The organism is Nonomuraea sp. NPDC004702 (assembly GCF_053601695.1).
Genome location: NZ_JBSGCE010000049.1, coordinates 1 through 57671, shown reverse-complemented (window position 1 = coordinate 57671; position 57671 = coordinate 1). Strand labels below are relative to the sequence as shown.

Here is a 57671-nt window from a genome sequence, read left to right as displayed (position 1 = left end):
AGATCCGTCCGGACGTCGTCACCGACCGCACGATCGCCGGACGCAGCCCCTGGCAGCTCGCCTGGGCGCGGATCAGGTCCGACCGGGTGGCCCTGATCTCGGGCATCGTCGTCGTGCTGCTGTGCCTGCTCGCCCTGGCCGCGCCGCTCATCTCGGCGTGGAACGGCCACGACCCCGACGAGCAGTTCCGCGACACCGGCATCACCGACCAGGGCCTGCCCGTCGGGCCCAACGGCGAGTTCTGGTTCGGCACCGACCGCCTCGGCCGCGACCTGTTCATCAGGGTCCTGTACGGCGCGCGCGTCTCGCTGCTCGTCGGCGTGGTCGCGACCGGCGTGGCGGCGCTGATCGGGGTCGTCATCGGGCTGCTGGCCGGGTACTACGGCGGCGTCATCGACACCATCCTGTCCCGGCTCATGGACGTGGTCCTGTCGTTCCCGTACCTGATCTTCGCGATCGCGGTGGTGTCCATCGCCGGGCCCTCGCTGACCGCGACGATCGGGGTGATCTCGTTCTACTCCTGGGCGGCGATCGCCCGCGTGGTGCGCGGCCAGACCTTGTCGCTCAAGGAACGCGAGTACGTGGAGGCGGCCCGGTCCATGGGCGCCGGCGACGCGCGGATCATGTTCGTGGACATCCTGCCGAACCTGCTGGCCCCCGTCATCGTGCTCACCACGCTGCTGGTGCCGGCCGCGATCGTGTTCGAGTCCACCTTGTCCTATCTGGGGCTCGGGATCGTTCCCCCCACCCCGTCGTGGGGGAACCTGCTGAGCGAGGCCCAAGGGTTCTACCGGGTGGCGTACTGGTATCTGGGCTTCCCTGCGGCCTCGCTGCTGATCACGACGCTGGCGTTCAACCTGGTGGGCGACGGGATCAGGGACGCCATCGATCCCCGGATGGAACGGCTGTTCAGCCGCCGGCGACGGCGGAACCGGCGCGCGGCCTCAGCTCCGGCGTCCGCTCCGGCCTCCGCGCCCGCCGTCGGCGGGTCCGATGCCGCTGCTGGGGGGTCCGATGCCGCTGCTTCGTGACCGGGGTGGGATGCCGGGATTGTTTCAGGAGGTGGAGGGCTGATGTTGCGACGGTTCCTGCTGCGGCGGACGCTGCTCGGGGTGCTGGTGTTGTGGCTGGTCTCCCTGGGCACGTTCTTCCTGTTCTTCGTCGCCCCCGGCGACCCCGCCCGTACGCTGGCCGGCCGCCAGGCCACCCCCGAGCAGGTCGACCTGATCCGGCACAACCTCGGCCTCGACCGTCCCACCATCGTCCAGTACTTCGACTACCTGGGCCGGCTCCTGCACGGCGACCTCGGCCAGTCGTACTTCTCGGGCGAATCGGTGGGCAAGCTGCTGGCCCAGGACTTCCCGCCGACGTTCTCGCTGGTGCTCGGCGGCGCCGTCCTGTGGCTCTGCGTCGGCGTCGGCGCCGGCGTGCTCAGCGCCACCCGCGTACGCTCGTTCCTCGACCGCGCCCTGACCACGCTGGCCCTGGCCGGGGTCTCGATGCCGACGTTCGTCGTCGGCCTGCTGCTGCTGTATTTCTTCTTCTTCCAGCTCACCATGGCGGGCGCCCCGATCCTGCCGCCCGACTCCTACGTGCCCTTCTCCGAGAACCCCGGCGAATGGGCCCGGCACCTGATCCTGCCGTGGATCACGTTGGCCATGGTCCAGGCGGCCTCGTACGCCCGGCTCACCCGGGGCTCCATGCTGGACGTCCTGGGCGAGGACTACATCCGTACGGCCCGCGCCAAGGGCGTGCCCGAGGGCCGCGTCATCTACCGGCACGGCCTGCGGGCCGCGCTGACCCCCGTGGTGACCCAGCTCGGCGTGGACATCGGCACGCTGATCGGCGGTCTGGTGGTGACGGAGTCGGTCTTCGGGCTCGGCGGCATCGGGCAGGCGGTGGTGCAGGCGTTCATCAGCGGGGACCTGCCGGTGATCATGGGCGTCGTCATCCTGGCCACCACCGCCGTGGTGGTGGCGAACCTGATCGTGGACATCGCCTACGGGCTCCTGGACCCCCGGATCCGTCTGGCCTGACGATGCGAGCGACGCCTCCCGGCGGGCGCACCACGCGCGCCCGCCGACGCGCCACCCTCTCGCCCGTCAGCAGGCTCCGACCCGGCCCTGATCCGCCCCCTGGACGGTCCCCCTACCCCGCGCTCCCCGGAATGAGCGCTCTGCTGAAACCAGCGGGCGCCTGGAACCAGCGAGCTCTGGAATGGGCGGGATCCTCGGAACGAGCGGGGCTGCCTGGGACCGGCGGGTGGTCTCCTCGGGGTCAGCGGGCGAACTCGGTGGCGCGGGACTCGCGCACCACCGTGATCCGGATCTGCCCCGGATACGTCAGCTCCTCCTCGACCTGCTTGGCCACGTCCCGGGCGATCACCTGCGCCTGGATGTCGTCGATCGCGTCCGGCTTGACCATGACGCGAATCTCCCGCCCGGCCTGCATGGCGAACACCTTCTCCACGCCCTCGTACGACTGCGCGATCTCCTCCAGCCGCTCCAGCCGCTTGACGTACGCCTCCAGCGACTCCCTGCGCGCCCCCGGACGGCTGCCGCTGATGGCGTCGGCCGCCTGCGTGAGCACCGCCTCGACCGTACGCACCTCGACCTCGTTGTGGTGCGCCTCGATGGCGTGCACCACGTCCTCCTGTTCGCCGTACCGGCGGGCGATCTCGGCGCCGATCAGCGCGTGACTGCCCTCGACCTCGTGCGTGAGGGCTTTGCCGATGTCGTGCAGCAGCGCGCACCGCTTCATGAGCTGCTGGTTCATCTTCAGCTCGGCCGCCATGATCCCGGCGATGTGCGCGGACTCGATGAGGTGCTTGAGCACGTTCTGACCGTAGGAGGTGCGGTATCGAAGCTGCCCGAGCAGCAGTGTCAGCTCGGGATGCATGTCCGTGATGCCCAGCTCGACCAGCGCGTCCTCGCCGGCCCGCGCGCAGAGGTCCTGGACCTCCTGGCGGCTGCGGTCGTGCGCCTCCTCGATGCGCTGCGGATGGATGCGCCCGTCCAGCACCAGCTTCTCCAGCGTGAGCCGCGCCGTCTCCCTGCGCACCGGGTCGAAACACGACAACAACACCGCCTCCGGCGTGTCGTCGATGATCAGGTTCACGCCGGTGGTCGACTCGAACGCCCGGATGTTGCGTCCCTCGCGCCCGATGATCCGGCCCTTCATCTCGTCGCCGGGCAGGTGCAGCACGCTGACGACCGACTCCGCCGTCTGCTCGGCCGCCACCCGCTGGACCGCCAGCGTCACGATCTTGGTGGCCCGCTTCTCGCCCTCCTTGCGGGCCTCGCCCTCGATCTCCCTGATGATCAGCGCCGCCTCGCGCTTGGCCTGGTTCTCGATCTCCTTGACCAGCTCGGACTTGGCCTGCTCGCCCGTCAGCCCGGCGACCCGTTCCAGGATCACCCGCCGCTCGTCCTCGACCTGGAGCAGTTCCTCGCGCCGGTCGGCCAGCTCGACCTCGGTCTCGGCCAGCTTCCTGTCCCGCTCGGACTGCCGCCTGGCCTCCTCGTCGAGCCGCTGCTCGCGCTCGGCCAGCCTGGCCTCCCTGCGTTCGAGATCGGTCCGGAGCTCCTTGAGCTCGGACTTCAGGATCCGGCTCTCCTCCTCGACCTCCCGCCGCATCTGCGCGGCGCTCTCGACGGCGCTCTCCGACCTGCGCAGGAGCTCCTCGGCGTCGCTCTCCGCCTTGGCGCGGATCTCCCTGGCCCGCTCCCGCGCCTCCTCAAGCTCCGTGTGTACGGCCTCCACCTGCTCAGGGCTCGGCTCGGACTTCCGGGGCAAACCGCTAGAGGTACGGCGTATGACGACGAGCAGCGCCACGATCATCCCGAACGCGAGCACGAGCACGGCCACCATCAGCACCACGACAAGCGGCTGCATGCGCGCCCCGCCCTCCTCGCGTCGTCAACACCTCATAACGCGGACCCAAAACGGGAGGGGTCACGTGCGCGCCGCGGAAAGCCCGGTCGGCGTCGTCTCCAGGACCGATGTCAGGCCAAGGCGGACCGGGCATCGGCCCCCATAGCCGACACCTCGCCTGCCTCGATCAACCGAGCTCGTTCGTCCGTCGTTCACCGGTATGGCAATCCGCGCTGCGCGGAGTAACTCCTCACTGCCGTCGAGGTTATGCGTCGAACAGGTCACGAGCAAGCAAACGCGTCCTCAAGCGTGTCTTACGGGCCCGCATCTCCCCAATCAACCACATAACCCACGATCACCCCCATTTGTCCCCCACTCGCACCTCTCCAACCCCCATTGCCCAGACAAAGCCCACGACCCGCACCCAGCGACCACCGGCCGTGAAACCGTAGGCCTCCGACGGGCACCCCCAGCCCTACGTCCCCCGTCGCCCGCGAGAAACTCTTCGAACGCCCGACGCCCGGCTCGCCCGCCCCAAAAGGAGCACACGGTGAACAACCTCATCGACAAGATCGCCTGGATCCACCTGGACAACAACAAGATCCTCAGCACCCGCTCACGAGGCAAGAACGCCTACTACCTCCCCGGCGGCAAACGCGAGCCCGGCGAAACCGACCTCGACACGCTGATCCGCGAGATCGACGAGGAACTCTCCATCACCATCATCCCGGCCACCGCCACCCACCTGGGCACCTTCCACGCCCAGGCACACGGCCACCCCGACGGCGTCACCGTACGGATGACCTGCTACACCGCCGAGCACCACGGAGTCCCGACAGCCGGCAACGAGATCGAAGAAATCACCTGGCTCACCTACGCCGACCGCAACCGCGTATCCCCGGTCGACCAACTCATCTTCGACCACCTCCACCAAGCCAACCAACTCGCCTAGCCCACCCGGGTCTCCTCAAGCTCTGAACTCGGTGGCAGACCGACGGCCCCCTTCGGCTTCCCTGAAGTCCGAACCGGCGACAGACCTCCAGGCCGTCTCCCAAGCCCCGAGCGGGAGCGGGGTCCAGCCCCGGAGGCAGACCCCCAGCCCCCTCATCTCTCTGAGCCCTGAGCGTGACAGCCTTTGGACCTGGTGGCGGGGCAGGTGGAGGACCCTGGTGGATCAGGAGAAGTCGTCCTCCAGGTCGATGCCCTCCTGTTCGAGAGCCTCCCGGATCACCCGGTACGCCAGCCCCGACGAGTACCCCTTGCGGGCGAGCATGCCGGCCAGACGCCGCGTACGGGTCTGCGAGTCGAGAGATCGGGTGGAGGCGAGCTTACGGTCCACCAGCCGGCGGGCCGTCTCGGCCTCCTGGTCGGAGTCCAGGCGCTCCACGGCTTCCTTCACGGTCTCGGTGTCCACACCCCGATGGCGCAACTCGGCCGCGAGCGCACGCTTGGCGAGGCCCCGACCGTGGTGCCGGGAATCGACCCATGCCTCCGCGAACGCCTCGTCATTGATCAGCCCGAGCTCGACAAACCGATCAAGCACCTTTCCGGCAGCCTCATCCGGTACGTCCCGCTTACGAAGGGCCTCGGCGAGCTGCGCCCGCGTCTTGGGAGCCATGGTGAGCAGCCGAAGACAGATCGCCCGCGCAACGGACTCCGGGTCCGCCGCGGGCGCCGCCGCAGCGGAACTGCCGACGTCCGGCCCATCAGGCAACGGCCCGCCATGCGATGACCCGCCATGCGATGACCCGTCGTGCAGCGGCCCATCGCGCATTGGCCCGTCAGACGGCGACCCGTCGGACGGCGGGCCGCCACGGCCGGTCGCGCCTCTCCCGAAGCGTCCGCTCCCCCTGCCGCTCCCTCGTCCAGCGCCCCGGCCGCCTGTCCGGCGCCCCTTGCCTGAACGCTTCTTCCCACCCGCGTCCTGCTCATCGCCAAACCAGCTGCTTCCGGCCAGCACCTCAGAATGCCACTCATCGGCGCCGCGCTTCACCTCGGAGGAAGCCTCGCCCTCCGGGCTTCCGCCAACGCCGCCGGGCTCGTACGGATCTTCCCGTTCCCGCAGGCGCTCCTCAGTGACACTGTCGTCATCCTGACCACTCAGCCCAGCCGTCCGCGCCCCGGAGCTTTCCTCACTCTCCTGATCTCCGTGCCCGCTCGCACGCCGCGGAGCAACGCCGGCAGCATCCTCGCCATCATGGCCACTCGGCTCATCCGAAGGGCTTCCAGAGAAAACCTCGCCGTCCTGAGCCCGCCGCCTGCTCGTACGCCGCCCAGCATCCCCGGCAACGCCTTCGCCGTCATGATCGCCCAGCTCGTCCGGGGAGCTTCCGGCGAATCCCTCGTCGATCTGGGCCTTCTTCTTACGCCTTTCGGAACTGCCCTTACGGGCCGGTTCGGTGCGGCCGTCTTCGGCAAGCAAGTCCGGGACACCGCTGTGGTCGGCAGGAGTCTTACGCTCGCCCGGCCAGACGAAGATCGGCGCGTCGGCGCCCTCGTCCGAGCGCCCTCGGGATCCCCGTCCCCGGGCCCGGCCGCCGGTCCGGCCACTGCCTCGCCCACCAGCTCGGCCGCGATCAGACGGGCTGCCGTCGGGGGCGGCTTCGTCGTCCTGGGCGCTGGGGGCGGCCGAGTGGAGCCGGCCGGGAGAGGGCCGGTCAGCCGGCTCTCCATGCTCAGCGCCCGGCCACGTCATGAACACCTCACTACGCGGCCTGAACCCGAAACCCGCTTCACCGCTCAGCGCAACATCGGCCTCACCGCCCGGCGCGACGCCAGCCCCTTCGCCCAGCCCAACATCGGCGTCGCCTTCCGGCACAACGCCCGCCCTTCTGCGCGGCCCAACGTCAGCCTCATCGCTCGGGACGACGGGCGCCCCTTCGCTGAGCCCGACCGCAGCCTTATTGCTCAGGCTCCCGTCGGCTTCGCGAGTCGAGTCCGTATCTCCCTCGTCGGCCTGGGAGCGGGGGTCGCCCGGCCAGTGGAAGGTCGGCGCGGTCATCTCCCGGCCGGGGCCCCACGCCGGGGGCACGACAACGGCCTGCCCGCCCGCACCCCAGCCTGACACGCCCTCGTCGTCCACCTGCGCAGAGACGACCACGTCGTCCACGTCCGCAGAGATGACCACGTCGTCCACGTCCGCAGAGACGATCACGTCGTCCGTATCGTCGCGAACCACCACGTCGTCCGCTTCATGGTGAACGACCGCAGCGTCCGCCTGGTCGTGGACGGCCATGCCCTCCATGCCGGCGGCCCCGGCGGGATCGGCGGCGTCGGCCAGCCCGTCGTGGGGAGCCGGGTCATCTGCCCTGGTGTGGGTGGTCGGCGAGTGGTCGTCGTCGGGGGTGGTCGGCTCGGAGGCGGCGGCTCGGAGGCGGGCGCGTTGTTCGTGCCATTCGTCTACCGACGGCCAGCCGTCCGCGGCCGACCGGGCCAGGTCGGCGCCACGTGAGCCCCTGCCCGAGGCCGGACGGCCGGTAGCCCGCCGGGTCACCGGCTCGGGGGTGACGGCCCCGGACACCGACTCGGCCGGGGTGGCCCAGGTCGGCGGCTCGGGGGTGGTGGACGTGGACGTCGGGTCGGAGGGGGTGGCCCGGGAGCCGCGGGGTCCGCGCTTTCTGCGCTCCCCCGAGGCGGGGAGGTCGGGCCATGCGCCCCAGTCCTGGGAACGGGGCGCCTGCGACGGATCCCTGTCACTCATGCGCCGACCGATCAGACGTCACCCGGCTTGGGGGTGGACTTCGAGCCACGACCCGAGGGCGCGGCGGCGGGAGCCGGGACGGCGGCGGCGGGCTCGGCGGGCGTGTCGAGCTTCGGACCGACCCCGAGCTTGTCCTTGATCTTCTTCTCGATCTCGTTGGCCATGTCGGGGTGGTTCTTCAGGAAGTTACGCGCGTTCTCCTTGCCCTGGCCCAGCTGGTCGCCCTCGTACGTGTACCAGGCGCCCGACTTGCGGACGAAGCCGTGCTCGACGCCCATGTCGATGAGGCCGCCCTCGCGGGAGATGCCCACGCCGTAGAGGATGTCGAAGTCGGCGACGCGGAAGGGCGGGGCCATCTTGTTCTTGACGACCTTGACCCGGGTGCGGTTGCCGACCGCCTCCGTGCCGTCCTTCAGGGTCTCGATGCGGCGGATGTCCATGCGGACGGAGGCGTAGAACTTGAGCGCCTTACCACCGGTCGTGGTCTCGGGGCTGCCGAACATGACGCCGATCTTCTCGCGGAGCTGGTTGATGAAGATCGCGGTGGTGCCGGTGCTGTTGAGCGCGCCGGCGACCTTGCGCAGGGCCTGGGACATGAGGCGGGCCTGGAGGCCGACGTGGCTGTCGCCCATCTCGCCCTCGATCTCGGCCTTGGGCACCAGGGCGGCCACCGAGTCGATGACGATGATGTCCACCGCGCCGGACCTGATCAGCATGTCGGCGATCTCGAGCGCCTGCTCACCGGTGTCGGGCTGGGAGACCAGCAGAGCGTCGGTGTCGACGCCCAGCTTCTTGGCGTATTCGGGGTCAAGGGCGTGTTCGGCGTCGATGAACGCCGCGATGCCGCCGGCCCGCTGGGCGTTGGCCACCGCGTGCAGGGCGACCGTGGTCTTGCCCGAGGACTCGGGGCCGTAGATCTCGACGATGCGCCCACGCGGGAGGCCGCCGATGCCGAGGGCCACGTCAAGGGAGATCGACCCGGTGGGGATCACCTCGATGGGGGCTCGGGCGTCGTCGCCCAGTCGCATGACGGAGCCCTTGCCGAACTGCCGCTCGATCTGAGCGAGCGCGGTCTCGAGGGCCTTCTCGCGGTCGTTGATAGCCATGGGAGCTCCCTCTGGAGGGTCGTGGTCCGATCAGTCGAGTGAAAGCTACGGCCTGCCACCGACATTTTCTGAGACGGTCGGGGAAGGCGTGGCCGGGTTCGGCAGGTTCATCGTAGCCGAACGGCTGTTCGATCACATCACGAACACGCTGCTGGGATGCATGCGGCGTGTTCAGAGGAGGGCGAGGCCGATGCTCGGACGTCGCTCGCGTTCATGGTGGTTGCCGGCCGATTGGCCGTGGGGTCTGCCCGGGGGGTCGCGGCCGTGGGATCGGGCGCGGCGGGCGGAGGTGATGGGGTGCCCTCGCATGGGCGACTGCCTGGGTCCGGGTCCGACGAACGCCTGTCCCTCGCGGACGAGCGGCATCTGACCCGCCCGGGAAAACGCGGCTCCGGCCCGTCCCGGAGAACACGAATCCGGCCCGTCCCGGAGAGCGCGGACCTGAGCCGTCCCGAAGGATGCGGATCGCCGCGTGGGGAGATGTCCACGGACGCTCTCCCCACCGGCGCGGAGAGCGCGGGCACCGGGGCCAGGGGGGCACCGGGGACACATGAGGCGAGGGCGTTCGCGATCTCCCGCGCGGGTTGCCGCCGACGTGTTGTCATACGCCGTGAGCTGGGGAGACTCCCATGCAGGGGATTGGCTGGGAGGCGGCGAAGTGGCGAGTGGCTACACCGGGGAACGACGCACCCTTCTGGAGGCGCTCGCCGAGTTGCTGCCCCATCGGGGGCTGGTCAGCCGCATGGTCGGCGGTGACGATCCGGTGCTGTGGGTGTGGCATCCGCGCACGCGCCGCCAGACGATCATCTTCGCCACCCCCTCCAGCGGGGGCTGGACGTTGTTGTGGTCGCCGGGCGGCCAGGGCAGCGCGGACGACCTGGAGGCCACGGCGGACGCGCTCCGCCGGACGCTGGGCTCGACGTAGCCCGGCCGGGACGTCCCCGACCTGGGGGTTCAGCGTAGCCCGGGCGAGACGTCCTCCACCTGGCACACGGCCCGCCACACGGTCTTGGCGCTCTCGCCGTCGGCCAGCGCCTGGATGACGGTACGGCCGCCCAGCGGGGCGATCACGTAGTCGCGGGCCCACGACTCGGCATAGGTCTCGCCGAAATGGACGTTCATCCGTCTCCAGAACTCGGTCAGGCGCATGGACCAAGTATGGAATCGCGTCAGGTGTGGGTAAGACATCCGCATGCCAAAGACCCCCAAGTCTTCACCCCCGAAGACCGCCAGGACCAAGGCCAACAGAGTGCGGCGCCGCCGGCTGTTACTCGCGATGCGGCAGGCCGTCCAGAAGGAGAAGGGACAGCGATCGGAGCGGCACGCGGGAATCAGGCAGGAGCCGCGTGCGGGCATGCCGCGTACGCGCAGGGCGTCACGGCGCTGAGCCGGGACGAACCGTCACAGAACTCGCGCACCGTACATCTCACCGAGATGGTCGGCGAGCAGCTCCAGGCGGGCGCCGTCGGGGTCCTTGAAGTAGATGGAGGCGCCGCTCTCGATCTGGTGCGGCACGCCGGCCATCTCCAGCTTGCCGCGCAGCCGCTCCCAGGTGGCGGGGTCGACGGAGATCGCCACGTGGTGCAACCCGCCGAGCACCTCCTGGTACGGGCCGAGGTCGAGCCCCGGGAAGTCGAAGAACGCGAGCAGGTTGCCGTTGCCGATGTCGAAGAAGAAGTGGCTCGAACCCTTGTAGTCGCGGTTCTCGATGATCTCCGTCAGCGGGAACTCCAGCAGTTCCTGGTAGAACTTGATGGTCCGTTCCACATCGGACGACAACATGGCCACGTGGTGCAGGCCACGGGCGCTGCTCGACGGCCGGTGCGGTAAGGCGTACTGGCTTCTCAACTGTGCGCGTCGGGTCTCGACGGCGGCATAATCAATGGTCACGGTCGCTGTATGTCCGCCTTGCCCCCCACTCAATCACCCGGCGCCGCTCGAATGCGTTTTCTGTCGGTGGCGCGAGGCAGTATGTGCTGGTGAGCTCGCTAGACCACTTCACCCAGGTGACCAGGCAATGGTTCGCCGGCGCCTTCCAGGCGCCCACGGCGGCCCAGGAGGGCGCGTGGGAGTCGATCGCGCGCGGCGACAACACGCTGGTCGTCGCCCCCACGGGGTCGGGCAAGACGCTGGCGGCGTTCCTGTGGTCGCTCGACCGGCTCGCGGCGCGGGCGGCCGATCAGGCACCGGGCGAAGGTGCCGCGAAGGGGCGCAAGCCGGGCACCCGCGTGCTCTACGTGTCGCCGCTCAAGGCGCTGGCCGTCGACGTCGAGCGCAACCTGCGCGCGCCGCTGGCCGGGCTCAGGCAGACGGCGCGCCGGCTCGGGCTGCCCGTCCCGGAGATCTCGGTGGCGATCCGCTCCGGCGACACCCCGGCCGAGGAGCGCAGGCGGTTCGCCGCCAAGCCGTCCGACATCCTGATCACCACTCCCGAGTCGCTGTTCCTACTGCTCACCAGCCAGGCGCGCGACGCGCTGCGCGACGTCGAGACGGTGATCGTCGACGAGGTGCACGCGGTCGCGGCCACCAAGCGCGGCGCCCATCTGGCGCTCAGCCTGGAGCGGCTCGACGCGCTGCTGGAGCGTCCGGCCCAGCGGGTGGGGCTGTCGGCGACCGTGCGGCCGGTGAGCGAGGTGGCGGCCTTCCTCGGCGGCACGCGTCCGGCGACGGTGGTGCAGCCGCCGTCCGACAAGCGCATCGAGATCGAGGTCGTCGTCCCGGTCGAGGACATGACGGAGATGGCGGGGGCGCCCGATCCCGAGCAGGTCGAGCCGTCGTCCGGCCGGTCGATCTGGCCTCATGTGGAAGACCGCCTGTTCGACCTGATCGAGTCCCACAGCTCGACGATCGTGTTCGCCAACTCCAGGCGGCTGGCCGAGCGGCTGTGCACCCGGCTCAACGAGCTGGCCTACACGCGGCGGCAGGGGCCGGAGGCGATCGACCTGTCGATCTGGGAGACGCCGCCGCAGGACGACCAGGAGCCCCCGCCGTCCAGGCGCATGCCCGCCGAGACGATGGCGCAGGCGGGGGCGAGCAAGGGCGTGGTGAGCGAGATCGTCCGGGCCCACCACGGCTCGGTGTCGAAGGAGGAGCGGGCCCAGATCGAGGAGGCGCTCAAGTCGGGGCGGCTGCCCGCCGTGGTCGCCACCTCCAGCCTGGAGCTGGGCATCGACATGGGCGCGGTCGACCTGGTGGCGTGCGTGGAGGCCCCGCCGAGCGTGGCCAGCGGGCTGCAGCGCATCGGCCGGGCCGGCCACCAGGTGGGCGCGGTCTCCCGAGGGGTGATCTTCCCCAAGTACCGGGGCGACCTCGTCCAGACGGCCGTGGTGGCCGAGCGCATGCGCGGCGGGCAGATCGAGGAGTTGCGCTACCCGCGTAACCCGCTCGACGTGCTGGCCCAGCAGATCGTGGCCATGACCGCGCTCGACGAGTGGACCGTCGACGAGCTGGAGACCGTGGTCAAGCGGGCCGCCCCCTACGCCACCCTGCCGCGCAGCGCGCTGGAGGCGACGCTCGACATGCTGGCCGGCCGCTACCCGAGCGAGGAGTTCGCCGAGCTGCGGCCGCGCATCGTCTGGGACCGCGTCACCGGCGCCCTCCAGGGGCGGCCCGGCGCGCAGCGGCTGGCCGTGACCAACGGCGGCACGATCCCCGACCGCGGCCTGTTCGGCGTGTTCCTCGTGGGTGAGAAGGCGTCCCGGGTGGGCGAGCTCGACGAGGAGATGGTCTACGAGTCGCGGGTGGGCGACGTGTTCGTGCTGGGCGCGACGTCGTGGCGGATCGAGGACATCACGGCCGACCGGGTGCTGGTCTCGCCCGCTCCCGGCCAGCCGGGGAAGCTGCCGTTCTGGCACGGCGACACGGCCGGGCGTCCGGCCGAGCTGGGCCGGGCGATCGGGCAGTTCCTGCGGGAGCAGGCCAAACAGGGTTCCACCGACCGCATCAGGGAGGCGGGGCTCGACGAGTTCGCCGCGAGCAACCTGCTGGCCTACCTCGACGAGCAGCGCGAGGCCACGGGCTACGTGCCCGACGACCGTACTCTGCTGGTCGAGCGCTTCCACGACGAGCTGGGCGACTGGCGGGTGGTGATCCACTCCCCCTACGGCGCGCGGGTGCACGCGCCCTGGGCGCTGGCGATCAACCGGCGGCTGCGCGAGCGTTACGGCATCGACGTGCAGGCCGTGCACTCCGACGACGGCATCGTGCTGCGCATCCCCGACACGCTGGCCGAGCCGCCCACCGACGTGGCGGCGTTCGACGCCGAGGAGATCGAGCAGATCGTCACCGAGGAGCTGGGCGGGTCGGCGATGTTCGCCTCCCGGTTCAGGGAGTGCGCGGGGCGGGCGCTGCTGCTGCCGCGCCGCGTGCCTGGCCGGCGCAGCCCGCTGTGGCAGCAGCGCCAGCGGGCCGCCCATCTGCTGGGCGTGGCGTCCCAGTACGCCTCGTTCCCGATCGTGCTGGAGACGATGCGCGAGTGCCTCCAGGACGTGTTCGACGTGCCGGGGCTGGTCCAGCTCATGCGCGACATCGCGGCCCGCCGGATCCGGGTGGTGGAGGTCGAGACGTCGCAGGCCTCGCCGTTCGCCGCGTCGCTGCTGTTCCACTACGTCGGCGCGTTCATGTACGAGGGCGACGCGCCGCTGGCCGAACGTCGCGCGCAGGCCCTGGCGCTGGACACCACGCTCCTGGCCGAGCTGCTCGGCCAGGCCGATCTGCGCGAGCTGCTCGACCCCGACGTGATCGTGAGCAGCGAGCGCGAGCTGGCCCGGCTCGACCGGCCGCTGCGCGACGCCGAGGACCTGGCCGACCTGCTGCGTTCGCACGGGCCGCTGCTGACGCCCGACGTGAGCGTGCGCGGCGGCGACCCGTCCTGGCTGGAGGAGCTCGAACGCGCGCGCCGGGCCATCCGCGTGCGCATCGCGGGCGAGGAGCAGTGGGCGGCCGTGGAGGACGCCGCCCGGCTGCGCGACGCGCTCGGCGTGCCGCTGCCCGTGGGGGTGCCGCACGTGTTCCTGGAGCCGGTGCCCGACCCGCTGGCCGACCTGGTGGCCCGGCACGCCCGCACCCGTGGGCCCTTCCACGCCGGCACCGCCGCCGCCAGGTTCGGGCTCGGCGCGGCCGTGGTGACCGACGCGCTGCGGCGGCTGGCCGCCTCGGGACGCGTGGTGAACGGCGAGTTCCGGCCGGGCGGCCGGGGCGAGGAGTGGTGCGACGCCGGGGTGCTGCGGATGTTGCGCCGCAGGTCGCTGGCCCGGCTGCGCAAAGAGGTCGAGCCGGTCGCGCCCGAGACGCTGGCCCGCTTCCTGCCCGCCTGGCACGGCATCACCGCTTCCGGCACGTCGTCCGACGGTTCGCGGGCCGGGGCGGCCCGGGCGATGGACGCGCTGGTGCGATCGGTCGAGCAGCTCCAGGGGGCCGCGGTGCCGGCGTCCGCGCTGGAGACGCTGGTGCTGCCCTCGCGGGTGCCCGGCTACCATCCGGCGTTGCTCGACGAGCTGACCTCGTCGGGCGAGGTGATGTGGGTGGGGCAGGGGTCGTTGCCCGGCGGCGACGGATGGGTGTCGCTCTACTTCGCCGACACCGCGCCGCTGCTGCTGCCCGACCCGGCCGAGATCACGATGACCCCGCTGCACGAGCGCGTGCTCGACCTGCTGGGCGGCGGGGGCGCGCTGTTCTTCCGGGGCATCTCCGACCAGCTCGGGGCCCAGGGCGGGGCGCTCGACGACGCGACGCTGGTCTCGGCGTTGTGGGATCTGGTGTGGTCGGGCCGGGTCTCCGGCGACACGCTCGCGCCGCTGCGGGCCACACTGGGCACCGGGCGTCCGGCGCACCGGCCCGCCACGACGCGGCGGCGGCGGGCCGTGCTGCCGTCGAGGAGCGGGCCGCCGACCGTGGCCGGGCGGTGGTGGCTGCTGCCCGGTCCGGCCGACGACGCGACCCAGCGGGCGCACGCGCAGGCCGAGGTGCTGCTCGAACGGCACGGCGTGGTGACGCGCGGGGCGGTGACCTCCGAACGGCTGCCCGGCGGGTTCACGCCTGTCTACCAGGTGCTTCGCGCCTATGAGGAGAGCGGGCGGTGCCGCCGGGGGTACTTCGTCGAGGGGCTGGGAGGCGCGCAGTTCGCGCTGGCGGGCGCGGTCGACCGGATGCGCGCCATGACCCCGAGCGTCGCACCGACCGGGAGTGGGCCGAGTGAGGGTTTCGGCCCGCCGCCTGAGATTCCCGCTTGGGAGACCGGCCGGCCCGGCGGCGGGGGGTTCGGTCTCCCGGGCGGGGGGTTCGGCGGCGGAGAGGGCGGCCGGAGCTCGCGGTCCGGGGGCGGCGGGTTCGACCGGGGCGGCGAGGCCGGGATGCCCGGTCAAGGCGGCCGGGGCGGGGCCGGGCGGCGGGCCGTGGTGCTGGCCGCCGCCGACCCGGCCAGTCCGTACGGGGCCGCGCTGCCCTGGCCGCAACGTCCCGGCGACGTCGGGCACAAGCCAGGCAGGAAGGCGGGCGCGCTGGTCGTGCTCGTGGACGGCTACCTCGTCCTGTACGTGGAGCGGGGCGGCAAGACGTTGCTGTCGTTCGCCGACGACGAGCGGCTGCAACCGGCGGTCGACGCGCTGGCGCTGGCCGTACGCGACGGGGCGCTCGGCAAGCTGACGGTGGAGCGGGCCGACGGCACGTCCATCGTGGAATCGCCGCTGGCGGCCGCTCTGGAGGCGGCCGGGTTCCATCCGACCCCCCGGGGGCTGCGCCTACGCGCCTGACCATCGGTGGTGGCGGGCGCTCGGCCGTCCACGGATTTGTATACGATGGGCGGCCATATGGCTGATGTGATGCGGGGCGCGGGGCGTACGACGCTGCTGGGCGAGGTCACCGAGGAGCTGCGTCGTCGCATCCTGTCCGGTGAGCTGGCGCAGGGAGAGCGGCTGGTCGAGGATCGGCTGGCTGCGCTGCTCGGCGTGTCGCGCAACCCCGTGCGCGAGTCCATCCAGGTGCTGGCGGCCGAGGGGTTCGTCGAGGTCGTCCCCCGGGTCGGCGCGACGGTCGCGCGGCTGACGGCCGAGGAGGGCGAGGAGCTCTTCGACGTGCGCATGGCGGTCGAGGGCCTGGCCGCCCGGCTGGCGGCGCGCAAGCGCAGCCCCGAGGCCGTCGCGCGGCTGCGCCGGATCCTCGACGCGGCCGGGGAGGCCGTGGCGGCCGGGCGACCGGCGGCGGTGGCCGAGCTCAACACCGCCTTCCACCTGGCCGTGGGCGAGGCGGCGGGCAACTCCTACCTCAACCTGATGATGAAGCCGATGGTGCTGCGGGCGCAGTGGGTCTTCAGCCAGACCGCCGCCGCCCGGGGGCCGCACTCCTGGACCGAACACCTGAGCCTGTGCGAGGCCATCGCGGCGGGCGACGAGGACGAGGCCCAGGCCAGGGCGGTCGCGCACGTCGCCGCCGCCCGCCGGTCGTTCCTCGCGGCCGTGCCCCGTACGGCCAACCACCCAAACAACACGGACAACAAGGACGCGCAGGCGGCAACCGGTACCCCGCAGCACGGGTGAGGCGCGGGGATTGTATACAGTCTCCTGAACCGTCCCCCCGGAGGAGAGACCGTTGTTCACCACCAGACCCGAGCTGACGGGCGACTTCGGCATGGTCGCCAGCACCCACTGGCTGGCCTCGGCGGCCGGGATGGGCGTGCTGGAGCGCGGCGGCAACGCCTTCGACGCGGCGGTGACGGCCGGGTTCGTGCTCCAGGTCGCCGAACCGCATCTGAACGGCCCCGGCGGCGAGGTGCCGATCCTGCTGTGGAGCGAGGAGGAGCAGAAGGTCTCGGTGGTGTGCGGCCAGGGCGTGGCCCCCGCCGCCGCGACCGTCGAGCGTTTCGCCGCGATGGGGCTGGACGTCGTCCCCGGCACGGGTCTGCTGGCCGCGACGGTGCCCGGTGCGTTCGGCGGCTGGATGTTGCTGCTGGAGCGCTGGGGCACCTGGTCGCTGGCCGAGGTGCTGGCCCCGGCGATCCACTACGCCGAGCGCGGCGTGCCGGTGCTCGACCGGATCGCCGCCACGATCGGCACGGTCGAGGAGCTGTTCAGGCACGACTGGCCCACGTCGGCGGCCACCTGGCTGCCGGACGGCCGGGTGCCCGCGCCCGGTTCGAGGCTGGCCAACCCGGTGCTCGCGGCGACCTACCGCAGGCTGGTCGCCGAGGCCGAGGCCGCCTCGGGCACCCGCGAAGGTCAGCTCGCCGCCGCCCGGCATGCCTGGTACGAGGGTTTCGTCGCCGAGGCCGTCGCCGATTTCAGCACCGGCACCGCCTGGCGGGACAGCTCGGGCGGGGTCCACGGCGGCCTGCTCACCGGGGACGACCTGGCCCGCTGGTCCGCCACGGTCGAGGAGCCGGTGAGCTTCGGCTACCGCGGGCACACCGTGTACAAGACGGGACCTTGGGGGCAGGGGCCGGTCTTCCTGCAGCAGCTCGCCCTGCTGTCCGGGTTCGACCTCGACGCCGCCGGCTTCCTGGACGCCGACTACGTGCACGTGGTGACCGAGGCGGCCAAGCTCGCCTTCGCCGACCGCGAAGCCTGGTACGGCGACGCGGACGTCCCCATGGCCGACCTGCTGAGCGCGGCGTACAACGAAGAGCGGCGGCGGCTGATCGGGACCGAGGCCAGCCTGGAGCTGCGGCCGGGCGCGCCCGGCGGCCGGGAGCCGCGGCTGCCGGTCCTCCCGCCCGGCGCGGCGGCCCTCTCCCCCGCGATTCCGGCGCCCGTTCGTCCGGGCATCGGCGAGCCGACGGTCGCCCGCCACGACGCACCGCCGACCGGCCGCCCGCGCCCCCTGACCGGCGCCGGTGAGCAGACGGTGACGCCGGACGGCGCGGTGCGGGGCGACACCTGTCACGTGGACGTCGTGGACCGGTTCGGCAACATGGTCTCGGCCACGCCCAGCGGCGGCTGGTTGCAGAGCTCCCCCACGATCCCCGAGCTCGGCTTCTGCCTGGGCACCAGGGCGCAGATGTTCTGGCTGCAGGAGGGGCTGCCCGCCTCGCTGCGGCCCGGCGCGCGCCCGCGCACCACGCTGTCGCCGTCGTTCGCCACCCGGGACGGCAGGCCGTGGCTGGCGTTCGGCACGCCGGGCGGCGACCAGCAGGACCAGTGGAGTGTCAACTTCTTCCTGGCCGTCGTGCACGGGCGGCTCAACCTCCAGGAGGCGATCGAGGCTCCCATGTTCCATTCCGCGCACTTCCCCAGCTCGTTCTTCCCGCGTGGCTCGCGCCCCGGGGTGCTGCACGTCGAGGAGCGGCTCGACCCGGGGGTGGTGGCCGAGCTGCGGCGGCGCGGGCACGAGGTCGAGGTCGAGGGCCCGTGGTCGCTCGGCAGGCTGAGCGCGGTGGCCCGCGACGGCGCCTTCCTGCGGGCCGCCGCCAACCCCCGCGGCGCCCAGGGCTACGCGGCGGGCCGATGACCAGCAACCGCACGTCCCGCCTGAACGCGAGAACCACCACCGACCGTGCCTCCCGGACGGGGGTGGGGTGGTGACGGTTGGGGAGCTGGTCTTTCTGGTGGGGGCCGGGTTGCTGGCGGGGGCGGTCAACGCTCTGGCCGGGGGCGGCACGCTGATCTCCTTCCCGGCGCTGGTGGCGTTCGGCTACCCGGGCGTCACCGCGTCGGTGACCAACGCGGTGGCCCTGTGGCCCGGCTACCTGGGCGGCGTCGTCGGCTACCGGGCCGAGCTGCGCGGGCAGCGGCGCAGGGTGACGGCGCTGTCGGCCGCCACCGTGGCGGGCTCCGTGGCGGGCTGTTCGCTGCTGCTGCTCACGCCGGGCCGGCTGTTCGACTCGCTGGTGCCGTGGCTGGTGACCTTCGCCAGCCTCGCGCTGCTGGCCCAGCCGTGGCTCAAGGACCGCTTCGGCGGCGCGGCCGGGCAGCCTCCGAGCAGGCTGGTGTACGCCGGGGTGTTCCTGGGCGGCTGCTACGGCGCCTACTTCAACGGCGGGATGGGCGTGCTGCTGCTGGCCGTGCTCGGCATGTTCCTGCACGACGACCTGCACCGGGTCAACGCCGTACGGGCCGCGTTGTCGCTGGTCGTCAGTACGGTGTCGGTGGTGGCGTTCGCGCTGTTCGGCCCGGTGGAGTGGCAGGCCGTGGCGGTGGTGGCGCCGGCCAGCCTGGCGGGTGGCTTCCTCGGCACCCGCGTGGCCCGGCTCATGCCGCCGAACGTGCTGCGCGGCGTCGTCGTGACCTTCGGCCTCGGCGTGGCGGCGGTGCTCGCGCTGCGGTGAAGCAGCGTCGAACGGGCGGTTCAGGCGACGGTGGCCTCGATCAGGTCATCGACCACGTCGGTCAGGTCGTTGCCCCGGGCGTGCACGCGCCGCTGGCGCACCGCCCCGGAGCCCTTGCTCAGCAGCCGTTCCAGGCCCTCTTCGATGAAGGTCAGGTCGCCGGCCTCGGCCAGCGCGGCGCTCACGTGGCCGAACAGCCGGCGGGCCATCACCGTGGCGGGCACGAGCGTTCCGTGCCGCACGTCGAGGCTGTCGCCGACCAGGCCGTCCCGGGCGGCCCGCCAGTAGGCGGCCCGCAGCACCTCCGACGGGATCGGCAGCCCGCGGTCGCCGCGCGCCACCTCCCGCAACGCGGTCACGACCAGGGCCCGGATCAGGCCGATGATCGTCAGGCTGTCGCTCACGTCGAGCGGCACGTCGGCCACCCTGATCTCGACCGTCGGCAGCCTCGGCGACGGACGGGTGTCCCAGAAGACCGTCTTGGGGTCCATCAGCGCGCCCGACTCCGACAGCGCACGCAGCGCCAGTTCGTAGTCGCCGAACGTCGGGAAGTACGGCGGCGCCCCGGACACCGGCCACCGCCCCCAGCTGATCACCCGCCAGGACGCGTAGCCGGTGTCGCGGCCCACGAAGAACGGCGAGTTGGCGGCCAGCGCGATCAGCGTCGGCAGCCAGGGTCTGAGATGGTTGCCGACGTAGACGGCGATCTCCTCGTCCGGTACGTCGACGTGCACGTGCAGCGCGCAGATGCTGATCTCGTCCTGCAACGCCCGGTAGAGCTCCTTGCCCTGCTGATAGCGGTGGTCGTCGGTGAGCGGCGGCGGCATGACGTTGCCGAGCACCGGGATTCCGCTGGCCACGACCGCCAGGCCGCAGGACCGGGCCGCCTCGGACACCTCCTTCCGTGCTGCCCGGAGCTGGGAGCCCAGCTCACTGAGGTCGGCGGAGGGCGGCGTACGGGCCTCCACCTGGAAACGGGTGATCTCGTGGGCCACGTCGAGCATGTCCGTCGCGGCGGCCAGGACCTCGGCCGCCCGGGGGGACACGTGGCGGGTGCGGGGATCGACGACGAGGTATTCCTCTTCGATCCCGATCAACGGAACCATGCACACCTCGCTGGGGGAGTCCGAAGAGCCTCCGCCACAGGTTGTGCCCGTGCCGCTGCCGGGGGAAAACCTGGCTAGAAGGGGGCAGGACCGTACAGGGCGGCGGGGGCGCCGGTGGACATGGCCCAGTAGCGGTCGCCGTACGACCAGTGCCACCACTCGGTCGGGTAGTTGACCAGGCCCACGGGCTCCAGGGCGGCGGCCAGGATCTTGCGGTGGGCGCGGGCCTGCGCCGGGATGCCGGCCGCGGCCGTGTAGCAGGCGCCGCCGCTCTCCTCGGGGTTGTCGTTGACCTGGGTGCCCATGTCGTACTCGGTGCCGTCGGGGGCGCACAGGGTCAGGTCGACGGCGGCCCCGGCCGTGTGGGGGGCGACCTCGACAGGGGACACATAACGACTCGCCGCGATATAGGACTCGTCAGGCGTCATATCGGGATAAGTGGTGAGGAGCTCCGCGCGATACCCCTCGAAGATGCGCCGCTGCGTGGCGATGGGCCGGTATCCCTCGACGATCAGCAGGTGGAAGCCGTCGGGCAACGAGCTCTCGGCCCGCTCCAGCCGGTCGAGCAGCCCCGCCCGCAGGTGCGCGTACGCGCCGTCGGCGTCGGCCAGCCGCGTGTCGATCCGCAGCCGCCCGCGCACGTCGGCCAGCGGCTCACCGCACTCGCGGACGGGGACCGCCGAGACGCGCGGGTCGGAGATGAGGACTACGTCGGTGTCGAGCTGCCACATGGGCAGAAATTCTCACACAGTGTCGGAGAAAACCTGCTCCCGGGCCTGCTCCAGGGCCGCGACCATGGCCCCGCGCAGCACCGCGTTGCCGGTCACTTTGGTGGTCACCACGGTCGGCTGGCTCGGGCACACGCGGGCCACGGCCTCCTCGACCTTGGCGGCCAGCCGCTCGCCGCCGGCCCGGCCGACGTCGCCGCTGAGCACGATCAGCCCGGGGTCGAGCACGACGGCCACGGCCGCCGCGCCCACGGCCAGGCGGCCCGCCACCTCGTCCAGGTAGTCCTCGTCGCCGTTGCGGACCAGGTCGGGCACGGTGTAGCCGATCACGCCGTGCTCGCCGGCCAGGCCGCGCAGGGCGTCGTGGCCCACCAGGCGCTGGAACGAGCCCGACTGCGGCTGCGAGACGTCGGACGGCAGCGGCTCGCCCGGCACCGGCAGCCAGCCGATCTCGCCCGCGCCGCCGGTGATCCCCCGGTGCAGCCGGCCGCCGAGCATGACGCCCAGGCCTTGGCCGACGCCGGCCCAGATGACCACGAAGTCGTCGTGGCCGACGGCGGCGCCGTAGCGGCTCTCGGCCAGGGCGACCAGGTTGACGTCGTTCTCTATCGTCACCGAGCCGCCGAGGGTCTGGCGCAGGCTGGCCAGCACGCCGACGTGCCAGTCGGGCAGGTCGTAGGACCAGCGCACGTCGCCGCTGCGGGGATCGACGACGCCCCGGGTGCCGATGACGAACGAGCGGAGCTGGGAGAGCTCGACGCTGGCCGTGGCGCAGGCCCGCTGGACGGCCGAGTGGACCGCCTTCACCGGATCGCGGGCGTCGGACGGGTTGACCGTCACCTCGACAACGATTTTACCTGTGATGTCCGCCACACCGACAGTGAGGCTGTCGGGCAGCACCTCCAGCCCGGCGACGTACGCGCTCGACGGAACCACCGCGTACAGGGCGGCGTGCGGGCCCCGGCCGCCGGCACGCTCGCCCGCGACCTCCACCAGGCCCCGTTCTTCGAGTCGAGCGAGCAGCTGACCTGCGGTTACCTTGGATAGCCCCGTTCGCTCCCCCAGTTCGGCGCGGGTCAGCGGACCGTCCGCGAGGAGGAGTTCAAGTGCCGAGCGGTCGTTCAACCTGCGCAGCAGCCGGGGGATCCCCGGGCTTCGACTCATTACCGCACCCCTCTCGTCACGAATGGCTAACGAGCGTTTCTTTTAAGAAAGTTTCTTGTTAGTTTAACAGCGTCGTTCGGCATTTGACGATCAGCCTGGTGCGGACCGTAGGCCAGCACCCGGGAAGGGAGAACCCTGTGAGGATCGCGAAGATCACAGCCACTACGGTCACCACGGCCGCCCTGGCCCTGGGCCTGGCCGCCTGTGGGTCAAGCGAGGAGCCGAAGCCGTCGTCCAGCGCGGCCGCCCCCGCTTCCAGTGGCCCGAAGTTCGCGGGCAAGACGCTCAGCGTGTGGCGTCTGGGCGACAGCAACCCCGCCGCCGCCAAGTACATGGAAGAGCTCAACGCCGAGTTCAAGAAGCAGACCGGCGCCGAGGTCAAGCTTGAGTGGATCCCGTGGCCGCAGGTGGCGGACAAGTTCGCCGCCGCCGCGACCGGCACCGGCCCGGACGTGACCGAGATCGGCAACGACCAGGTCCCGATGTGGCAGAGCCAGGACGCGCTCACCCCCATCACCGACATCGCGCGTGAGGGCGACCGGGCCCAGATCCCCGAGAACCTCTATGGCTACGAGACGGTCGACGGCGAGATCTACGGCATCCCGTGGGGCGCCGGCGCCCGCGCGGTGCTCTACCGCAAGGACTGGTTCGCCGACCTGAAGATCGAGGTTCCCAAGACCTGGGACGAGCTCGTCGCCGCGGCCAAGAAGATCCAGAAGGAGAAGGGCGCCGGCGTCGACGGCTTCGCCTTCAACGGCGGCTCCGACGCCAACCACCTGCTGGCCGCGTTCGCCTGGTCCGAGGGCGGCGAGTTCGCCGTCAAGGAGGGCGACAAGTGGGTCGGCAAGCTGACCGACCCCGGCTTCCAGAAGGGCTTCGAGACCTACACCGGTCTGGTCACCGGCGGCCTGTCCAGCAAGGCGAACCTGACGCTGAACACCGTCGACATCCGCAAGCGCTTCGCCAACAACAAGGTGGCGATGTACCTCACCGCCGGCTGGGACCTGCCCGGCATCGAGGAGGACTCGAAGGGCAAGCTGAAGGGCGACAAGCTCGGCTTCTTCCCGCTGCCCGCCAAGACCGGCGGCCTGGCCCCGTCCTTCTTCGGCGGCAACGACATCGCGCTGTGGGGCGGCACCAAGGAGGCCGACCTCGGCAAGGAGTACATCAAGCTCGCCACCAGCAAGACCTGGGCCGACCGCTACGCCAAGGAAGGCGGCCTGCTGCCGGTCTACCCCGACACCCTGGCGGCGCTGAACGAGGACCCGGCGCAGGGCCCGTTCGCCCAGGCCTTCGCCAAGGCCAAGGCGTTCCCGGCCGACCCGAACTGGGCCGAGGCCGACGCCACCAAGGCCGTGCTGCAGAACGCGGCGCGCGCCGTCATCGAGGGCAAGAAGGACACCACCACGGCTCTCGCTGACGCCAACAAGGAACTCGAAGAGATCCTGAACCAGTAACGATGGCGAACACGACTACGGTCACCCGGGGCAGGGGCTCGTCCCCCGCCCCGGGGCGCCGCCGTAAGAAGGGCGGCGGGCCCGTCAAGGCCACCGGGATGCCCACGTGGAGCATCCCGTACGTGCTGCTCATCCCCGGTCTGCTGGTCATCGCGGGACTGCTGCTCTACCCGATGTTCCAGCTCGGCGTGATGGCCTTCCAGAAGGTCGGGCTCGCGCAGATCAGGGGGAGCAAGCCGGCCGAATGGGTGGGCCTGGACAACTTCAACAAGGTCCTCTCCAACGACATCTTCTGGTCGGCTCTGCGCAACACCGTGGTGTTCGCCTTCGTCGCCGTCAGCCTCACGTTGATCGTGGGCACCGCGGTCGGCGTGCTGCTGAACAAGCTCGGCAAGAAGATGTCCCTGTTCGTGGTCATCGGGTGCATGTTCGCCTGGGCCGTGCCGCCGGTCGCGCAGGGCGTCATCTGGCGCTCGCTCTTCGACGCCGAGTCCGGCATCGTGAACTGGCTGCTCAACCTGCTGCCCGACTGGCTGGCCGCGCCACCCGCCGGCCAGCAGGACTGGACGGGCACCCCCTGGCTCAACGACACCTTCCCGCTCTACGTCGCGCTGATCGTGTGCGTGGTGTGGGCCGGGTTCCCGTTCATCGCGGTCTCGGTGCTGGCGGGGCTCAAGGGCATCCCGTCCGAGCTGTACGAGGCGGCCAAGGTCGACGGCTCGGGGGCGTGGCGGACGTTCAGGAAGATCACCCTGCCGCTGCTCAAGCCGGTCTTCGCCGTCCTGACGATCCTGTCGATCATCTGGGACTTCAAGGTCTTCAGCCAGCTCTACGTGCTGATGAACGGCCCGACCAACCGCGACGGTTTCAACCTGTCGATGTACGCGGTCGCGGAGGCGTTCAAGCCCCCGCAGAAGCTGGGCACGGGCGCGGCGATCTCCATCGTGCTGACGATCATCCTGCTCATCATCACCGTCGCGTACGTCCGGCAGATCGTGAAGCAGGAGGAGATGTGAACGCGCTGGCCCGCAAGAAGCTCGGGAAGATCCTCCTGAACACGGCCGGTGTGCTGGTCTTCCTCTACGCGGTCTTCCCCGTCTACTGGATGGTCTCCACCGGTTTCAAGGAGAACGACCAGATCTTCACGACGGAGTTCATCCCGTTCCCGACGCACTTCACCTTCGACCACTTCGCGCGGGTGCTGACCGAGGGCGTGGCGAACAACTCCATCTGGCTCTACATGCGCAACAGCGCGATCGTGGCGCTCGGCACCGTGCTCATCGGCTCGGTCTTCGCGCTGCTGTCGGCCACGGCCATCGCCCGCTTCCGCTTCAAGGGGCGTGGCACGTTCCTGGTCATCCTGCTGATCGTGCAGATGTTGCCGGCCGAGGGCCTGCTCATCCCGCTGTACATGATGGTCAAGCGGGTCGGCCTCGGTGACCAGCTCATCGGGCTGATCATCACCCAGGTCGCGCTGACGCTGCCGTTCGGCATCTGGATGTTGCGCACGTTCGTGGCCGCGGTGCCGCGGACGCTGGAGGAGGCGGCCTGGATCGACGGCGCGAGCCGCCTGACCACGTTCTGGAAGGTGCTGTTCCCGCTGGTCGCGCCGGGGTTGGTGGCCACGAGCATCTTCTCGTTCATCACCGCCTGGAACGATCTGGTGTTCGCCCTCTACCTGATGTCGGGTTCCGAGGGCTACACGATGCCGGTCGCCCTGCAGTACTTCTTCGGCCAGAAGGGCGTCGACTGGGGCGCGATCATGGCCGGTTCCACCCTGATGACCCTTCCGGTGGTCGTCTTCTTCCTGCTGGTACAACGCCGCATGGTCGCCGGTCTCACCGCCGGGGCCGTGAAGGGGTAACAGGCACTGATCCTCGTACGGCTCGGCTGGTCCGGGCCGTACCCGATCGTGCCTTCATTCAAGTGATGAGGAGCCATGAGTCAGAGTGATCGGGGGCTGCGTCGCCTCGCGGCCGGCACGCTGCTCGTCGCCTTCCAGGGCACCACGGCGCCCGACTGGGTGCTGCGTGAGCTGGACAACGGCCTGGGCGGCGTGACGCTCTTCGGGTTCAACGTCGCCGGTCCCGACCAGGTCAGGTCGCTCACCACGACGTTGCGCGCCTCGGCCGAGCCCGTCATCTCGCTCGACGAGGAGGGCGGGGACGTCACCAGGCTGGCCTACCACGTCGGCAGCCCGTACCCGGGGAACGCGGCGCTGGGGGCGGTCGACGACGTGGACCTGACCTGCCGGGTCTACGCGGCGATCGGGTCCGAGCTGGCCGCGTGCGGCATCAACCTGGACCTCGCGCCGAGCGCGGACGTCAACACCGAGGCCGACAACCCGGTGATCGGGACCAGGTCCTTCGGCGCCGACCCGGCGCTGGTGGCCAGGCACACGGTCGCGGCGGTCAACGGCCTGCAGTCGGTGAACGTGGCCGCCTGCGTCAAGCACTTCCCCGGCCACGGCGCCACCCGGGTGGACTCCCACCTGGCCGTGCCCGTCGTGGACGTCGGCCTGGACGTGCTGCGCGCCCGCGAGCTCGCGCCGTTCCGGGCGGCCATCGAGGCCGGCGCCAAGACCGTGATGACCGCCCACGTGGCGGTTCCGGTGGTGACCGGGGACACTCCGGCCACCCTGTCACCCGCCGCTCTGACCGGGCTCCTCAGGGGCGAGCTTGGCTACGACGGCGTGGTGATCACGGACGCGCTGGACATGCACGCGATCACCAAGAGCGTCGGCCTGGCCAACGGCGCCGTGCTCACGCTCGCGGCCGGGGCGGACCTGATCTGCCTCGGCCCGATCCCCGGCGAGGACGACGTCCAGCGGGTCATCGGGGAGATCGTGGCCGCGGTGACCGAGGGCCGCCTGCCGGCCGCCCGGCTGGAGGAGGCGGCCGACCGCGTGGGGGCGCTGCGGGCCTGGTTCGGCACGCCCGAGGTGATCGCGGCCGAGCAGAACGGGGTCGGCCTGCACGCCGCCCGCCGCGCCGTGCGGCTGACCGGCGAGACGGAACCCCTGGTGGAACCCCTGGTGATCGAGGTGGACACCCCGCCGACGATCGCCGTGGGGAACGTGCCATGGGGGGTCGGACCGTGGCTGCCGGACGCCGAGATCGTCCGCGTCGAGCCCGCGGCCGCCGACGTCCCCGCCCTGCTGGCCAAGGCCGCGAACCGGTCGCTGGTCATCGTGGTGAAGGACGCCCACCGCTACCAGGCGAGCCAGGAACTGGTCTCCGCTCTGGTGGCGGCCCGCCAGGACGCGACGGTGATCGAGATGGGCCTGCCCGTCTGGCGGCCCGACAGCGCCGCCTACATCGCCACGTACGGGGCGGCCAGGGCCAACGCCCAGGCCGCCGTGGAACTGATCACCGCCTGAGGCGAACAGCCCAGGCCCGCCGGATCAGGGCGTGAGGAGCTCTTCGCGCGCCTGGTCCAGGGCGGCCAGCACCGCGCCGCGCAGCACCGGGTTGGCGTGGGCGACCGCCGTGGTGACCACCTGCGGCCGCACCGGGCAGATCCGCGCCACGGCCTCCTCCACCCTGGAGGTCAGCGCGGATCCCCCGGCGTGGCCCACCTCCCCGGCCAGCACGACCAGCCCCGGGTCGAGGATCACGCAGACCGCCGCCACGCCCAGCGCCAGCCGGTGGGCGATCTCGTCGAGCATCGGCTCGCCGCGGGGCCCGGCCGCCACCGCGACCTCGACGCACTCGCCGGCGCTGTCGGCCGTGAAACCGTAGCCGCGGGCCAGCTCGGCCACCGCCTCGGCGCTCACCAGCGACTGCAGGCCGCCCGCCAGCGACGGCAGCCGGCCCGGCTTGGTGCGGATGTCCTCCGGCAGCGGCACGCCGGGCACCGGCAGGTAGCCGATCTCCCCCGCGCTGCCCGAACGCCCCCGGTGGAGCTTGCCGCCCAGCATGACGGCCATGCCGAGGCCCCGGCTCGCCCACACCAGCACGAAGTCGTCGACGCCCTTGGCCGCGCCGTCGGCGTACTCGGCGATGGCGGCCAGGTTCACGTCGTTCTCGATCGTCACCTCGCGCCGCAGGTCGCCGGCGAGCGCCTCGTGGATGCCCTCGTGCCAGCCCGGCAGGTCGAAGGAGAAACGCACGTCGCCGCTGCGCGGATCGACCACGCCCGGGGTGCCGATCACCACGCCGCGCAGCTTGGCCAGGCTGACCTTCGCGCTGCGGCACGCCTTGACGATCGCGCCGTGCACGGCGGCCACCGGGTCGTCGTGGCCGCCGGGATCGACGGTGACCTCGGCGATGGTGCGGCCGTGGATGTCGGCGACGGCGGTGGAGATGAGCTCGGGCCCGACCTCCAGACCGGCCACGTACGCGCTGGAGGGGATGACCGAGTAGAGCGCCGCGTTCGGCCCCCTGCCGCCCGCCTGCGCGCCCACCACCTCGACCAGGCCGCGCTCCTCCAGCCGCGCGAGCGTCTGGGAGGCGGTGACCTTGGACAGACCGGTCAGGTCGCCGATCTGCCCCCTCGTCATGGGGCCGGTGGCCAGCAACAGCTCCAGTGCGGCCCGATCGTTGATCTCCCGGAGAAGTCTGGGCACACCAGGACGACGCTCCACGCTGATTCCCACCGTCAATTCGAAAAGGTTGTTGGAAGTTTAGCGTCCCAGCTCTTGCATATCATCGGAGCCGAACACGAGGATGCCTCATGACAATCCCCCGCGGCCCGGCGATCATGCTCGCGCTGGGCCTCGTGCTGCTGCTGGACGTGTTGAGAGTCTTCCTCCCGTCGTTGATCACCCTGTTCGGCCGGGCGGGCGAGACGCCGCCGGAGCTGATGGGCCTCTACGCCGCCGCCTGGTTCATCCTGCCTTTCCTGGCGCTGTTAGCCAAGCCGCGCCACGCTCTGCTCGGCGGCGCCGCGGCGCTGGTCCTCACCAGGATCCTGCTGCAGGCGGGCGTGAGCCAGCTCTACGTCGCCTCCGCCGGCGTCACCGCGGGTCTGGTGTTCCTGTACGGCTGCGCCCACACCGTCCCGCGCCGGGCGGTCCCCGTCGGCGTCATGGGCGGACTGAGCCTGTCGCTGATCGTCCACCTGCTGCTGGACGGCGTGGACCTGGTCTGGCGCGACGGCCTGGTTCCGTGGCTGGCGGTGCTCTGCGTCTGCGCCGCCTTCCTGAGCCTCCTTCGCCCGCCGGCCGCCGAGGTGGACCGCGCGCCCGCGCTGACGTGGTTCCTGCTCGGCCCGGCGATGCTGCTGACCGGCGTCGCCGCCACGGGCTGGGCCAAGCCCGAGGACGGGCCGCCCGCTCTGTGGCAGGTCATCATGGGCACCGGCCTGATCCTCCTCGTTCTGGTGGCCGCCGGGGTGCGGGCCGTCAGGCCGCCGTCCTCCCCCGTCTTGGACCTCGGCGCCGGGGTCCTCCTGGTGCTCTGCGCGGTGAGCTTCCTGTTCGAGTCGTTCACCTCGGCCGGCGCGCTGCTCATCCTCTGGCTCGGCTTCCTGCTCGCCGGGACCGTCCGGCCGGACCGTCCCGGCGGGCGGCGTCCCGGGGTGGCCGTGCTCGGGGGCGGGCTGGTCTTCTTCGTCGGGCTGTTCGTCTACTACGCGGCCTACGACATGAGCCTCGGCTTCCCCAACGGCCTGATCCTCATCGCGGTGGCCGTGCTGGTGGCGGTCCTCACCGTCGTCAAGGCGCTCGCCGCGGACTCGTCCGCCGTCCAGGAGCGCGCCCCGGGGGGATGGCTGCCGCTGGCGGTCGCCGTGCTGCTGGTGGGGCTCGTCACGCTCGGGACGCCGTCCGCGCCGCCCGTACGGGCCAAGCAGGGCGACACCTTCACCCTGATCGCCTACAACATCCGCATGGGCTACGGCCTGGACGGCCGCCTGTCGCTCGACAAGATCGGGGCGTGGGCCGCCGCCCAGAAGCCCGACGTCGTGCTGCTCAGCGAGGTGGACCGCGGCTGGCTGCTCAACGGCGGCCACGACGACCTGGCCAGGATCGCCCGCCGCCTCGGCATGCGCTACCACTTCGCGCCCGCCGCCGACCAGGTGTGGGGCGACGCGCTGCTCACCAACCTCCCGGTCAAGCAGGTGCACTCCCACCCGCTGGGCGCCCACGACTACCCGACGGGGGCGCAGGCCCAGACGGTCGTCCTGGAGGTCGGCGGCAGGGAGGTGGGCATCGTCAACACCCATCTGCAGGCTCCCGAGGGCCAGGCGCCCGAGGTCGCCGCGATCGCCCGCGCCCTGGCCGCCGGCCGGGACGCCGACGAGGCCGGGCGCGGCGCGGCCGGAGCCGGGGAGCAGGTGAGGCGACCGGTGATCCTGGCGGGCGACCTCAACACCCGGCCCACCGATCCGGCCATGGAGGTGCTGAAGGCGGCCGGTCTGAGCGACCCGCTGACCGCGTTCGGGGACCCGCCGACCTCGCCCGCCGACGCCCCCAAGGAGCGCATCGACCACGTGCTGCTCACCAAGGGATTGACCGCGATTTCGGCGCAGGCGCCGCGGTTGCCGTATTCGGATCACCTGCCCGTTCTGACGACCTTGCGCCTAACCAGTGTTGACCAGGAGGGATAATCGAGAACATGCGCCTTTCCGCTCGTGTCGACTACGCCCTCCGTGCCGCCGCTGAACTCGCCGCAGCCGGCGCGGGTCCGACTACCGTGGGTGAGCTCGCCAAGGAACAGGACATGCCTCCCAAATACCTGGAGAACATCCTGCTCCAGATGCGCCGCGCCGGCCTGGTGCGCGGCCAGCGGGGTCCCGAGGGCGGCTACGTGCTGGCCCGGCCCGCCGCGAACATCTCGCTCGCCGACGTGATCAGGGCCGTCGACGGGCCGCTGGCCAATGTGCGGGGCGAGCGTCCCGAACACGTCGGCTACCGGGGTCCGGCCGAGTCGTTGCAGCAGGTGTGGATCGCGTTGCGCGCCACCGAGCGGGCCATCCTGGAGGAGGTCACGCTCGAACAGGTCGCCACGGGCAGCCTTCCCGAGCGCGTCCGCCAGCTCGCCGCCGACCCCGCCGCCTGGGACTGACGACCACTGGCCGGGCCCGGCGGCGGGCGCCCTCGGGCCCCACGGCCGCCGTCCCGGCCGGGAGGCGGGTACCTAGACTGGAGGGATGCCCGAGGGAGACGCCGTCTACCGCACCGCGGCGCGCCTGCGCGGCGCGCTCGACGGCCGCGTGCTGACCAGGTCGGACTTCCGCGTCCCGCGGCACGCCACCGCGGACCTGAGAGGCCGTGCGGTGCTCACCACCGTCTCCAGGGGCAAACATCTGCTGACCCGGGTCGAGGGCGGCCTGACCGTCCACACCCACCTGCGCATGGACGGAAGCTGGCGGGTCATGCCCGCGGGCCGGCGCACGGCCGGCGGCGACCAGGTGCGGCTGATCCTGGCCAACGAGGAGTGGCAGGCGGTGGGGATCAAGCTCGGCATGGTCGACCTGGTCACGACCGCCGACGAGGAGCGCCTGGTGGGGCACCTGGGGCCGGACCTGCTGGGCGCCGACTGGGATCCGGGCGAGGCCGTGCGAAGACTGCGAGCGGCACCGGACAGGACGATCGGCGAAGCGCTGCTCGATCAGCGCAACCTGGCGGGGATCGGCACGATCTATCGCGCCGAGACCCTGTTCCTGCGCGGGATCTGGCCGTGGCGGAAGGTCGGGGAGATCGAGGATCTCGAAGGGCTCGTCACGCTGGCCCACCGGCTGCTGGAGGCCAACAAGGGGCATGGCGGCACGGTGACGACAGGTGATCGCCGCCCGGCGAACCAGACCTGGGTCTACGGCAGGGCAGGGAGACCCTGTCGCCGATGCGGCACGCGCATCAGCCGCGGGGAGATGGGGGCACAGCCACAGGAAAGGCTGATCCTGTGGTGTGGTGGCTGCCAGCCGCGTTAGGCCGCCACCATGTCCTTGACCTCGGGGAAGACAGTGTCGCCGATCGAACCGGGAACCGTCTCGGCAAGGGGCAGGCGCTCGTGCTCGGGCATGTCGGCCAGAACAGGCGCGGCCTGGAGCTCCGCCAGCGCGAACTGGTCGGAAACCTCACGCAACACCTGCGAGAGCGGCACACCGAGGGCACCGCAAATGGACGCGAGCAGCTCGGACGAGGCTTCCTTCTGGCCACGCTCGACCTCGGAAAGATAACCGAGCGAGACACGCGCCAGCGTGGACACCTCGCGTAGCGTGCGCCCCTGACGCACCCGCAACCGCCTCAGCACGTCACCGAGCAGCTGACGCAGCAGAATCATCTGTCGCTCCCTCCCCGGCGTGGATGTCTTCACCACGCCCCGCGCGATCGGATCGTGCCGCACATTGGTCTTCTTGGCTTCGTACATACTCCTCGCCGTCATCATGGGGCGTCGCCTCCCCGGGTCTGCCGCTCGTGCCTGGTCGCGCGACTCATCAGGCCCGCCTGCCGGGCGCTCGGTGCTTGCAGTTGGCTCACGGACCTCACTCACAGCTCCACCGTACCCGTATCCACCGACACCGCGTCAGACCGTGCTTCGCATGTTCGCTCGGGACGTAACACGGTAATCATCCGGAATGTTCCCCTTTGTTGGCCTTCAGCACACCTGCGAGGAGATCGACTGCCTCGTGCACCGTCCTTACCCGGATACGTTCGCGCGACCCCTCAAGGCTCAACGCACGTACCAGGTTCTCCCCGCCCGGGCCGTGGACCGCGGCGTACACCAGGCCCACGGGCTTTCCGTCCTGGGGTTCCGGGCCGGCCACACCCGTCACGGCCAGCCCGTATGCCGCCCCGCACACCCGGGCGACCCCTTCGGCCATCGCCGCGGCCACCTCGGGATGCACGGCCCCCTCGCGGCTCAGCAGCTCGCCGGGCACGCCCAGCAGATCACGCTTGAGATCGGTGGCGTAGGAGATCACCCCGCCCCGGAAGGCCTTGGACGCCCCCGAGACCGACGTGAACGCGGCCCCGATGAGCCCGCCGGTCAACGACTCGGCCACCGCCACGGTGGCGTCCTGCCGCACCAGCAGTGCCAGAACCTCGGCCACGTCCGCCATCGCTCAGATCACTCCCCACGCGCCCGTCTGGCCACCTGGCGCAGCTTGACCGCCCGTACGAGATAGTCGACGCCCGTCGCGACGGTCACGACCAGCGCCGCGCCCATCACCACCCATCGCAGCGGGTCGGGCACCCCCGGCAGGATGTAGAGCACGATGGCGGCGATCTGCAGCACGGTCTTGACCTTGCCGCCGTAGCTGGCCGGGATGACCGCGTGCCGCAGCAGGACCAGCCGGAGCAGGGTGATGCCCAGCTCGCGGCCCAGGATCACGATCGTGACCCACCACGGCAGCTCGTCGAGGATCGACAGGCACACCAGCGCCGCCCCGGTGAGCGCCTTGTCGGCGATCGGGTCGGCGATCTTGCCGAAATCGGTGATCAGCCCGTAGCGGCGGGCCAGCTCGCCGTCGAGATGGTCGGTGATCGAGGCGACCCCGAACACCCCCAGGGCGGCCAGCCGCCAGCCGGTGCCGGGCAGGAACAGGCATGCGACGAAGAAGGGGACGAGCGCCAACCGGAGGACCGTGAGGACGTTGGCGATGTTCCACGGGCTCACCACGCGGCGCTCGTCCCTGGTCATGGACTGGCCTTGATGCGCGCGATCAGGTCAACCCCCTCGGCGTCGACCACGACCGCGCGCACGATCTGTCCCTTGACCAGGCCGATGCCCTGGACCGTCACCGAGCCGTCGACCTCCGGGCCCTGGTGGGCGGCCCGGCCCTCGTAGCCGCCGTCTCCCAGGTCGTCGTCGATGAGCACGTCGACCTCCGTGCCGATGCGCTCCTCCGCGCGCTGGGCGGTCAGCTCCTCCGCCAGCTCGGTGAGCACGCGCACGCGCTCGTCGATGACCTCCTGGTCGAGCTTGCCCGGCAGGTTGGCCGCCTCCGTGCCGTCTTCGTCGGAGTAGCCGAACACGCCGATCACGTCGAGCCTGGCCTGCTCCAGGAAGCCGACCAGCTCGCCGAACTCCTCCTCGGTCTCGCCCGGGAAGCCGACGATGAAGTTGGAGCGCACGCCCGCCTCGGGAGCGCCCTTGCGCACGCTCTCCAGGAGGCCGAGGAACCGCTCGGGATCGCCGAAGCGGCGCATCCGGCGCAGGACGCCGCCGCTGGCGTGCTGGAAGGACAGGTCGAAGTAGTCGGCCACGCCCTCGGTGGCGGTGATGACGTCGATCAGCCCCGGCCGCAGCTCGGCGGGCTGCAGGTAGCTGACCCGCACCCGGTCGATGCCCGGCACGGCGGCGAGCTGCGGCAGCAGCTTCTCCAGCGCCCGCAGGTCGCCCAGGTCCTTGCCGTAGGAGGTGGAGTTCTCCGAGACCAGGACGAGCTCGCGCACGCCACGATGAGCCAGCCAGTCGGCCTCGGCGAGCAGCTCGTCGGGGTTGCGCGAGACGTAGGCCCCGCGGAAGGCCGGGATGGCGCAGAACGTGCAGCGCCGGTCGCAGCCGGAGGCCAGCTTGAGCGAGGCGACCGGGCTCTCGTCGAGGCGTTTGCGCAGCACGCGCGGGCCGCTGGCGGGCGCGAGCCCGTCGGGCAGCTCGCCGTGGCCCGGGATGCCGGTCTTGGGCGCGCTGCCGCGCTCGACCGGCGAGATGGGCAGCAGCGTGCGGCGGTCGCGCGGCGTGTGCGGCTTGAGCGGACGCCCGGCCAGCACGTCGTCGAGCCGGCCGCCGATCTCGGTGTAGTCGTCGAAGGAGATGACGGCGCTCGCCTCGGGCAGTGCCTCGGCCAGCTCGTTGCCGTAGCGCTCGGCCATGCAACCCGCGGCCACCACCTTCGCCCCGGAGTCGGCGGCGGCGAGCAGCGTGTCGATGGAGTCTTTCTTGGCCGAGTCAATGAAGCCACACGTGTTGACGACGACGACGTCGGGGTCGTCGTCGCCCAGCTGCCAGCCGGCAGCCTCTAGTCGCGCGGCCAGCTCCTCGGAGTCGACCTCGTTGCGCGCGCAGCCCAGGGTGATCAGCGATGCGGTTCGGCGGGATGACATGGTGAACACTACGGTATCGGGAGTTGGCCACCACCTGATGCACGGCCTCCCCGCCGGACTACCGCGGAGGCGACGCGTCGAGGCCGAACGAGCGGGTCACCATCTCGCCCCGACCCCCGAGTTTGTCCACCTTCTTGCCGTTGACCTGCAAGGACACCGCTCCGGCGTCACCGAGGAGCAGGCTGACCTTCTCGGCGGCCCGCCAGGTCGAGCTGTCTCCGGCCTTCAACATCCCGGCGAAGAGCATCCGGCCCTGACCGTCGCGCACGTTCACGTACGACGTACGCCTGGCCTCGATCTTCAGGGTGACCATGCCTTTGCCCGCTTTGCCCTTGCCCGCCGCGACCCTGGGCCCCTCGGTGATGGGCGTGTTCGGCGGCACGCTGGGCTTGGGCGTGATGGCGTGCACGTCGGCGGTGCGCACCTGGTCGCTCGCGCCGCCGAGCACGCGGACCGTGCCGAACACCACCACGACGGCCAGCGCCACGCCGAGCGCCATCGTCCAGTTGGGCCCCCGGCGTTCGCGCAGGGCGAGCGTGCGGTCGGCCTGGAACACGGCGGCGGCGCGGACGGGCTGCGGCGCCCCGCCGTGTTGCTGGTCGAACAGGTGGACCGTGGCCTCGGGATCGAGCCCGACGACCTTGGCTATGGCCTTGACGTGACCGCGGGCGTAGAACCCGCCCCCGCACTGTTCGTAGTCTTCCTGCTCGATCCGATTGATGATCGTTTCTCGGATCCGGGTCGCCGCGCTGACCTGCGCGACCGTCAATCCCGCCGCCTGCCTGGCCGCTGCCAGCATGGCCCCGATGCTCTGTTCCTGCACAGCGAACGCCTCCCCACCACGACAGTGCGTAGTGGTTCATATTCAATCAGTTATCGCCGTGGAACCGTGCATTGGGGTCATTCGCCACGCAGGTCGGCCAGCAGGCCGGGCAGATCGTCCGGTTTCACCAGCACTTCCCGGGCCTTGGAGCCTTCGCTGGGGCCCACCACGTTGCGGCTCTCCAGCAGGTCCATCAGCCGTCCGGCCTTGGCGAAGCCGACCCGCAGCTTGCGCTGCAACATCGAGGTCGAGCCGAACTGGGTGGTCACGATCAGCTCGGCGGCCTGGATCAGCAGGTCGAGGTCGTCGCCGATCTCCTCGTCGATCTCCCGCTTGACCGGCGCGGCGGCCACGTCGTCGCGGTACTCGACCTGCATCTGCTCCTTGCAGTGCGTGACGATCTCGGCGATCTCCTTCTCCGAGACGAACGCGTTCTGGATCCGGATGGGCTTGCTCGCGCCCATCGGCAGGAACAGCGCGTCACCCTGGCCGACCAGCTTGTCGGCGCCCGGCTGGTCGAGGATGACCCGCGAGTCGGTCAGCGACGACACCGCGAAGGCCAGCCTGGACGGCACGTTGGCCTTGATCAGGCCGGTGACGACGTCGACCGAGGGCCGCTGGGTGGCGATCACCAGGTGGATGCCGGCCGCGCGGGCGAGCTGCGTGATGCGCACGATCGAGTCCTCGACGTCGCGCGGGGCCACCATCATGAGGTCGGCCAGCTCGTCCACGATCACCAGCAGGTACGGGTAGGGCTGGTAGACCCGCTCGCTGCCCGGCGGCGGCACGAGCTTGCCCGCGCGCACGGCCTTGTTGAACTCGTCGACGTGCCGGAACCCGCTGGCGGCCAGGTCGTCGTAGCGGCGGTCCATCTCGCCCACGACCCATTCCAGGGCCTCCGCGGCCTTTTTCGGGTTGGTGATGATGGGCGTGATGAGGTGCGGGATGCCCTCGTAGACGCTGAGCTCGACGCGCTTGGGGTCGACCAGCACCATGCGCACCTCGTCGGGGGTGGAGCGCATGAGGATGCTGGTGATGAGGCCGTTGACGCAGACCGACTTGCCGGCGCCGGTCGCGCCCGCGATGAGCAGGTGGGGCATCTTGGCGAGGTTGGCGACGATGGTCCGTCCCTCGACGTCCTTGCCCAGGCCCACGATCATCGGATGGTGGTCGGCCTGGGCCACCTGGGAGCGCAGCACGTCGCCGAGCGCGACCAGGTCCTTGTCGGCGTTGGGGATCTCGACGCCGATCGCCGACTTGCCGGGGATGGGAGACAGGATCCGGACGTCGGCCGACTTGACGGCGTAGGCGATGTTCTTGGTGAGGGCGGTGACCTTCTCCACCTTGACCGCCGGGCCCAGCTCGATCTCGTAGCGGGTGACCGTCGGGCCGCGGGTGAAGCCGATCACCTGCGCGTCGATGGAGAACTGCTCCAGCACGCTGGTCAGCGCGTTGACCACGGTCGTGTTGGCCTTGGTCTGCGGCTTGGGCGCGGTGCCTGGCTTGAGGAACTGCAGGTCGGGCAGGCTGTACGGCCCCGCCTGCGGCGACAGCACGAGCTGCTCGACCTTGCGCGGCGCGGGCGTGGGCTCCGGCGGCTCCGGCCTGCGCTCGGGCACGGACGGCTCCTCGTCCGCGGGCCCGTCGACGAGCCCCGGCACGATCTCCGGCGAGTGGTCGGCCAGCTTGTCCTTCTCGGCGATGACCGGGGTGTCGTACGGCTTGACCGTCTCGGCGCCCTCGACCTCCGCCTTCTTGGCCCGCGGCCGGCGCTTGGCGGGCTCGCGCGGGGCGAGCGGCTCGGCGTGCCGCTCGAACAACATGTGCCGCAGCTCCGACAGCCGCTCGGGGATGCGGTGGACGGGCGTGGCGGTGATCACCAGCACGCCGAACCCGGACAGGAGCAGCAGCAGCGGGATCGTGATCCAGGACGGCAGGATGCTCATCGGCGGCGCCGACACGATGAACCCGATCATGCCGCCGGCGGCCGACACCTTGTCCATGCCCTGCCCCTGGCCCGCCGGGTAGGGGGTGTCGTTGGCCACGTGGATGACGCCGAGCACGCCGACCATGAGCGCGCTCCACCCGATGACCATGCGGCCGGTGTCGGCGTTCTGGTCGGGGTGGCGCAGGTAGCGCCAGGCCAGCAGGCCGAGCAGCAGCGGCAGCGCCCAGGCCAGCGAGCCGAACACGGCGTGCACGACGGTGTTCACGACGCCGGAGACCGTGCCCTCGGGGTTGCGCCAGGTCATCGAGGCCAGCACGATCGCGCCGGCCAGCACCGACAGGCCCACGCCGTCGCGCCGGTGTGCGGGGTCGAGCTCGCGGGCGTTCTTGCCGAGCGCGCGGGCGGTGCTGCCGATGCCGTTGGCGAGCAGCATCCACAGCCCGACGATCAGCTTGCCGATCATCGTGAAGACCCAGCTGATCGGGTCGGGATGGGTCACGGAGGACTTGCGGCCGGAGCTCGCGGCCTTCGCCCTCGGTCGCCCCGCCGCCGTGGCCGGCCGCTTCGCGGGGGTCGATCGAGGCGAGGTCGACCGCTTCGCCGGCCCCTTCGATGCGCTTTTCGGCGTACGGGTGGCCATGATGCCAAAGGTACGTCGGAGACGGCGTCGCACGCGCGGAGACGCGCCGTGCGCCCGAAATGTCCTACTGTCTTCATATAGATGACTGATCACGTTCGGTGGCGTCGTGCATCGTCCGCCGTCATGACGTACACGCTGATCCCTCTCACCGACGTCCATGTCGTGCCCGAGGAGCCGCTGCACGGCTCGGCGGACCCGGTGGGCGCCCTGCGGGCCGCGCCGGCCGCCGTCCCGGCCTCAGGGACGGACGCCGCCGCCGGTCTACGAGCCGGCACCGAGGTCCTGCTCAGTCATATCGGGTGACGAACGAGATCATGTCGCCGCGACAGCGCCGCTCGACGTGACACAGGGGCTGCCCGTCGTGCGTGAGCAGCCCCTCCCGCACCAGCACCGCCTCGCCCGCCTGCATCTCCAGCATGCTCTGGTCGTGCAGGTCGGCGGGCTCGGCCGAGATGGCGTGCCAGGCGTAGCGGTAGGCGTGCCCGGCGGCCTCCAGCGCGGCGAGCACGCCCGCCCTGGCGTCGAGGCGCAGCCCGGCCAGCTCGGGGGCCAGGCGGTAGCGGCTGAGCACGCAGGGCCGCTCGGCGTTGCGGAGCAGGGTGGTGATCTCGTGCACGACGCCGCCGGGCAGCCGCAGGTGACCGGCCGCCACCGGATGCGCCGTCTCCGCGCGCTCCACGACCCGCTCGCCGCCGCCGAACACGCCCGCCATGCCCGCGATGTCCGAAGGGCGGTGCCGGCGCGTCTCGGGGTCGACGGAGACCTCGATCCGGCGCGGCGCCCGCCTGACGAAGCTCCCGAGCCCCTGCCGGGTCTCGACCAGGCCGGCCTTGCGCAGCTCCACCATCGCCTGGCGGGCGGTCAGCCGGTGGACGCCGTAGCGCTCGGCCAGCGCGTCCTCGGTCGGCAGGCGCTCGCCCGGCGCCAGCTCGCCCGACTCGATGGACCTGCCGAGGACTTGGGCGATCTCCCGGTAGCGGGCTTGTCGTGGCACGTGAACACCTTAAAGGCGCCGCAGGGTTCTGCGTCCGGGCGTGCTCTACCGCTCGGCGCAACCGCACACCCTCACCCCCGAGGACGCCCGGCTGGTCGCCGGCCTCCGGCTCATCGCCGACGGCCTGCCCGTGGTCTCGGGGGCGGCGACCGGCGTGTGCTACGCGATCGACCTCGGCATGGTGACCCAGGTGCTGCCCGACGAGCGCGAGGCCGGGGCGCTTCCTGGCCTGCGCGGTCGTGACGGCCGCGCAGGCGCCGTTGGCCGGCCTTCCGCGGGACGTGCGCCAGCCGGGAGCACCTTCTTCACAACCGGAGGTATCAACGGCACCCATCTGACACTCTGACTGTGACCGAACTGCCACAACGAGTGATGTTCTAGGACGCACAGTGGACACGACCAGAGTGTCGAGCACAGCCTTCGACGGCACTCCGCACGCCCCGGCGCACGCGCGCCGCTTCATCCGCCAGGTGCTCGGCGAGTGGCGCCTCAACCACCTGACGGAGGACGCGGTGCTGCTGACCAGTGAGCTCGTCACCAACGCCGTGCTGCACGTGGGCACCGGCATCGAGCTGACCTGCCGCCTCGACGTCGCGGCGAGCCCGGCCAGGCTGGAGATCGAGGTCGACGACCACCGGCCCGGCAGGACGGTCCCGACCCCCGAGGCCATGTCCACCGACCCCGCGCGCACGTCCGGGCGCGGGCTGGCGCTGGCCGCCATGCTGGCCGACGCCTGGGGCGTCACCTACACCAGGACCGCCAAACGGGTGTGGGTCCGCATGGAGCTGACCGACGGGCCCGACCACCAGGAGGTCATGGTCGGCACGCCGGGCCTGGCGCCCGCCACCGTGGCCGCGCCCATCGAGGGGCTGCACGTCGGGGTGCTGCTCGCCGACGGCGACGGGACCGTGCAGTCGTGGAACTCCGAGGCCGAGCACCTGCTGGGCTGGACGTCCGAGCAGGCCGTCGGCAGGCCGCTGGCCGACCTGGTGGCCTGGCGCGGCCACGGCCCGTACGCGATGTCCCTGGCCGGCACCCTGTCCCTGGGCCGCTGGCGGGGCGAGGCGCGCATGCGCCACCTCGACGGCCGGCTGATCCCCGTCTACGTCTCCCACGTGCGCAGCCGCGGCGGGCCGCAGGACCGGCGGTCGATCTGGATGATGGTGGCCGGCGACCACCGCTACGTGCTGACGCCGCCGGCCGCGCCGCTGCGCCGGGAGGCCGGGCGGCGGATCAAGGACCTGCTCGACCGGGACATGCCGTTCGCGGAGCTGCTGGACACCATCGCGCGGATCGTCCAGACCAGCAGCGGCGGCGACGCGGCGTACGTGCTGCTGGCCGCCGAGGGCGGCGACCGGTTCGGCGTGGCCGCGGGCGCGGGCGCGACGGCGGGGCTGGTCGGCGTGCTGGCCGCGGGCGTGTTCGGCCCCGACGGCAGGACGCCGTCGATGATCGACGACCTGCTGGCCGGCGACGTCGAGCTGGCCCAGCAGCTGCGGGCCAGGTCGCTGGCGTGCGCGCCGATGAGCGTGGGCGGCGAGGTGACCGGCTACATCGTGGTGACCGCGGCCCAGCCGGGCCGCTTCGACCAGGAGCTCACGGTCAGCCTGCAGCACATCGCCGACCAGGTGGCCGTGCCGGTGCAGCGCGAGCGGCTGGCCGAGCGCGAGCGCGCCCACCGGGGCCGGCTGTCGTTCCTGGCCGAGGCGGGCGAGCTGCTGGCCGGGGTGCACGACGAGGAGCTGATCGCCGCGCTGACCGCGCAGCTCGTCGTGCCCAAGATCGCGACGTGGGCGGCGGTCTACCTGACCGATCTGGCGGGCATGACCAGGCTGGCGCACGTCTGGCACAGCGAGGAGCGCTACAACGCCAACCTGCGCAGGTCGCTGCCGGCGATCCCGCGCACCGCGCTCAACGAGGTGAGCTGGCCGGTCGGCCCCGAGACGGTGCTGTCGTTCCCGCTGCTCACGCAGGGCAGGTCGCACGGCGCGCTGGTGATCGGCCGCGCCGAGCCGACCCTGCCGCTGGAGCTGGCCGACCTGCTGGCCGACCTGTGCCGGCTGGTCGCGCTCAACCTGCACACCGCCATGCTGTACGCCCGCCAGGCGACCACCTCCCGGGTGTTGCAGCGCAGCCTGCTGCCCATGCGCGTGGCCCCCATGCCGGGCCTGGAGTCGGCGGTCGTCTACGAGCCGGCCGAGGAGGGCGCCGACGTGGGCGGCGACTTCTACGATCTGTTCACCGTCTCCGACCACTGGTGCTTCGCCCTCGGCGACGTGTGCGGCAGCGGCCCCGAGGCGGCCGCGGTGACCGGCCTGGCCCGGCACGCCGTCCGGCTGCTGGCCAAGGAGCACTACACGGTGGCCGACATCCTCGACCGGCTCAACCAGGCCCTGCTGGAGGAGGGCGACGACGGCCGTTTCCTGAGCCTGCTGTGCGGGGAGCTGATCCCGCTGCCCCAGGGCGGCGCGCTGTGCACGATCGCGTCCGCCGGGCACCCGCCGCCGCTGCTGTTGCGCGCCGACGGCGCGGTCGACACGGTGGCCGCGCCGCAACTGCTGCTCGGCGTCGAGGCCGGCGCCAGGTTCTACGTCGAGACGTTCGAGCTGGCGCCGGAGGAGGTGCTGCTGTGCGTCACCGACGGCGTGACCGAGCGGCGCGACGGCGACCGGCTGCTCGACGACGACGACGGCCTGTCGGCGCTGCTGTCCACCTGCCGCGGGCTGAGCGCCCACGCGGTGGCCGAACGCGTGCGGCACGCGGTCGAGACGTTCGCCCAGGAGCCGTCGCAGGACGACGTGGCGCTGCTGGTCATCAAGGCCGCGACGGAGCTGCGCGGGGTCAGGCCGTGAAGCGGTAGGTGGTCGAGGAGGCGTGGCGCTCGCCGGGCCGCAGCACGGTCGAGGGGAAGTGCGGCTGGTTCGGCGAGTCGGGGAAGTGCTGGGTCTCCAGGCACAACCCGGCGAAGGGCCCGTACGGCGTGGCCACCCCGTCGAGCATGCCGCCCGTGTAGAACTGCACGCCCGGCTCGGTGGTGGTCACCCGCATGGTCAGGCCGCCCGCGCTGACCTCGATGTCGCCGTCGAGCACGTAGCAGTGGTCGTAGGCGCCGCCCATCCGCTCGCCCACCACGTGCGGCTCGGTGAAGTCGAAGGGGGTGCCCTTGACCGGCGCGAGCTCCCCGGTGGGGATCTTGCCGTCGTCCACCGGGAGGTAGTGGGCGGCGTCCAGCCTGACCAGGTGGCCGAGCACGTCGCCGCCGCCGGTCAGGTTGAAGTAGGAGTGGTTGGTGAGATTGAGCACGGTGGGCGCGTCGGTCTCGGCGGCGTAGTCGAGGCGGAGGGCGTCGTCCTCCAGGGTGTAGGTGACCGCGGCGGTGAGTGTGCCGGGGTAGCCCTGGTCGCCGTCGGGGCTGGTCAGTTCCAGGGTGACGGAGGCGGGGGTGCGGGCGGTGATCGTCCAGACCTTGCCGTCGAAGCCCTCGGTGCCGCCGTGCAGGCTGTTGGGGGCGTTGTTGACCGGCAGGCGGTGCTCGCGGCCGTCGAGGGTGAAGCGGCCGCCGGCGATGCGGTTGCCGTAGCGGCCGACCACGGCGCCGAAGTAGCGGCTGCGGGTGCGGTAGTCCTCCAGCGTGTCCAGGCCGAGCACGACGTCGAGGCCGGAGACCGCCAGCGAGCGCAGGACGGCGCCGTAGGTCAGCACCTCGGCGCGTAGCCGTCCGGACGACAGCTCCACGCGCTCGACGGTCTCCCCCGACGGCAGCGTTCCGAAGATCATGATTGGGCCCTTCCCGTGGACTCGCGGACGATGAGGTCGGTGTCCAGGTTGATCACCGCGCCCTCGCCCTCTGACTGCAGCAGCAGGTCGACCGCCATCCGCCCGGCCACCGCGGCGGGCATCGCCACCGTGGTGAGCTTGGGCCGGGCGAGCCGCCCCGGCAGGATGTCGTCGAACCCGATCACGCTGATCCGGCCCGGCACCTCGACGTCGATCGCGGTGAGCCCTTCGATGAGGCCGAGCGCGACGAGGTCGTTGTAGGCCAGCACGCCGGTCGCCCCGCAGGCGGCCACCTCCGGCGCCACCGCCAGGCCGCCGGACTCGGTGGGCTGGTTGGGGCCGAAGAAGAGCAGGTCGAGGCCCGGCATCTCGGCCGCGGCGGCCTGCATCTCGTTGCTGGTCCACGAGCCGGGCGGGCCGGACAGCAGGGCGATCCTGCGGTGGCCGAGCCCGGCCAGGTGCTCCAGCGCGAGCCTGGCGCCCTTGCCGACGTCCATCAGCACCGCGGGCATGCCCTTGATCCGCCGGTTGACCAGCACGAACGGCACGTCCTCCGCCAGGCGTTCGATCATCCGGTTGGACAGCCGGGGGCTGCACAGCAGCACGCCGTCCACCTGCTTGGCGAACGTGCGGATCAGCTCCTCCTCGACCCGCGGATCCTCGTCGGTGTCGGCCACGAAGACGTGGTAGTCGCGCCCCCGCGCCTGCGCCTGCGCGGCCTTGATGAGCGGCGGGAAGAAGGGGTTGGCGATGTCGGCGACGATGAGGCCGAGGTTGAACGTGCGGCCGGTCGTCAGCGCCCTGGCCGCTCTGTTGGGCCGGTAGCCGAGGTCGTCGGCGGCGGCCAGCACCCGGTTCCGCGTGGCAGGATTGACCAGGTGCGGCGCCGAGAACGTGCGCGAGACGGTCGACACGTGCACGCCGCAGGCGCGGGCGACGTCTTTGATCGTCACCGTCATGGCCGTCCTCCTTGCAAACGGTTGCCAGAGCCAAGCCTTGACCTTCGGCGGTCCCGGCGTCAAGGTTTCTGCAACCGTTTGCCTACCAGGAGCCGCCGAGTTCGTTGAGCGTGAACATCCCGCCGGCGCGGTCGTGCACCGGGTCCGACAGATCAGGCTCGCCCTGTTCGGCGACGAGGGCGGCGGCCTGGGGCTCGGAGTCGTCGCGGGGCTCGTAGCCGAGGCGGCGGGCCTCCTCCAGCGACCACCACCGGCGGGCGTTGCCCGAGACGCCCCAGACGACGTGGTAGCCCGGCGCGACCAGCGCGGCCTCCACCAGGCGGGCGAGGTCGCCGGGCGAGATCCAGGTGGCCAGGCCGCGGGTGTCGGCCGAGCCCTCGTTGCAGGTGCCGAGCCTGATCACGGTCACGTTCATGCCGAACCGGTCGTGGTACAGGCTGCCCAGGGCCTCCATGACGACCTTGCTGACGCCGTAGAAGGTGTCGGGCCGCGGGAAGGCGTAGTCGGGCAGGTCGGAGCCGTCCCGTGGCCTGGTGTGGAAGCCGGCCGCGTGGTGGCTGCCCATGAGCACCAGGTGCCGGACGCCCTCGTTCCTGGCGGCCTCCAGGAGGACCTGGGTGCCGTTGACGTTGGCGTGCACGATGTCCTCCCACGGGTGCTCGCGGCTCTGGCCGCCCAGGTGGAGGACGGCGTCCACGCCCTTCATGGCCTCGGCCACGGCCGCGCGGTCGGCCAGGTCGGCGCCCGCCCATTCCTCGTCCGGGCCCGGCTCGACCGGCCGGAGGTCGGAGAGCCGCAGCGTACGGCCTGGACGGGCGAGCCGCGGACGGAGCAGCGTGCCGACTTTTCCCGCGGCGCCGGTCATCAGAATGCGCATGCCCACCGTTGTACACAATCCTGATTCAAATTCACATACTTGAATATTGACCGCCTTGTCGCGCGATAGTTACCGTCACAGGAACAAGTTCATGCACACGACACGTGTCCACGTATGTGAACGGGAGGCGGTCTGATGTCACGCCGTTTGCTGGGGGCCGCGCTCGTCGCGGCCCTGGCCGCAACGCTGACGGGCTGCGGTTCCGGGGGATCGAGCAGGAACGACACGCTGGAGATCTGGATCAGGCAACCGCCCGACTCCGATTCCGCGAAGACGGCGGTGAAACTCGCCGACGCCTTCACCAAGGCCACCGGGGTCAGGACCAAAGTCGTCGCGCTCTTCGACGACTTCGAGACGAAACTCAACCAGCAGGCCGCCCAGAAGGCGCTTCCCGACATCGTCATCAACGACACCGCCCAACTCGGCAACATGCATTCGCAGGGCTGGCTGCAGGAGGTCGACAAGGGCCGGCTGGCCGGCGGCGACCAGCTCTCCGACCTGGCCTGGAAGGCGGCCACCGGCTCCGACGGAAAGTTCTACGGCGCGCCCTTCTCCGCACAGGCCTTCGCCCTGATCGTGCGCAAGGACTGGCGGGAGAAGGTCGGCATGCGTCCGCCGGCGACCTGGGCCGACCTGGCCGCGCTCGCGCGTGCCTTCACCGAGAAGGACCCGGACGGCGACGGGCAGCAGGACACCGCGGGCTTCGTGATCCCGGCCGGCACCAAGCGCGGCTACGCCTCCTGGTACGCCTCCTCCCTCGTCTACGCCAACGGCGGCGACTTCGTGAAGCCCACCGGACCCGGCAAGTTCGCCGCGATGACGGACGACCCCAGGACCGTCGAGGCCGTCCAGTTCCTCCAGGACCAGTTCTGCAAGAGCAAGACGGTCAACCCGGGCGCGGTGAGCAACGACACCACCGTCACGCACGAGGTGTTCGAGAAGGGGCAGGGCGGCATCTACCTGGTCGGGCCGTACGTGCTGGCCCGGTTCGTCAAGAGCGTCGGGACCGACAGGATCGAGGTGCTGCCGGTGCCCAAGGGCCCGTCCGGCGGCCCCGGCACCCTCGGCGAGGGCGAGAACGTCTACCTCATGGTCGGCTCGGACCTGGCCGACGCCCAGAAGAAGTTCGCCGAGTTCGCGATCTCCCCCGAAGGCCAGCGGATCGGCATGAACAAGGACGCCAACGGCGCCATCGTCCGCCTGCCCGTGAACAAGGGCGTCGACCTGGCCGCCGAGCGGCAGGACCCGCGCTGGAAGGTGTTCCAGGAGTCCTACGAGCACGCCGTCTACGCGCCGCCGGTGCCCAACTGGGCGCCCATCCGGCAGGACTCGGCCGACGTCATCAACACCGTGTGGGCCGACTGCGGCGCCGACGTGAAGGCCAAGATGGCCGAGCTGACCGCCAGGCTCAACCAGGAACTGCGGAGCCAGAAAGCGTCATGACCGCGACCGTCACGGGGACGCCGGCCACGACGGCCGCCCCGCGCCGCCGCGCCGGGCGGGCGCGGCGGCGCGGAACGCTGGTCGCCTGGCTGTTCCTCGCGCCCGCCCTGCTGCTGTTCCTCTACTTCAAGTTCATCCCGATGGCCCTCGGCCTGTGGAAGAGCTTCAACAAGGTCCAGTACGCCTCCGACGAATGGGTCGGACTCGGCAACTACCGCACGATCATCGCCGACGACGCGTTCGTCTCGGCCGCCTGGCACAGTCTCGTGCTGGCGCTCGGCACCACGGTCGGCTCGCTCCTGCTCGGGCTCGTACTCGCGCTGCTCATCGAGGGGCCCGCCCGCTACCTGTGGTTCGTCAGGACCGCGGCCTTCCTCCCGGTCGTCACCACGATGGCGGCGGTCGCCGAGGTGTGGCGGATCATGTTCCATCCGGGCGACACCGGCCTGCTCAACGTCGTCATCGGCTGGGTGGGCGTCGATCCGCAGCCGTGGCTGGGCAGCGAGGACTCGTCGCTCTGGTCGATCATGATGATGAGCGTCTGGCGCGGGACGCCGTACGACATGATGATCTTCCTGGCCGGTCTGGTCGGCGTGGACCGCAGCCTGTACGAGGCCGCCGCCGTCGACGGCGCCGCCACCCGGCACCGGCTGCGGCACATCACGTTGCCGGCGTTGCGGCCGGTGTTCTGGATCCTGTTCACGCTGGCCGCCATCCGCGGGCTGCGGGTGTTCGTCGAGGTCTACGTCCTGACCAACGGCGGCCCCAACGGCTCGTCGGAGGTGCTGATGACGCTGATCTACAAGCTCGGCTTCCAGAAGAACGAGCTGGGGGTGGCCGCTGCGGGCGGGATCGTGCTCTTCCTGGCCACGCTGGCGCTCACCCTGGTCGTGCAGGCGCTGCGCAGGAGGCAGGCGACATGAGGTTCGACAGCGCCCTGGGCCTGGAGGCGCGCAAGGGGCCGGCGGCCACCCTCGGGAAGGTCGTGCTCCACTCGGCGATGGTCCTGGTCTTCACCGGGCCGCTGGTGGGGCTGCTGGTCAGCGCGTTCAGCAGGACGCTCGACCCGACGTCCTTCTCGTTGTGGCCGGACGACCTCACGCTGGAGAACTTCGTCCAGGCCGGGGAGAAGAACGTCTACCTGTACCTGGTCAACTCCTTCGTCGTCGTGGGGTTCGGGCTGCTGCTGCAACTGCTGGTGAGCGTGTTCGCGGCGTACTCGCTGGCGCGCAAGCGGTTCCGCGGCATGACCGTCGTGATGCTGCTCATGCTGGCCACGATGATGCTGCCCGAGGAGATCATCGCGATCCCGCTGTCGCTCGTCCTCGCCGACCTGCCCGTCCTGCACCTCAACCTGATCGGCACGTACGCCGGGATGATCCTGCCCGTCGGCGCCTGGGGCTTCTCGATCCTGGTCATGACGGAGTTCATGAAGGAGGTGCCGGTCGAGCTGGAGGAGGCGGCCCGCATCGACGGCGCGGGCGAGCTGCGCGTCTTCGCGACGATCATCGTGCCGCTGTGCCGGCCGGCGCTCGGCGTGATCGGCGTCTTCGGCTTCACCATGATCTGGGACCAGTACCTGCTGCCGCTGATCGTCTCGACGGACTCCAGCACCTGGACCCTGCCCATCGCCCTGCGCTCGCTCCGCTCCGACGAGGAGGTCGGCATCGGCGTGCTGCTCGCGGCCTCGCTGCTGGCGCTGCTGCCGTCGATCATCGTGTTCCTGGCGTTCCAGCGGCAGTTCATGCGGGGTCTGACAAGTGGCGCGATCAAGGGTTGATGTCCATGTATCTGGACGGGATCCCATATCCTGACACCCTGAAGCCGCCGCCGAGATGGGACGAGCATGGAGCCACAGCTGGTCAAGTCCGCCGAGCGGACCGTACGCATCCTGGAGACCCTGGCGGAGTCCGCCGCCCCCATGACGCTGTCGGAGCTCCAGCGGCGCACCGGCTTCCCGCGCAGCAGCCTCCATGCCCTCATGCGCACCCTCGTCGAACTCAACTGGGTCGAGACCGACACGACCAGGTCGGCGTTCGGGATCGGGCCGCACGCCCTGCTGACCGGCACCGCCTACCTCGACAAGGACCCGGCCCTGCGCTTCGCCCAGGAGACCCTGGAGGACCTGCGCGACGAGATCGGCCAGACCGTGCACTTCGCCCGCAGGGACGAGGCCCACGTCCTCTACCTGGCCACCCGCGAGTCGCGCGAGGCCGGTCACGTGATCCCCAGGGTGGGCCGGCGGCTGCCCGCCCACGTCACCGCGCTCGGCCAGGTGCTGCTCGCCCAGCTCACCGACGACGAGGTCGTGGCACTGCTGCCCGACCCGCTGCCGGCGCTGACCGAGCACACCATCACCGACCTGACCAAGCTGACCGGCGAGCTCGACCAGGTCCGCACCCGCGGCTGGGCCCTCGAACGCGAGCAGGGCACCCCCGGCGTGGCCTGCGTGGCCGTGGCGGTCGACTACCGCATCCCGGCCACCGACGCGATCAGCTGCTCGATGCCGGCCGGGTCGCCGCCCGCCGAGATCGAGCGCGTCACCGAAGCGGTGATCAAGCACACCCGCAAGCTGGCTGCCACTCTGCGCAGGGAGGGCATCCGCTAGACCCCCTCGTTGGAAGGACTGCCGAATGCGGCTGGATGGTGTTCTCTTCTTTCCCGTGACCCCCTTCGACGGCGACGGCGCCGTCTCTGCGCCGGTGCTGGCCGAGCACGTCTCCGCCGGGGTCGCGGCCGGGGCGGGAGCAGTGTTCGCCGCCTGCGGCACCGGTGAGTACAACGCCCTCGACCTCGCCGACTACGCCGAGGTCATGGCCACGTCGGTGGCGGCCACGGGCGGGCGCGTGCCGGTGTTCGGCGGGGCGGGCGGGCCGCTGCCCACCGCCAGGGCCACCGCACGGGCCGCCGCCGACAGCGGCGCCGACGGGTTGCTGCTGCTGCCGCCCTACCTGGTCAGCGCGCCGCCCGCGGGGCTCGTTCGGTACGTGCGGGAGGTGGCGGCGGCCACCGACCTGCCGGTCGTCATCTACCAGCGGGGGAACGCGCGCTTCTCCCCCGCCGCCGTGGCCGAGCTCGCCGCCCTGCCGAACGTGATCGGCTTCAAGGACGGGCTGGGCGACCTCGACCTGCTCCAGCGCATCATCCTGACCGTCCGGGCGGCCGCGCCCGCCGGAGAGTTCACGTTCTTCAACGGACTGCCCACCGCCGAGCTGACCGTGCCCGCCTACCGGGGGCTCGGGGTGAGCCTGTACTCCAGCGCCGTGTTCGCCTTCGCGCCCGAGATCGCGCTCGCCTTCCACCAGGCGGTGACCCGCGGGGACGACCTGCTCGTGCAGCGGCTGCTCACCGGGTTCTACCTGCCGCTGGTGGAGCTGCGGGACCTGGTGCCGGGGTACGCGGTCTCGCTGGTCAAGGCAGGCGTGCGGATGCGGGGGCTGGACGTCGGCGGCGTCCGCGCCCCCCTGACGGACCCGGCCCCCGACCACCTGGCCACCCTGCGGCGCCTCATCGCGAGGGGCCTCGAACTGGCCACGCCCTGACCCGCTCCTGGCTTCGAGAAGCGCCTGGCGGGCCCGCGTTCCAAGGCCGTGGGCGGCCTGTCACGCCGTCCGCGGGCGGCCGTCCACCCGGCGCGGGATCCCGAGGGGGTTGGCGTCCTTGAGCTCGTCCGGGAGCAGCGCCTCCGGCCAGTCCTGGTACGCGACCGGCGCCACCCACCGCCCGATCGCCGTCGCCCCCACCGACGTGTACGCCGACGTCGACGCGGGCCACGGCCCACCGTGGTGCATCGCCCAGCAGACCGCCACCCCGGTCGGCCATCCGTTCCAGATCAGCCGCCCCGCCTTCCGGCCGAGCACCTCGACGATCGCCTCGGCCTCGTCCGGATCACCGCCGTGAACGGTCGCCGTGAGCGACCCCTCCAGCCGCTCCAGCACCCTCCTCAGCTCGGAAACCTCCCGATAAGTCACTACAACTGCCGCCGGTCCGAAGCACTCCTCCGCGATCCCCGGCAGGCGCTCGCCGAACGACTCCAGATCGGTCGTGAACACCTTGGGCGCCACCGCCCAGGCCCCCTCCCCCGGCTTCCCCTCCGCCAGCAGGGTCAGCTCGCCGAGCCGGCCAAGCCCGCCCAGATATCCGTCCCTGATCCGCTCGGCCAGCATGGGGCCGCCGCTCGCGCCCTCCACCGCCGCGACCAGCGCCTTGCGCAACTCGTCGTCCTCGGGCACGAACACGAGCCCCGGGTTCGTGCAGAACTGCCCGACCCCCAGCGTCAGCGACGCCGCGAACCCGCTCGCCACCTCCTGCGCCGGCGCCGACGGCAGCACGACCACGGGGTTGACGCTGCCCAGCTCGCCGTAGAAGGGGATGGGCGTCTCCCGCTCGTCGATCAGCTTCTGGATCGCCTTGCCGCCCGCCACCGACCCGGTGAACCCGGCCGCGACCACCCGCGGGTGGCGTACCAGGTCGGCGCCCGCCTGCATCCCCTGCACCAGCCCGAGCAGGTCCGGATAGGGCAGGGCGTTCCGTACGATCTTCGCCACCCGCTCGGACGTGTGCGGATGCCCCGGATGCGCCTTGACCACCACGGCACACCCCGCGGCCAGCGCCGAGGCGGTGTCCCCGCCGGCCACCGAGAACGCGAACGGGAAGTTGCTCGCCGCGAACACCGCGACGACCCCGGGCAGCGGATGGTTCATCCGCCGCACGTCCGGCCGCGGCGGCGTGAGCGCCGGGTCCGCGTGGTCGATGACGGCCTCCAGGTAGCCGCCGTCTCTGACGACCTGGGCGAACAGCCGGAACTGCCCGGCCGTACGCGCCACCTCGCCCCGCAGCCGTGCCTCTCCGAGCGCGGTCTCCCGGTCGGCGAGTTGCCACAGTTCGTCCACGTGCGCGGTGAGCGCGTCGGCGACGGCCTCCAGCGCCCCCGCCCGCTCGTCGGCCGGGGTGGCGCGCCACGCGGCCCCGGCCGCCGTCGCCGCGGAGACGATCAAGTCGACCCCGGCGCCGTCGGTCTCGGGCAGGCCGCCGCCCACGGTCTCACCGGTCCTGGGGTCGTATCCGTAGATCATCGAGTGGCCCTTCGGAGTCTTGACACTTTCTCGGCTCGATTCTTACAGTTGCGGCAACCTGTCCACAAATCTGGCTATTGTTCACATATATGGACGGCGGTTCTGAAATGATTATCCGGCAGATCCACGTCACCCCCGTCGCCTTCCGGGACCCGCCCCTCCTCAACGCCGCCGGCGTGCACGAGCCGTGGGCCCTGCGGACCATCGTCGAGATCGTCACGGACGAGGGCATCTCCGGACTGGGCGAGACCTACGGCGACCTCGGCCACCTCACCAAGGTCCGCGAGTGCGCGCAGGTCCTGCTCGGGCTCGACGTCCACGCGACCAACGAGATGTACGCGCGCATCGCGGCCACCGTCGGCGACGTCGTCACCGACCTGCACGGACTGACCGGCGTCGCCACCAAGGAGAAGAGCGTCGACCGGGTCTTCTCCCCCTTCGAGGTGGCCTGCCTGGACATCCGCGGCAAAGCGGCCGGCGTGCCCGTCGTGGACCTGCTCGGCGGGCGCGTCCGCGACGCCGTCCCCTACAGCGCGTACCTGTTCTACAAGTGGGCGGGCCACCCCGGCGCGGACCCCGACCGGTTCGGCCCGGCCCTCGACGAGGCGGCCCTGGTGGCGCAGGCCACCCTCCTGATCAAGGAGCACGGCTTCTCCTCGATCAAGCTGAAGGGCGGCGTCCTGCCGCCCGACCAGGAGATCGCCGGCATCCGCGCCCTGCACGAGGCGTTCCCCGGCGTCCCCCTCCGCCTGGACCCCAACGCCGCCTGGACCGTCGAGACGTCCATCCGCGTCGGCCGCGAACTCGACGGCGCCCTCCAGTACCTGGAGGACCCCACGCCGGGCATCGCGGGCATGGCCGAGGTGGCCAGGGCCGTCCCGATGCCGCTCGCCACGAACATGTGCGTCGTCACCCCCGCACACCTGCCGCCCGCCATCGCCGCCGGCGCGATCGGCGTGCTCCTGCTGGACCACCACTACTGGGGCGGCCTCGTACGATCCGCACACGTCGCCACCCTCTGCGACACCTTCGGCCTGGACCTGTCGATGCACTCCAACTCCCACCTCGGCATCAGCCTGGCCGCGATGACCCACCTGGCCGCCGCCACCCCGAACCTGACCTTCGCCTGCGACACCCACACCCCCTGGCAGGACGGCCAGGACGTGGTGCTCCCCGGCAGCCTGCGCTTCGTCGACGGCGCCGTACCGGTGCCCACCGGCCCGGGCCTCGGCGTCGAACTGGACCGCGACGCGCTGGCGGTCATGCACGAGCAGTACGAGACCTGCGGCCTCCGCGCCCGCGACGACACGGCCTACATGCGGCGCATCGAACCTTCCTTCTCCGCGAGGATCCCCCGCTGGTGAACGTCGCCTACGTCTACCCCTGGGACGTCGTCGGCGACCCGGCCGCCCCCGCCCGCCTGGCCGAGCTGGGCGTCGGCACGATCGCCCTGGCCGCCGGCTACCACTCCACCCGCGCCGCCACGCCGTACCACCCGGCACACCGCGTCCTGGACGTCCCCCATCCCGCCTTCTACCTGCCGATCCGCCCCCACGCCTGGTCCCGCCTGGTCCCCGCCGCGCCCACCTGGACCCCGCCGGACGCCTACCTCCAGGCCCAGACGGCCCTGCGGCAGGCCGGCCTGAAGGTCCACGCCTGGGTCGTCCTCACGCACAACTCCTACCTCGGAAGCCGGTTCCCCGAGATGGTCGTGCGCAACGCCTTCGGCGACCCGTACCCGTACGCGCTCTGCCCTGCCCATGAGGACGTCCTGGCGTACTGCGAGACCCTCGTCACGGAGATCCTCACCCTCGCCGAACCGGACGGCCTGATCCTGGAGGCGTGTGGGCCGATGGGGTTCGGGCATCAGGGCGTGCACGAGAAGACGTCCGGCGCCGACTGGACCCCCACCGACGCCGCCCTCCTCTCGTTGTGCTTCTGCACCGCCTGCGCTCCTCAATACCCCCCGGAAACCGCCGCACAAGTCCGCACCACCATCGACACCGGCAGGCCGTCCTCCACCACCGTCCCCCTCCCAACCACCCCCCCACCCGCCTCAACCAACCCCGCCGTTGCCTCCGAAACCCCGACCACCGCCCCTTCGACTGCCGACACCTCAACCAACTCCACCGCGACCTCTTCTCCCCCAACCGCCTCCACCGCGACCTCTTTGTCCCCAACCGCCTCCACCGCGGCCACACGCACGACAGGCGCGCCGCCCGCAGCTCCAAGCAGCGCACAGGCCGTCGCCCGAGCCCCCCACCCCCCGAAATCCCCCTCCACAGGCCCCGGCACCCCGCTCCTGGGCACCCCACCCCCGTGGCCCTCGGCCGCGGAGACCCCAACTCCAGGGCCCCCAGCCTCAAAGACGTCAGCCTCGGAGACACCAGCTTCCGGTCGGCCAACCTCAGAAACCCCGCCCTCAGAGGCCCCCACTTCAGAAACCCAAGCCTCAAAGACCCCCGCCTCACGGCTCCTCACCTCAGAGACCCCACCCTCACGGACCCTCACCTCAGAGACCCCACCCTCACGGCTCCTCACCTCAGAGACCCCACCCTCACGGCTCCTCACCTCAGAGACCCCACCCTCACGGACCCTCACCTCAGAGACCCCACCCTCACGGACCCTCACCTCAGAGAACCGAGCCCCAGAAGCCCGAGGTTCGGTGCCCCGAGCGTCAGGGGACCCAGCGCCAGGCACCCGGGGTGTAGCGGCCGAAAGCGCTGCTCGGTCATTTCCAAACACCACAGTCCGCACCCCCACCGCCTCGGACACCACCGGCCATCCCACCCCCCACCACCCCATCGACACGATGGACCTCGCCCTCGGCCCCCTCGCCGACGAGGTAAGAGCAACCCGGGTGAGACTGTCAGCCTCCCTCCGCCGCCGCCTCATCTCAGCCGCCCGGCGAACAGCGCCGAACATCCCCATCACGCTGCACGCCGACCCGAACCCATGGGCTACCGGCGCCTTCGCCGCCCTCCCCTCGGGCGACCCGAACCTGAACGTCCTCGTGGGCAACTGCTGGGGCGACACCCGCACCGACGCCGCCCGCCTCACAGCCCTGGCGAACCTCTGCACGCCCGGCCAACGAGTAGGCGCCTACGTCCTGACCCTCCCACCCCGCCCCGCCGACGCAGCCGCCCTGGCCGAACAACTGAAGATGTACGCCGATGCCGGCGCCACAGAATTCCACCTCTACCACGCAGGCCTGGCGTCCCCCCATCGCCTCTCCGCCATCGCAACCGCGCTCCGCCTCTTTGAGTAGCCGCACTCCAATGGCCTGCACAGCCCCCAAAGCCCGACCACGAACCACTGACCGATCACCGTTCCGAACCGAGCCAACAGCGGGCCCTGAGCTCCCAAGAGACCACCAACGGTGCAGCCCACAGCGAGCCCCACGCCTCACCACCAACAGGACAGCCGCCGACAACTCACCGAAACACGGACCCATCTGATCAGTAGCGCCGCCCTGCGACCGGCACCTCACACCCTCAGACGAACAGACACCAACCCAGCGGTGCCTCCTCCTCACCCGCAGATGCCTCTGTCGCGAAACGAGCCACCGTCGCAGAGAACAGCGACGCACCAGGCACGCGTCGATCTCCAAGCCCTCGGATTCACACCGGAGAGCTCGCACGAGGTCGCTGATGGCTCGCCGTGCGAGCCGAAGCCCCACGCGACGATCGACCCCGCAGCGTGATCGACCACCTGGCGAAGGTCGCAGACCGCCCTGCCACGATCATCGATTGCCCGCCTTGGCGCAGCAAAGGCGGGCGAACACTCACGTACCAGCGCGAGCGAAGGAAGCCACAACCAGCCGCTCTCCAACAGCACGCCATGACACAGGCAACCCACCGCACCTCAACGGGCGCAAGATTCACACCACAGACCAGGTGCTCCCCCGCCATCCATCACCATCACCGTCCGGAAGCCAAGGTCACCCACCTGACCAGCTCCAGCCACCCACCCGACACCCCAACGCACCCTGCCATGTCGGCCGCCGGCGCAAGCCCTAGCCTGCTGCCCACTCCACCCAGCATCCGGACCGACGGCACTCATTCCATCATCGCAAGCCACTTCACGTGCGCTCCCCCGAACGGCCCTCTACGAGCCCCGACCGCATCCATAAGCCACCGCGCGCTTGCCTCCGCCCCGGCGATCAACTCCGGCGGATACCCCAGCACCACCTGATGCTCGGCGAACTCGTCCTCATCGTCGAGAATGAGCCGCCCATCCCGCTTCCTGATCACGTCGAGATCGAGATCGAACATGGTGACCTCGCCATCTCGCCACTCGGGAACCGTGGTGACATCCACATAGACCTCAGTGCGATGCGGTGCCGCATTGAACGATGCGGTCCACCAGGCATCCCGCGGGAACAGCATGATCGCGTGGTTGTCCCAGGTGATCGCCGGCCCATCCCCCTTGCGGGCAACCGTCCCTCCGGGCACGGCCACCCAAACCCCGTATTGATCATCTCCGAGCACCGTGCCCAGATGGTTCCAGTGCAACGCCCCGCCGTACTTCCGAAACACCACCCGTACATCACTCATAGAACAAATCTACTTTTCGTCGCCCCCCACCACGAGAACCGAGAGGTCACCTCTCTCCTCCCCTCCTCAGTCCGCCCTCTCCCAGCCCCTGAAGCCGCCCCCTCGCCACAGGCTCGGTCCCGCACAGCACATGCCTCAAGCCACTCAACACTCCCCAGAATCGACGGACTTTCCCCTTAACCAACTCCTAGAAGACGAGCCAGCCATCAGCGGCCACTCCCAACTACCCTCTGAGACCCCCTGAGGGACTTGCACTGGAAGCAGAAATACAGCTCGTCCATAACTCCAAGTGCACACCGAGCGCATTCAGACTTCTGACCTGCGAACCACACCGACGAGCGCCCCGTACTCCCAACCGGTCCAGCGCCAGCCCACTCGCGCTACACAAGGCCAGCATTACCTCCGCCGGAAAGTCACCCATTCTAAGCAGTCACGCCCTCATCAGAACAAAGCTCACCACGCCTCACCGGAACCACATCATCCTCAGCCAGCGCACTCCGCCTTTACCCGCCCTCACTTCAAGCAAGCCGGGAGGAACTTCTACAACCGCACACCAGATACCACACAGTGGCAATATCATCTCATCAGACCCCAACAACATCAGCTTGATAAGCTGCGACCTATCGCCCAAAGAACCAGGCATTTTCGCCGTCCCTACCCCCGCTCACACACTTTCAGCCGAAGAACGCTCCAAGGAGCCCCTTACCACTTCCCTCGGATCCCACTTAAATAGTGAGCCGTGGTAACACGTAGCGAGTTGACCGACAAAACATGGGATCAGACCGCCCCCTACTCCCGTCCGCAGCAGGCCCTGGCCGCCCCTGGCGTGGACACCGGCAGGCAGTGAAGGGAATCCTTTGGCGCTTTGAGACCGGATCGACCTAGCGAGAAATCCCAAAACGCTACGACCCCTGGCACACCTGCTACGAACGCCACAAACGCGAGACCGAGGACGGAACATTGGCACGGGTCCTAGCGGAGTCACAAGCCGAAGAAGACTCCCTCCCCCAGAGCATCACCCAGCCACCAAACCCGCACAACGCGAAACTCTCATAAGACTCAAATCCCACTAGACAACCCCTCAAATTCGCAACAATTACACCTAAGGCCGCAAAAAGCACCTGGCCCCACTCGCCCTGAACCGTCCACCTTCGCCGATCCGCCAGCATCAAGATAAGAATTCGCTACCACAACTAGGCCACCGGCTAGTAATCTTCACCCTGAGCAAGCCGAAACAGCGAACAGCTCCACACCCACCTGTTCAAGTAGGACAGATCGATCCGATACCGGATCCCACAGACACCCGCGCGGGCACTTAGAATCCCCCTCCATTTTGCCCGCGCGGGCACCTACCAGTTCCCCATTCCGGCCCGCGCGGGCACCAACCCCTACACCTGTGCCCGCGCGGGCCGTCCCTTTGGGGTCGTGCAATGCCGCACAAAACCCACCATCGATGTTCACACCCAAGCCCCACGAGCGCGTAGGCCCTGCCCCCGCAGTCGATGGGACAGCAGGCGGGCACCAAGCCCCTCCCCCGAAGGGACAACCGCCTCCATCACGACCAAACAGACCCTGTAACCCACCCCAGCATGTCCATCCTCAGTACGCCACCATGCCGCTTGCACCGCCCCCTGCCTGCTGCTCCATCAAGCCATCGGCCAACGACTCCAGCCGCACCTCTCCAAAACTAGGCACGCATTCAAACGCCGCAGCACCCACATCACGCGGCTCCAGCGAAAACCCTCCCGCTGCCCCCCGGCTCCCCTACGCCGGAACACTTTTTCCTTCGACGCCCGTCGATGCCGACACAGTCGACGAACACACCTCCTGGTCGCCCCCACTGCCCATGACTCGGTTGACTCGGTTGACGCGAATCGCCCCAGTACCGCCCCCCCTGAAGCCGAGAACCAAGAGCACCCTCAGCGGCGGAGACGCCGCCCGCGTCTTCGCGGCTTAGCCATGATCGACCCTGATCAGTGCCTACGCCCCGCCTTCGCCTCGCAGAAAACCCGAACCAGCCGAGAATCGATCAAGGACGATTGCCACGCATCCGGCAGACGATGGTTCCCACGGCACCCTGAACCCGCCACCGAAACTCAGGCCGACGGGTGTGTCCAGTTAACGGTGTATCTCGATCTTGATTAGTTATCGGGTCGTTGGGGTCAGGCGGCCGTCGAAGGTGATGGCGAAGGCGTTCAGG

At 70.9% G+C, this 57671-nt stretch carries 47 protein-coding genes (1 of these 47 running past the window's edge); 25 read left to right on the top strand and 22 right to left on the bottom strand.

Translation table 11 applies throughout. The annotated features are described in order from the left end of the window. A protein-coding gene (locus ACWEJ6_RS40105; RefSeq protein WP_387672306.1) for an ABC transporter permease crosses the window boundary here: on the top strand, positions 1-1031 show its 3' portion. The gene continues 13 nt to the left of window position 1, outside the view; the window shows 1031 of its 1044 coding nt (coding positions 14-1044); its start codon lies off the left edge, out of view; the stop codon is at positions 1029-1031. Positions 1032-1073: 42 nt separating this feature from the next. Then, positions 1074-2036, top strand: coding sequence for an ABC transporter permease (locus ACWEJ6_RS40100; RefSeq protein ID WP_352327360.1), 963 nt, complete (start codon positions 1074-1076; stop codon positions 2034-2036). Positions 2037-2277: 241 nt separating this feature from the next. On the opposite strand, the gene rny is transcribed toward ACWEJ6_RS40100, so the two are convergent. Next, positions 2278-3894, bottom strand: a complete 1617-nt coding sequence (gene rny / locus ACWEJ6_RS40095; RefSeq protein WP_358291906.1) for a ribonuclease Y — start codon at positions 3892-3894, stop codon at positions 2278-2280. A gap of 529 nt (positions 3895-4423) precedes the next feature. Between rny and ACWEJ6_RS40090 the strand changes: the two genes are divergently transcribed. After that, the gene (locus tag ACWEJ6_RS40090) at positions 4424-4825 is read left to right on the top strand and encodes an NUDIX hydrolase (RefSeq protein WP_452430727.1); all 402 of its coding nucleotides are present in this window, start codon (positions 4424-4426) and stop codon (positions 4823-4825) included. 222 nt (positions 4826-5047) lie between these two features. Here the strand turns inward: ACWEJ6_RS40090 and recX are convergent, their stop codons facing one another. Beyond that, the gene (gene recX / locus ACWEJ6_RS40085) at positions 5048-7108 is read right to left on the bottom strand and encodes a recombination regulator RecX (RefSeq protein ID WP_452430725.1); all 2061 of its coding nucleotides are present in this window, start codon (positions 7106-7108) and stop codon (positions 5048-5050) included. Between the two features lie 476 nt (positions 7109-7584). After that, positions 7585-8679 (bottom strand): recombinase RecA, encoded by a 1095-nt coding sequence (gene recA, locus ACWEJ6_RS40080; RefSeq protein ID WP_352323144.1) that lies wholly within the window; start codon positions 8677-8679, stop codon positions 7585-7587. 658 nt (positions 8680-9337) lie between these two features. On the opposite strand from recA, the gene ACWEJ6_RS40075 reads away from it, so the two are divergent. Continuing rightward, positions 9338-9604, top strand: a complete 267-nt coding sequence (locus ACWEJ6_RS40075) for a hypothetical protein (protein ID WP_387672299.1) — start codon at positions 9338-9340, stop codon at positions 9602-9604. Positions 9605-9633: 29 nt separating this feature from the next. Here ACWEJ6_RS40075 and ACWEJ6_RS40070 read toward each other — a convergent pair whose 3' ends face one another. Beyond that, positions 9634-9828: a DUF3046 domain-containing protein gene (locus ACWEJ6_RS40070; RefSeq protein ID WP_352352391.1), complete on the bottom strand. Its 195-nt coding sequence runs from the start codon at positions 9826-9828 to the stop codon at positions 9634-9636. 252 nt (positions 9829-10080) lie between these two features. Then, on the bottom strand, positions 10081-10467 hold the full coding sequence (locus ACWEJ6_RS40065) for a VOC family protein (protein ID WP_352352390.1): 387 nt from the start codon (positions 10465-10467) through the stop codon (positions 10081-10083). A 185-nt stretch (positions 10468-10652) separates the two neighbouring features. Here ACWEJ6_RS40065 and ACWEJ6_RS40060 point away from each other — a divergent pair, with 185 nt between their 5' ends. The 4 genes from ACWEJ6_RS40060 to ACWEJ6_RS40045 all read left to right on the top strand — a co-directional run bounded on the left by ACWEJ6_RS40060 (position 10653) and on the right by ACWEJ6_RS40045 (position 18934). Beyond that, positions 10653-15428 (top strand): ATP-dependent helicase, encoded by a 4776-nt coding sequence (locus tag ACWEJ6_RS40060; RefSeq protein WP_452430722.1) that lies wholly within the window; start codon positions 10653-10655, stop codon positions 15426-15428. 57 nt (positions 15429-15485) lie between these two features. Next, positions 15486-16211 (top strand): GntR family transcriptional regulator, encoded by a 726-nt coding sequence (locus ACWEJ6_RS40055; RefSeq protein WP_452430720.1) that lies wholly within the window; start codon positions 15486-15488, stop codon positions 16209-16211. Positions 16212-16302: 91 nt separating this feature from the next. Beyond that, positions 16303-18117, top strand: coding sequence for a gamma-glutamyltransferase (locus ACWEJ6_RS40050; protein ID WP_452430739.1), 1815 nt, complete (start codon positions 16303-16305; stop codon positions 18115-18117). A 70-nt stretch (positions 18118-18187) separates the two neighbouring features. Then, complete coding sequence (locus ACWEJ6_RS40045) at positions 18188-18934, top strand: sulfite exporter TauE/SafE family protein (RefSeq protein ID WP_358291893.1); 747 nt, start codon at positions 18188-18190, stop codon at positions 18932-18934. A gap of 20 nt (positions 18935-18954) precedes the next feature. Here the strand turns inward: ACWEJ6_RS40045 and ACWEJ6_RS40040 are convergent, their stop codons facing one another. The 3 genes from ACWEJ6_RS40040 to ACWEJ6_RS40030 form a co-directional block, all read right to left on the bottom strand. Further along, on the bottom strand, positions 18955-20040 hold the full coding sequence (locus ACWEJ6_RS40040) for a carboxylate-amine ligase (RefSeq protein ID WP_358291891.1): 1086 nt from the start codon (positions 20038-20040) through the stop codon (positions 18955-18957). Between the two features lie 74 nt (positions 20041-20114). Continuing rightward, entirely contained in the window at positions 20115-20771 is a 657-nt protein-coding gene (locus tag ACWEJ6_RS40035) for a M15 family metallopeptidase (protein ID WP_452430718.1), read from the bottom strand. Between the two features lie 12 nt (positions 20772-20783). Further along, a complete protein-coding gene (locus ACWEJ6_RS40030; RefSeq protein ID WP_352323153.1) occupies positions 20784-21932 on the bottom strand; it encodes an ROK family transcriptional regulator in 1149 nt (382 codons plus the stop codon). A 137-nt stretch (positions 21933-22069) separates the two neighbouring features. On the opposite strand from ACWEJ6_RS40030, the gene ACWEJ6_RS40025 reads away from it, so the two are divergent. From ACWEJ6_RS40025 to ACWEJ6_RS40010, 4 genes are all read left to right on the top strand, one after another. Further along, complete coding sequence (locus tag ACWEJ6_RS40025; protein WP_352323154.1) at positions 22070-23389, top strand: extracellular solute-binding protein; 1320 nt, start codon at positions 22070-22072, stop codon at positions 23387-23389. A 2-nt stretch (positions 23390-23391) separates the two neighbouring features. Beyond that, positions 23392-24405 carry a carbohydrate ABC transporter permease gene (locus tag ACWEJ6_RS40020; RefSeq protein WP_357985677.1) on the top strand — a complete coding sequence of 338 codons (1014 nt, stop codon included), beginning with the start codon at positions 23392-23394 and terminating at the stop codon, positions 24403-24405. After that, positions 24402-25253: a carbohydrate ABC transporter permease gene (locus ACWEJ6_RS40015; RefSeq protein ID WP_352352381.1), complete on the top strand. Its 852-nt coding sequence runs from the start codon at positions 24402-24404 to the stop codon at positions 25251-25253. The genes ACWEJ6_RS40020 and ACWEJ6_RS40015 overlap by 4 nt, the downstream gene beginning before the upstream one ends. Positions 25254-25328: 75 nt before the next feature. Continuing rightward, complete coding sequence (locus tag ACWEJ6_RS40010; protein WP_397160783.1) at positions 25329-26768, top strand: glycoside hydrolase family 3 protein; 1440 nt, start codon at positions 25329-25331, stop codon at positions 26766-26768. Between the two features lie 24 nt (positions 26769-26792). Here the strand turns inward: ACWEJ6_RS40010 and ACWEJ6_RS40005 are convergent, their stop codons facing one another. Next, positions 26793-27974: an ROK family transcriptional regulator gene (locus tag ACWEJ6_RS40005; protein ID WP_452430737.1), complete on the bottom strand. Its 1182-nt coding sequence runs from the start codon at positions 27972-27974 to the stop codon at positions 26793-26795. 89 nt (positions 27975-28063) lie between these two features. Here ACWEJ6_RS40005 and ACWEJ6_RS40000 point away from each other — a divergent pair, with 89 nt between their 5' ends. From ACWEJ6_RS40000 to ACWEJ6_RS39990, 3 genes are all read left to right on the top strand, one after another. Next, positions 28064-29938, top strand: a complete 1875-nt coding sequence (locus tag ACWEJ6_RS40000; RefSeq protein ID WP_452430714.1) for an endonuclease/exonuclease/phosphatase family protein — start codon at positions 28064-28066, stop codon at positions 29936-29938. 8 nt (positions 29939-29946) lie between these two features. Further along, positions 29947-30396: an RrF2 family transcriptional regulator gene (locus ACWEJ6_RS39995; protein WP_352323159.1), complete on the top strand. Its 450-nt coding sequence runs from the start codon at positions 29947-29949 to the stop codon at positions 30394-30396. Positions 30397-30481: 85 nt separating this feature from the next. Then, positions 30482-31261 carry a DNA-formamidopyrimidine glycosylase family protein gene (locus ACWEJ6_RS39990; protein ID WP_387672275.1) on the top strand — a complete coding sequence of 260 codons (780 nt, stop codon included), beginning with the start codon at positions 30482-30484 and terminating at the stop codon, positions 31259-31261. Here the strand turns inward: ACWEJ6_RS39990 and ACWEJ6_RS39985 are convergent. The 6 genes from ACWEJ6_RS39985 to ACWEJ6_RS39960 all read right to left on the bottom strand — a co-directional run bounded on the left by ACWEJ6_RS39985 (position 31258) and on the right by ACWEJ6_RS39960 (position 37790). Beyond that, positions 31258-31614: a helix-turn-helix domain-containing protein gene (locus ACWEJ6_RS39985; protein ID WP_352323171.1), complete on the bottom strand. Its 357-nt coding sequence runs from the start codon at positions 31612-31614 to the stop codon at positions 31258-31260. The genes ACWEJ6_RS39990 and ACWEJ6_RS39985 overlap by 4 nt on opposite strands. Positions 31615-31900: 286 nt before the next feature. Beyond that, positions 31901-32392 (bottom strand): CinA family protein, encoded by a 492-nt coding sequence (locus ACWEJ6_RS39980; protein ID WP_387672272.1) that lies wholly within the window; start codon positions 32390-32392, stop codon positions 31901-31903. Between the two features lie 8 nt (positions 32393-32400). Further along, on the bottom strand, positions 32401-32973 hold the full coding sequence (gene pgsA, locus ACWEJ6_RS39975) for a CDP-diacylglycerol--glycerol-3-phosphate 3-phosphatidyltransferase (RefSeq protein WP_357985696.1): 573 nt from the start codon (positions 32971-32973) through the stop codon (positions 32401-32403). Further along, positions 32970-34379: a 30S ribosomal protein S12 methylthiotransferase RimO gene (rimO, locus tag ACWEJ6_RS39970; protein WP_352323163.1), complete on the bottom strand. Its 1410-nt coding sequence runs from the start codon at positions 34377-34379 to the stop codon at positions 32970-32972. Before rimO ends, pgsA begins: the two co-directional genes overlap by 4 nt. Positions 34380-34437: 58 nt before the next feature. Continuing rightward, positions 34438-35202, bottom strand: a complete 765-nt coding sequence (locus ACWEJ6_RS39965; protein WP_452430710.1) for a helix-turn-helix domain-containing protein — start codon at positions 35200-35202, stop codon at positions 34438-34440. Between the two features lie 77 nt (positions 35203-35279). Continuing rightward, on the bottom strand, positions 35280-37790 hold the full coding sequence (locus ACWEJ6_RS39960) for a DNA translocase FtsK (RefSeq protein ID WP_452430707.1): 2511 nt from the start codon (positions 37788-37790) through the stop codon (positions 35280-35282). Between the two features lie 123 nt (positions 37791-37913). Between ACWEJ6_RS39960 and ACWEJ6_RS39955 the strand changes: the two genes are divergently transcribed. Beyond that, positions 37914-38093 carry a hypothetical protein gene (locus ACWEJ6_RS39955; protein WP_452430704.1) on the top strand — a complete coding sequence of 60 codons (180 nt, stop codon included), beginning with the start codon at positions 37914-37916 and terminating at the stop codon, positions 38091-38093. On the opposite strand, the gene ACWEJ6_RS39950 is transcribed toward ACWEJ6_RS39955, so the two are convergent. Further along, positions 38077-38784 (bottom strand): GntR family transcriptional regulator, encoded by a 708-nt coding sequence (locus ACWEJ6_RS39950; RefSeq protein WP_452430702.1) that lies wholly within the window; start codon positions 38782-38784, stop codon positions 38077-38079. The two genes, ACWEJ6_RS39955 and ACWEJ6_RS39950, sit on opposite strands and share 17 nt — an antisense overlap. Before the next feature lie 40 nt (positions 38785-38824). Between ACWEJ6_RS39950 and ACWEJ6_RS39945 the strand changes: the two genes are divergently transcribed. After that, a complete protein-coding gene (locus tag ACWEJ6_RS39945) occupies positions 38825-39130 on the top strand; it encodes a hypothetical protein (protein WP_452430700.1) in 306 nt (101 codons plus the stop codon). A 43-nt stretch (positions 39131-39173) separates the two neighbouring features. Continuing rightward, positions 39174-41636 (top strand): SpoIIE family protein phosphatase, encoded by a 2463-nt coding sequence (locus ACWEJ6_RS39940; RefSeq protein ID WP_452430697.1) that lies wholly within the window; start codon positions 39174-39176, stop codon positions 41634-41636. On the opposite strand, the gene ACWEJ6_RS39935 is transcribed toward ACWEJ6_RS39940, so the two are convergent. From ACWEJ6_RS39935 to ACWEJ6_RS39925, 3 genes are all read right to left on the bottom strand, one after another. Then, entirely contained in the window at positions 41626-42561 is a 936-nt protein-coding gene (locus tag ACWEJ6_RS39935) for an aldose epimerase family protein (protein ID WP_452430695.1), read from the bottom strand. The two genes, ACWEJ6_RS39940 and ACWEJ6_RS39935, sit on opposite strands and share 11 nt — an antisense overlap. After that, positions 42558-43520, bottom strand: a complete 963-nt coding sequence (locus ACWEJ6_RS39930; RefSeq protein WP_452430693.1) for a LacI family DNA-binding transcriptional regulator — start codon at positions 43518-43520, stop codon at positions 42558-42560. Before ACWEJ6_RS39930 ends, ACWEJ6_RS39935 begins: the two co-directional genes overlap by 4 nt. A gap of 82 nt (positions 43521-43602) precedes the next feature. After that, on the bottom strand, positions 43603-44397 hold the full coding sequence (locus ACWEJ6_RS39925; protein ID WP_452430691.1) for an NAD-dependent epimerase/dehydratase family protein: 795 nt from the start codon (positions 44395-44397) through the stop codon (positions 43603-43605). A gap of 135 nt (positions 44398-44532) precedes the next feature. On the opposite strand from ACWEJ6_RS39925, the gene ACWEJ6_RS39920 reads away from it, so the two are divergent. The 5 genes from ACWEJ6_RS39920 to ACWEJ6_RS39900 all read left to right on the top strand — a co-directional run bounded on the left by ACWEJ6_RS39920 (position 44533) and on the right by ACWEJ6_RS39900 (position 49382). Next, positions 44533-45840 carry a sugar ABC transporter substrate-binding protein gene (locus tag ACWEJ6_RS39920; protein ID WP_452430689.1) on the top strand — a complete coding sequence of 436 codons (1308 nt, stop codon included), beginning with the start codon at positions 44533-44535 and terminating at the stop codon, positions 45838-45840. After that, positions 45837-46763, top strand: a complete 927-nt coding sequence (locus ACWEJ6_RS39915; protein ID WP_452430687.1) for a carbohydrate ABC transporter permease — start codon at positions 45837-45839, stop codon at positions 46761-46763. The genes ACWEJ6_RS39920 and ACWEJ6_RS39915 overlap by 4 nt, the downstream gene beginning before the upstream one ends. Continuing rightward, positions 46760-47620 carry a carbohydrate ABC transporter permease gene (locus ACWEJ6_RS39910; RefSeq protein ID WP_452430685.1) on the top strand — a complete coding sequence of 287 codons (861 nt, stop codon included), beginning with the start codon at positions 46760-46762 and terminating at the stop codon, positions 47618-47620. Before ACWEJ6_RS39915 ends, ACWEJ6_RS39910 begins: the two co-directional genes overlap by 4 nt. Before the next feature lie 66 nt (positions 47621-47686). After that, a complete protein-coding gene (locus ACWEJ6_RS39905) occupies positions 47687-48448 on the top strand; it encodes an IclR family transcriptional regulator (protein WP_387672242.1) in 762 nt (253 codons plus the stop codon). 25 nt (positions 48449-48473) lie between these two features. Then, positions 48474-49382 carry a 5-dehydro-4-deoxyglucarate dehydratase gene (locus ACWEJ6_RS39900; protein ID WP_452430682.1) on the top strand — a complete coding sequence of 303 codons (909 nt, stop codon included), beginning with the start codon at positions 48474-48476 and terminating at the stop codon, positions 49380-49382. A gap of 60 nt (positions 49383-49442) precedes the next feature. Here ACWEJ6_RS39900 and ACWEJ6_RS39895 read toward each other — a convergent pair whose 3' ends face one another. After that, positions 49443-50915 carry an aldehyde dehydrogenase (NADP(+)) gene (locus ACWEJ6_RS39895; protein ID WP_452430680.1) on the bottom strand — a complete coding sequence of 491 codons (1473 nt, stop codon included), beginning with the start codon at positions 50913-50915 and terminating at the stop codon, positions 49443-49445. A gap of 107 nt (positions 50916-51022) precedes the next feature. Here ACWEJ6_RS39895 and ACWEJ6_RS39890 point away from each other — a divergent pair, with 107 nt between their 5' ends. Then, positions 51023-52279 (top strand): glucarate dehydratase family protein, encoded by a 1257-nt coding sequence (locus tag ACWEJ6_RS39890; protein WP_452430678.1) that lies wholly within the window; start codon positions 51023-51025, stop codon positions 52277-52279. A gap of 592 nt (positions 52280-52871) precedes the next feature. Here the strand turns inward: ACWEJ6_RS39890 and ACWEJ6_RS39885 are convergent. Further along, complete coding sequence (locus ACWEJ6_RS39885; RefSeq protein ID WP_452430676.1) at positions 52872-53546, bottom strand: hypothetical protein; 675 nt, start codon at positions 53544-53546, stop codon at positions 52872-52874. Between the two features lie 181 nt (positions 53547-53727). Here ACWEJ6_RS39885 and ACWEJ6_RS39880 point away from each other — a divergent pair, with 181 nt between their 5' ends. Beyond that, positions 53728-54183, top strand: coding sequence for a hypothetical protein (locus ACWEJ6_RS39880; protein ID WP_452430674.1), 456 nt, complete (start codon positions 53728-53730; stop codon positions 54181-54183). A gap of 790 nt (positions 54184-54973) precedes the next feature. Here the strand turns inward: ACWEJ6_RS39880 and ACWEJ6_RS39875 are convergent. Continuing rightward, on the bottom strand, positions 54974-55471 hold the full coding sequence (locus ACWEJ6_RS39875; RefSeq protein WP_452430671.1) for a DUF402 domain-containing protein: 498 nt from the start codon (positions 55469-55471) through the stop codon (positions 54974-54976). Between the last annotated feature and the right edge of the window lie 2200 nt (positions 55472-57671).

Coding starts and splice junctions, on each gene's coding strand:
- ACWEJ6_RS39935 (WP_452430695.1), bottom strand. CDS start 42,561: ATGATCTTCGGAACGCTGCCGTCGGGGGAGACCGTCGAGCGCGTGGAG.
- ACWEJ6_RS39925 (WP_452430691.1), bottom strand. CDS start 44,397: ATGCGCATTCTGATGACCGGCGCCGCGGGAAAAGTCGGCACGCTGCTC.
- ACWEJ6_RS39960 (WP_452430707.1), bottom strand. CDS start 37,790: ATGGCCACCCGTACGCCGAAAAGCGCATCGAAGGGGCCGGCGAAGCGG.
- ACWEJ6_RS40000 (WP_452430714.1), top strand. CDS start 28,064: ATGACAATCCCCCGCGGCCCGGCGATCATGCTCGCGCTGGGCCTCGTG.
- ACWEJ6_RS39990 (WP_387672275.1), top strand. CDS start 30,482: ATGCCCGAGGGAGACGCCGTCTACCGCACCGCGGCGCGCCTGCGCGGC.
- ACWEJ6_RS40070 (WP_352352391.1), bottom strand. CDS start 9,828: ATGCGCCTGACCGAGTTCTGGAGACGGATGAACGTCCATTTCGGCGAG.
- ACWEJ6_RS39955 (WP_452430704.1), top strand. CDS start 37,914: ATGACGTACACGCTGATCCCTCTCACCGACGTCCATGTCGTGCCCGAG.
- ACWEJ6_RS39910 (WP_452430685.1), top strand. CDS start 46,760: ATGAGGTTCGACAGCGCCCTGGGCCTGGAGGCGCGCAAGGGGCCGGCG.
- ACWEJ6_RS39930 (WP_452430693.1), bottom strand. CDS start 43,520: ATGACGGTGACGATCAAAGACGTCGCCCGCGCCTGCGGCGTGCACGTG.
- ACWEJ6_RS39895 (WP_452430680.1), bottom strand. CDS start 50,915: ATGATCTACGGATACGACCCCAGGACCGGTGAGACCGTGGGCGGCGGC.
- ACWEJ6_RS40030 (WP_352323153.1), bottom strand. CDS start 21,932: ATGAGTCGAAGCCCGGGGATCCCCCGGCTGCTGCGCAGGTTGAACGAC.
- pgsA (WP_357985696.1), bottom strand. CDS start 32,973: ATGACCAGGGACGAGCGCCGCGTGGTGAGCCCGTGGAACATCGCCAAC.
- ACWEJ6_RS40050 (WP_452430739.1), top strand. CDS start 16,303: ATGGTCGCCAGCACCCACTGGCTGGCCTCGGCGGCCGGGATGGGCGTG.
- ACWEJ6_RS39920 (WP_452430689.1), top strand. CDS start 44,533: ATGTCACGCCGTTTGCTGGGGGCCGCGCTCGTCGCGGCCCTGGCCGCA.
- ACWEJ6_RS40035 (WP_452430718.1), bottom strand. CDS start 20,771: ATGTGGCAGCTCGACACCGACGTAGTCCTCATCTCCGACCCGCGCGTC.
- rimO (WP_352323163.1), bottom strand. CDS start 34,379: ATGTCATCCCGCCGAACCGCATCGCTGATCACCCTGGGCTGCGCGCGC.
- rny (WP_358291906.1), bottom strand. CDS start 3,894: ATGCAGCCGCTTGTCGTGGTGCTGATGGTGGCCGTGCTCGTGCTCGCG.
- ACWEJ6_RS40020 (WP_357985677.1), top strand. CDS start 23,392: ATGGCGAACACGACTACGGTCACCCGGGGCAGGGGCTCGTCCCCCGCC.
- ACWEJ6_RS39915 (WP_452430687.1), top strand. CDS start 45,837: ATGACCGCGACCGTCACGGGGACGCCGGCCACGACGGCCGCCCCGCGC.
- ACWEJ6_RS39905 (WP_387672242.1), top strand. CDS start 47,687: ATGGAGCCACAGCTGGTCAAGTCCGCCGAGCGGACCGTACGCATCCTG.
- ACWEJ6_RS39995 (WP_352323159.1), top strand. CDS start 29,947: ATGCGCCTTTCCGCTCGTGTCGACTACGCCCTCCGTGCCGCCGCTGAA.
- ACWEJ6_RS40010 (WP_397160783.1), top strand. CDS start 25,329: ATGAGTCAGAGTGATCGGGGGCTGCGTCGCCTCGCGGCCGGCACGCTG.
- ACWEJ6_RS39880 (WP_452430674.1), top strand. CDS start 53,728: ATGGACCTCGCCCTCGGCCCCCTCGCCGACGAGGTAAGAGCAACCCGG.
- ACWEJ6_RS39900 (WP_452430682.1), top strand. CDS start 48,474: ATGCGGCTGGATGGTGTTCTCTTCTTTCCCGTGACCCCCTTCGACGGC.
- ACWEJ6_RS39875 (WP_452430671.1), bottom strand. CDS start 55,471: ATGAGTGATGTACGGGTGGTGTTTCGGAAGTACGGCGGGGCGTTGCAC.
- ACWEJ6_RS40055 (WP_452430720.1), top strand. CDS start 15,486: ATGGCTGATGTGATGCGGGGCGCGGGGCGTACGACGCTGCTGGGCGAG.
- recA (WP_352323144.1), bottom strand. CDS start 8,679: ATGGCTATCAACGACCGCGAGAAGGCCCTCGAGACCGCGCTCGCTCAG.
- ACWEJ6_RS39890 (WP_452430678.1), top strand. CDS start 51,023: ATGATTATCCGGCAGATCCACGTCACCCCCGTCGCCTTCCGGGACCCG.
- recX (WP_452430725.1), bottom strand. CDS start 7,108: ATGGCCGTCCACGACCAGGCGGACGCTGCGGTCGTTCACCATGAAGCG.
- ACWEJ6_RS39985 (WP_352323171.1), bottom strand. CDS start 31,614: ATGATTCTGCTGCGTCAGCTGCTCGGTGACGTGCTGAGGCGGTTGCGG.
- ACWEJ6_RS40040 (WP_358291891.1), bottom strand. CDS start 20,040: ATGGTTCCGTTGATCGGGATCGAAGAGGAATACCTCGTCGTCGATCCC.
- ACWEJ6_RS39980 (WP_387672272.1), bottom strand. CDS start 32,392: ATGGCGGACGTGGCCGAGGTTCTGGCACTGCTGGTGCGGCAGGACGCC.
- ACWEJ6_RS40100 (WP_352327360.1), top strand. CDS start 1,074: ATGTTGCGACGGTTCCTGCTGCGGCGGACGCTGCTCGGGGTGCTGGTG.